Annotated in this window: 39 protein-coding genes and 2 pseudogenes; 29 read left to right on the plus strand and 12 right to left on the minus strand. The window is 41.2% G+C overall.

The window, feature by feature from the left end; genetic code table 11:
* Positions 1 to 120 precede the first annotated feature (120 nt).
* Both JMX91_RS11605 and JMX91_RS11610 read right to left on the minus strand, forming a co-directional pair.
* A complete protein-coding gene (locus JMX91_RS11605) occupies positions 121 to 1,107 on the minus strand; it encodes a hypothetical protein (protein WP_201549277.1) in 987 nt (328 codons plus the stop codon).
* Entirely contained in the window at positions 1,100 to 2,536 is a 1,437-nt protein-coding gene (locus JMX91_RS11610) for a tyrosine-type recombinase/integrase (protein WP_057758735.1), read from the minus strand. Before JMX91_RS11610 ends, JMX91_RS11605 begins: the two co-directional genes overlap by 8 nt.
* 267 nt (positions 2,537 to 2,803) lie before the next feature.
* On the opposite strand from JMX91_RS11610, the gene JMX91_RS11615 reads away from it, so the two are divergent.
* The gene (locus JMX91_RS11615; protein ID WP_057758737.1) at positions 2,804 to 3,748 is read left to right on the plus strand and encodes an Arc family DNA-binding protein; all 945 of its coding nucleotides are present in this window, start codon (positions 2,804 to 2,806) and stop codon (positions 3,746 to 3,748) included.
* 106 nt (positions 3,749 to 3,854) lie between these two features.
* Positions 3,855 to 4,603: pseudogene (locus tag JMX91_RS11620) on the plus strand (IS5 family transposase).
* Positions 4,604 to 4,903: 300 nt separating this feature from the next.
* On the opposite strand, the gene JMX91_RS11625 reads toward JMX91_RS11620, so the two are convergent.
* The gene (locus JMX91_RS11625; RefSeq protein ID WP_057758740.1) at positions 4,904 to 7,063 is read right to left on the minus strand and encodes a protein-disulfide reductase DsbD domain-containing protein; all 2,160 of its coding nucleotides are present in this window, start codon (positions 7,061 to 7,063) and stop codon (positions 4,904 to 4,906) included.
* Positions 7,064 to 7,176: 113 nt separating this feature from the next.
* Positions 7,177 to 8,058: an IS982 family transposase gene (locus JMX91_RS11630; RefSeq protein ID WP_201549278.1), complete on the minus strand. Its 882-nt coding sequence runs from the start codon at positions 8,056 to 8,058 to the stop codon at positions 7,177 to 7,179.
* Positions 8,059 to 8,276: 218 nt separating this feature from the next.
* Between JMX91_RS11630 and JMX91_RS11635 the strand changes: the two are divergent.
* Positions 8,277 to 9,501, plus strand: a pseudogene (locus JMX91_RS11635) (IS3 family transposase).
* Positions 9,502 to 9,641: 140 nt separating this feature from the next.
* On the opposite strand, the gene lnt reads toward JMX91_RS11635, so the two are convergent.
* Positions 9,642 to 11,210, minus strand: coding sequence for an apolipoprotein N-acyltransferase (gene lnt, locus JMX91_RS11640; protein ID WP_077449698.1), 1,569 nt, complete (start codon positions 11,208 to 11,210; stop codon positions 9,642 to 9,644).
* Between the two features lie 239 nt (positions 11,211 to 11,449).
* On the opposite strand from lnt, the gene JMX91_RS11645 reads away from it, so the two are divergent.
* Together JMX91_RS11645 and JMX91_RS11650 are read left to right on the plus strand one after the other, a co-directional pair.
* Complete coding sequence (locus tag JMX91_RS11645; protein ID WP_007394850.1) at positions 11,450 to 12,094, plus strand: DUF411 domain-containing protein; 645 nt, start codon at positions 11,450 to 11,452, stop codon at positions 12,092 to 12,094.
* 796 nt (positions 12,095 to 12,890) lie between these two features.
* Positions 12,891 to 13,613: a CHAP domain-containing protein gene (locus JMX91_RS11650; protein WP_068405068.1), complete on the plus strand. Its 723-nt coding sequence runs from the start codon at positions 12,891 to 12,893 to the stop codon at positions 13,611 to 13,613.
* A 116-nt stretch (positions 13,614 to 13,729) separates the two neighbouring features.
* Here the strand turns inward: JMX91_RS11650 and JMX91_RS11655 are convergent, their stop codons facing one another.
* The 3 genes from JMX91_RS11655 to cadR form a co-directional block, all read right to left on the minus strand.
* A complete protein-coding gene (locus JMX91_RS11655; RefSeq protein ID WP_077448184.1) occupies positions 13,730 to 14,911 on the minus strand; it encodes a cation diffusion facilitator family transporter in 1,182 nt (393 codons plus the stop codon).
* A gap of 265 nt (positions 14,912 to 15,176) precedes the next feature.
* A complete protein-coding gene (locus JMX91_RS11660; protein ID WP_191114789.1) occupies positions 15,177 to 15,929 on the minus strand; it encodes an IS5 family transposase in 753 nt (250 codons plus the stop codon).
* Between the two features lie 192 nt (positions 15,930 to 16,121).
* Positions 16,122 to 16,532, minus strand: coding sequence for a Cd(II)/Pb(II)-responsive transcriptional regulator (gene cadR / locus JMX91_RS11665; RefSeq protein ID WP_007394845.1), 411 nt, complete (start codon positions 16,530 to 16,532; stop codon positions 16,122 to 16,124).
* Positions 16,533 to 16,674: 142 nt separating this feature from the next.
* Here cadR and JMX91_RS11670 point away from each other — a divergent pair, with 142 nt between their 5' ends.
* From JMX91_RS11670 to JMX91_RS11705, 9 genes are all read left to right on the plus strand, one after another.
* Entirely contained in the window at positions 16,675 to 18,876 is a 2,202-nt protein-coding gene (locus JMX91_RS11670) for a heavy metal translocating P-type ATPase (RefSeq protein WP_201549280.1), read from the plus strand.
* Between the two features lie 120 nt (positions 18,877 to 18,996).
* Positions 18,997 to 21,051, plus strand: a complete 2,055-nt coding sequence (locus JMX91_RS11675; RefSeq protein WP_105244429.1) for a heme lyase CcmF/NrfE family subunit — start codon at positions 18,997 to 18,999, stop codon at positions 21,049 to 21,051.
* A complete protein-coding gene (locus JMX91_RS11680) occupies positions 21,044 to 21,694 on the plus strand; it encodes a DsbE family thiol:disulfide interchange protein (RefSeq protein ID WP_058025866.1) in 651 nt (216 codons plus the stop codon). Before JMX91_RS11675 ends, JMX91_RS11680 begins: the two co-directional genes overlap by 8 nt.
* On the plus strand, positions 21,691 to 22,242 hold the full coding sequence (locus JMX91_RS11685; protein WP_191114791.1) for a cytochrome c-type biogenesis protein: 552 nt from the start codon (positions 21,691 to 21,693) through the stop codon (positions 22,240 to 22,242). The genes JMX91_RS11680 and JMX91_RS11685 overlap by 4 nt, the downstream gene beginning before the upstream one ends.
* Positions 22,239 to 23,519, plus strand: a complete 1,281-nt coding sequence (gene ccmI / locus JMX91_RS11690; protein WP_201549283.1) for a c-type cytochrome biogenesis protein CcmI — start codon at positions 22,239 to 22,241, stop codon at positions 23,517 to 23,519. The genes JMX91_RS11685 and ccmI overlap by 4 nt, the downstream gene beginning before the upstream one ends.
* Positions 23,520 to 23,660: 141 nt before the next feature.
* The gene (gene lspA / locus JMX91_RS11695; RefSeq protein ID WP_201549285.1) at positions 23,661 to 24,368 is read left to right on the plus strand and encodes a signal peptidase II; all 708 of its coding nucleotides are present in this window, start codon (positions 23,661 to 23,663) and stop codon (positions 24,366 to 24,368) included.
* 229 nt (positions 24,369 to 24,597) lie between these two features.
* On the plus strand, positions 24,598 to 25,428 hold the full coding sequence (locus JMX91_RS11700) for a cation transporter (RefSeq protein ID WP_087814222.1): 831 nt from the start codon (positions 24,598 to 24,600) through the stop codon (positions 25,426 to 25,428).
* A 99-nt stretch (positions 25,429 to 25,527) separates the two neighbouring features.
* On the plus strand, positions 25,528 to 25,653 hold the full coding sequence (locus JMX91_RS13430; RefSeq protein WP_256713876.1) for a hypothetical protein: 126 nt from the start codon (positions 25,528 to 25,530) through the stop codon (positions 25,651 to 25,653).
* 208 nt (positions 25,654 to 25,861) lie between these two features.
* Complete coding sequence (locus JMX91_RS11705) at positions 25,862 to 26,020, plus strand: transposase (protein ID WP_224737862.1); 159 nt, start codon at positions 25,862 to 25,864, stop codon at positions 26,018 to 26,020.
* A gap of 37 nt (positions 26,021 to 26,057) precedes the next feature.
* Here JMX91_RS11705 and JMX91_RS11710 read toward each other — a convergent pair whose 3' ends face one another.
* On the minus strand, positions 26,058 to 26,267 hold the full coding sequence (locus JMX91_RS11710) for a helix-turn-helix domain-containing protein (protein ID WP_058025361.1): 210 nt from the start codon (positions 26,265 to 26,267) through the stop codon (positions 26,058 to 26,060).
* Between the two features lie 84 nt (positions 26,268 to 26,351).
* Between JMX91_RS11710 and JMX91_RS11715 the strand changes: the two genes are divergently transcribed.
* Together JMX91_RS11715 and JMX91_RS11720 are read left to right on the plus strand one after the other, a co-directional pair.
* Positions 26,352 to 27,644 (plus strand): hypothetical protein, encoded by a 1,293-nt coding sequence (locus JMX91_RS11715; protein ID WP_201549287.1) that lies wholly within the window; start codon positions 26,352 to 26,354, stop codon positions 27,642 to 27,644.
* A gap of 128 nt (positions 27,645 to 27,772) precedes the next feature.
* Entirely contained in the window at positions 27,773 to 28,021 is a 249-nt protein-coding gene (locus JMX91_RS11720) for an antitoxin VbhA family protein (RefSeq protein ID WP_057758803.1), read from the plus strand.
* Positions 28,022 to 28,772: 751 nt separating this feature from the next.
* Here JMX91_RS11720 and JMX91_RS13465 read toward each other — a convergent pair.
* Entirely contained in the window at positions 28,773 to 29,201 is a 429-nt protein-coding gene (locus tag JMX91_RS13465; RefSeq protein WP_413786796.1) for an elongation factor P hydroxylase, read from the minus strand.
* A gap of 181 nt (positions 29,202 to 29,382) precedes the next feature.
* Between JMX91_RS13465 and JMX91_RS11730 the strand changes: the two genes are divergently transcribed.
* From JMX91_RS11730 to lysM, 6 genes are all read left to right on the plus strand, one after another.
* Entirely contained in the window at positions 29,383 to 29,976 is a 594-nt protein-coding gene (locus tag JMX91_RS11730) for a YceD family protein (protein ID WP_201549289.1), read from the plus strand.
* Between the two features lie 318 nt (positions 29,977 to 30,294).
* Complete coding sequence (gene rpmF, locus JMX91_RS11735) at positions 30,295 to 30,477, plus strand: 50S ribosomal protein L32 (RefSeq protein ID WP_057758809.1); 183 nt, start codon at positions 30,295 to 30,297, stop codon at positions 30,475 to 30,477.
* A 425-nt stretch (positions 30,478 to 30,902) separates the two neighbouring features.
* A complete protein-coding gene (gene fabD / locus JMX91_RS11740) occupies positions 30,903 to 31,871 on the plus strand; it encodes an ACP S-malonyltransferase (protein ID WP_191114795.1) in 969 nt (322 codons plus the stop codon).
* Positions 31,868 to 32,596, plus strand: coding sequence for a 3-oxoacyl-ACP reductase FabG (gene fabG, locus JMX91_RS11745; protein ID WP_057758813.1), 729 nt, complete (start codon positions 31,868 to 31,870; stop codon positions 32,594 to 32,596). Before fabD ends, fabG begins: the two co-directional genes overlap by 4 nt.
* Positions 32,597 to 32,866: 270 nt before the next feature.
* Complete coding sequence (gene acpP, locus JMX91_RS11750) at positions 32,867 to 33,103, plus strand: acyl carrier protein (RefSeq protein WP_057758815.1); 237 nt, start codon at positions 32,867 to 32,869, stop codon at positions 33,101 to 33,103.
* A gap of 282 nt (positions 33,104 to 33,385) precedes the next feature.
* Entirely contained in the window at positions 33,386 to 33,895 is a 510-nt protein-coding gene (lysM, locus tag JMX91_RS11755) for a peptidoglycan-binding protein LysM (RefSeq protein ID WP_057758817.1), read from the plus strand.
* Positions 33,896 to 34,039: 144 nt separating this feature from the next.
* Here the strand turns inward: lysM and queG are convergent, their stop codons facing one another.
* Positions 34,040 to 35,197 carry a tRNA epoxyqueuosine(34) reductase QueG gene (queG, locus tag JMX91_RS11760; RefSeq protein ID WP_201549291.1) on the minus strand — a complete coding sequence of 386 codons (1,158 nt, stop codon included), beginning with the start codon at positions 35,195 to 35,197 and terminating at the stop codon, positions 34,040 to 34,042.
* Positions 35,198 to 35,442: 245 nt separating this feature from the next.
* On the opposite strand from queG, the gene JMX91_RS11765 reads away from it, so the two are divergent.
* On the plus strand, positions 35,443 to 37,266 hold the full coding sequence (locus JMX91_RS11765; RefSeq protein WP_201549293.1) for an NAD(P)H-hydrate dehydratase: 1,824 nt from the start codon (positions 35,443 to 35,445) through the stop codon (positions 37,264 to 37,266).
* Positions 37,267 to 37,288: 22 nt separating this feature from the next.
* Here JMX91_RS11765 and JMX91_RS11770 read toward each other — a convergent pair whose 3' ends face one another.
* Positions 37,289 to 37,786, minus strand: coding sequence for a DUF4124 domain-containing protein (locus JMX91_RS11770; protein ID WP_102092415.1), 498 nt, complete (start codon positions 37,784 to 37,786; stop codon positions 37,289 to 37,291).
* A 990-nt stretch (positions 37,787 to 38,776) separates the two neighbouring features.
* On the opposite strand from JMX91_RS11770, the gene JMX91_RS11775 reads away from it, so the two are divergent.
* The 6 genes from JMX91_RS11775 to JMX91_RS11800 all read left to right on the plus strand — a co-directional run bounded on the left by JMX91_RS11775 (position 38,777) and on the right by JMX91_RS11800 (position 44,228).
* Positions 38,777 to 40,489, plus strand: coding sequence for an acetolactate synthase 3 large subunit (locus JMX91_RS11775; RefSeq protein WP_201549298.1), 1,713 nt, complete (start codon positions 38,777 to 38,779; stop codon positions 40,487 to 40,489).
* Positions 40,489 to 40,986, plus strand: coding sequence for an acetolactate synthase small subunit (gene ilvN, locus JMX91_RS11780; protein WP_057758828.1), 498 nt, complete (start codon positions 40,489 to 40,491; stop codon positions 40,984 to 40,986). The genes JMX91_RS11775 and ilvN overlap by 1 nt, the downstream gene beginning before the upstream one ends.
* Before the next feature lie 134 nt (positions 40,987 to 41,120).
* Positions 41,121 to 42,137, plus strand: coding sequence for a ketol-acid reductoisomerase (ilvC, locus tag JMX91_RS11785; RefSeq protein WP_057758830.1), 1,017 nt, complete (start codon positions 41,121 to 41,123; stop codon positions 42,135 to 42,137).
* 297 nt (positions 42,138 to 42,434) lie between these two features.
* Entirely contained in the window at positions 42,435 to 42,866 is a 432-nt protein-coding gene (locus JMX91_RS11790) for a hypothetical protein (RefSeq protein WP_201549295.1), read from the plus strand.
* Positions 42,867 to 43,229: 363 nt separating this feature from the next.
* Positions 43,230 to 43,442, plus strand: a complete 213-nt coding sequence (locus JMX91_RS11795) for a cold-shock protein (protein WP_057758834.1) — start codon at positions 43,230 to 43,232, stop codon at positions 43,440 to 43,442.
* Positions 43,443 to 43,709: 267 nt separating this feature from the next.
* Positions 43,710 to 44,228: a DUF421 domain-containing protein gene (locus JMX91_RS11800; RefSeq protein ID WP_201549296.1), complete on the plus strand. Its 519-nt coding sequence runs from the start codon at positions 43,710 to 43,712 to the stop codon at positions 44,226 to 44,228.
* Positions 44,229 to 44,348: the final 120 nt, after the last annotated feature.

A 44,348-nucleotide genomic window follows, 5' to 3' on the forward strand; every position in this document is an offset into this window, starting at 1 on the left:
GGTCATACCCTCGTCTAAGCTTTTTAGTACTTGTTTACGAAAATCTAATGAGTAAGTCATGGTCTTTATGATAGCAATTAGGTTTGATAATTAGTTTATAACACTTTTAAGTGGGATTGGTTATATATTAGCAGCAGTGAAAGAAAGGTAAATGTAATAAAAGCAATATGTACATAGGTTATAAGCATAAATTTTTCTAGAGTCTAAATTCTCATTGATCCATGTATTTCTGTTGTTTATTAATGTGTTTTTATAGAAATCTTTCTTAGTATGCTCACAATTATAATAATTTGATAAAGCATTTTTTACCTCATTAAAGGGTAAGGGTTCACCACTATTGTAGAAGCAATTAGGTAGTTTCTTTATGCCATATTTTCTAGTTGAATCCCAATAATAATCATTACTTGATGATTTTGCTAAAGTAATAGGTATAGGGTAGATTTTATTTAATATGGCGTATGAGAATTCATTAAAGTATGTAATGCAGGTTTGTAAGAAGTTTTTGAAGTCTTCTAATGAGGAGTCTCTTTCTTTACTGTTATGCCCCATATGACGATGCTTGGGAATAATACTAAGTATATCGATATCAGATAAGTTATAAGCGATTTTTATGAAATCTCTTGCAGTATTTAGCTTGTCATAAAGAGTTGTAGTGCTTATAGATTTTGCACCACTTAAACGCGCCTTTTGATAGAGATTAATTTGATAATATTTATAATTAGATGCTAAATCATCTAAAGTAAGAGGCTTAGAGCCTTCAAAATCACAAAAATCAAAAAAATATCTTAAATTATGAAGGTAACCTCGCACCGTTTCATCTCTCAACCCTTTTTGAAGGATTTCCCTAAGGTACCTTCTCAACCATTCTACACGTTCTATAGACAATGTTGATTCATCAACTAGGCCCGTAATATAGCTCTTAGTTTTATCTCGGGAATGACCAGAATCGTTCTCTCTATTGGTATAGCAGACTCTACCAATATCGACTTTAAAGGACACACCATCAGCTCTTGAACCTACAATTACTGTGTATTGAGGATCAACGATATCTTCTATTTGCTTAGTGCTTATCTCAATAAGCTGCCTGTCATTGAAAGAATTAGACATTATATTCGCCCTTATCAAATGTTACGCCGAACGTATCTTGTATATCATTGAATTCTTTTACTTCCGAGTCGAATTTTAGATAGGCCTCAGTGGTTGTTAGGCTTCTATGGTTTAACCTTTGTCTGACATGATCAAATATCTTAGAATCAGGGTATTCCTTAGCTCTAAGGTTTCTTACGATATTCATCCCATAGGTAGCACGCAAATCATGGAATGAAAAATTTTGAAGACTTGGTTCAAATTTTTGAACCTTGGAAATGAATTTTTTTAATTCATTTCTTAAAGATTGGCCGTTTTTAGGTACCATAACGGGCGCTTCAGTGTTCCAAACTGGTTTAGGGTTGTTACGATTACGATCTATAATTTCTCTTTCAGCAGTTAAATAGGGGTTTCCAGTTCGAGTTAAAAACACATAGTTATCGTCAGTATTTGCATAAAAGCTGTTTATATTTTGTCTTCTATGTTCCGCTCTTTCGCAATCTATATATGTTGCTAAATGATCAATTAGGTTACGTGAAAACATTAAGCGGTTTAGTCGCCCACCCTTTGAATCTGTTCTGTATTTATATCCAGTATTTATCACGGCATAATTTGAATCAGCATTTTGTTCTAAGTAGTGGAGAGCAGTTTTGATACAAGCAATAGAGAGAGTGCATACGCTTTGTTGTCTAGCTCCTGTTCCGAGAGCTATTCTTATCATTAGCTCTAACTCTATTGACGCATAGTTTTTATCAAATGCCCTGAAAATAATTTCTTGTTCTTCAGAGCTTAAAGGACGCAGACTGCCTCCATCTCTCAACTTACCTAGTGATGGTAAGGGTTTTCTGCTGCTTCTTAGCTTGAGATCATTTGTAATAACACTAATATTCCTCATTATTCCTACATTATTATGAATAGGTATAGAAACCTTCCTTTCTCTAAAGGGCTTATTCTCTATATCAGACTGAGATACGAATGATTGATGCTGTATATAATTATAGAAATGAGCAACAGAGGACAGAATGTTATTAATGTATTGAGAGCTAAAGTCGTGCTGTTCTATTACAGCCTGTAAAAAAGCTTTGAATTTGCGAGGAACTCTTTGCTGATACTGGGTAGGTAAGTCTAAAAAGTGTTGGTTACTATGTTCTAGGTACTGTAGATAGTATTTTAGGTGGATAGCTCTTGCGGATAACGTTTTCATATTTGAAAGCGCAGGAGTGTCTAGTTGTCCCATGAGATATAGGTTACCTATTTTCCAAGGTAAACCATCTGATTGAATGATAACAGGCATTCTGAAGTGATAATCTGAGTTAGCTAAAGAGCTAAAAGTGTAATCGTAATCATTAGCCTGAGCAGTCTTTGACCAATTTGCATTCTGCAATCTAAACCGTCTTAGATAAATTACTTTTGCATTAGAGTCAAAAAGGTCTTTAAGAGAAGGTTTCATCTCTTTTCTAGTTCACTGAGTTCTTTGGCTTTAAACATAAGCTTTTCTATATATTGAGATAACGAATGGAACTGGTTCTTTGCATCATTTATGGCAAAATTCTTAAGTTCTTTAGGTACCCGGACGTTCATCTGAACCTTCTGATTTGACATGTATTTACCTCTTTAGGGTTTGTTACATAATATGATAGCATTATGCTATCATTGCCGCAAGTTCCTTATGGTAATATTATTTGTTTTAAATTCAATATTCTATTTGGGCTTTAAAATGTCAAAAAATGTGCAGTTTAATTTAAGAATTCCTACTGAATTGAAAGCCCTGATCTCCGATGCCTCAAAAGTTAGTGGACGTTCAATTAATGCCGAGGCACAGTATCGACTAGAAAAATCTTTTGAAGGTCAAGAAGGAAGTTATATCGAAGCTATCGACGATTTAAAGAGTTTTTTTGATGCTCATTTACGTAGCGATCGCTTAAATCTACTATCTGGCAAACTAAATTTCCTCTTGAGTGAAGCTAAGGCAACTGATAGTTTTCATACCCCAAGTATTTCTAGAGTTGCTGAGGCCCTGGGATACAATAGTGTGGGCGTTACTGAGGATTGGTTTGAAGGGCGAAAAGAGCCATCGTTTAACGAATTAGAAAAATTAGCCACATACTTTGGATGCCAAAAGAATTGGCTCGTTCATGATGAAGGAAGGCCTTTCGCAAAAGAAACATTTGAGTTTGGTTATGATATTGAAGAGAATGCTAGAAGCTTATTAAAAGGTAATAATGAAGATGAGGTTAAGTTGGTCTGGTTTGCTCGGAACAATACTGAAAACGGTGAACTAGTTATTATCAAGCATTACGATAGTTGGCATGGTTTGGTTCTAGACTCTCGTGTGCATGTCAGTGACAAAGTAGGTATAGGTGGCTCTGAAGACAGAGCGCTCCTATCCTTAACATTAAAGTATCTTTGTAAGTACCATATCTCAAAGATCAGAGGAGCAATAGTTTCAGAACCAGACTTTAACGAATTAATTTGGGCCAAACAAAATCCGATCAAAGTAATTGATAAGTATCGTCACAATTCTTGGATTGAAGATATTTGGGATAGGTCAATGTATTCAAAGAAAGCTAATAGTTACTGGAAAGGATGGAGTGAGATGTGCATGTCTAATGAACTTTATATTAGTGGACATGAGATTTTATCTAAAATATCTATAAAGTAATTTGAGATAAAATAAGTATGCCATACTAGGGCGTGTCATCAATTAGCATAGATATTTCAGAATAAGCTATACTTAGATCGTATTTAGGAATTTGAGCTCAATGACTATGACAAGACGACATGCCCTACGTGATGACCAATGGGAGAGAATTAAAGACATTCTACCTGGTAAACCAAGTGACGTTGGTGTTACTGCAAAGGATAACCGCTTGTTCGTAGAAGCGGTTCTGTACCGTTACAAGACCGGCATACCTTGGCGTGACCTACCTGAACGCTTTGGCGACTTCAGAGTGATTCATACTCGTTTTAGTCGCTGGTCAAAAAAAGGCGTATGGAAGCAGGTTTTTAATCAACTCTCTGAACAATCCGATGACGAATATGCCATGCTAGATGCCACGATTGTTAAAGCCCACCAGCACAGTGCTGGAAAAAAAGGGATCAAGCCATTGGACGCAGCAAAGGTGGACTGAAGACTAAAATACATACTCGAACAGATGCATTAGGCAATCCTACTGGCTTTTATCTAACAGGTGGGGCAGCTCATGACCTGTGTGGCTCAGATGAATTGCTTGATGTCAGTATTAGCCAAACGTGGCTTGCCGATAAAGCTTACGATGCTGATGCCCGCGTTATTGAACCGATTAAAGCAGTGCAAGGTAATGCAGTTATACCATCTAAGTGTCATCGGCTGCAGCCAAGAGACTTCGATAAAGAGCTTTATAAAGCGAGGCACCTAATAGAGAACTTCTTTGCCAAGATTAAGCAGTATCGTGCGATTGCCACTCGCTATGATAAGTTAGCCAGTCATTTCCTTAGTGCCATTCACTTAGTTTCTTGTGTCGTTTGGCTTAATTGATGACACGCCCTAAAGAAAATCAATAAATATGGACGTGCAAGGTAGCCATTACTCGTGGTAATGCGCCTTTAGCAATGTTGCTTTATTGTAATGAAAATAAGGGCACTATACTAGCGTTATTGCGAGCAAATACTGATGTAAATAATAAGGTAAGTAGTAATAAATAATGCTAAACCAAGGATTTAGCGTCTATGTTAAAAAGGCTATTTAGTAAGATTGAAAAAGACAACGTCCTATTATCAAAGGACGTTGTCTTTTTAATGGGTAGAAATGATGTGGAATTTATCTACATTTAAACGATTAATTTAGCGCGGTTAAGGTTTGCTCAAACGCTGCGCGCCCGATTTCACCCACTTGCTGATTGACCAATTGCCCGTCTTGATAATACAGCAATGCTGGCGGACCAAATAGTTTATAACGCGCTAAGATTGCTTTTGAATCAGCCGTAGTCTCCGTGATATCAAGTCTGACCAATTGCCAATCTTGCATTTGCGCAGGGCGATTATGAAATAAGTTTTTCTCCATAATCCGGCATGCAATACACCATTCGGCGGTGACATCGACCAGCACTTTAGGATTGGCGGCGACAATGGCATCTAACTCAGCAAGCGTAGTAACAGTTTTATCTGTTGCATTACTCATGGCTGGTTGATCAGCAGTCGTCTGCATCACCGGCGCGGCGCTTAATGACGCGAGCGGATGCAAGCTGTCGTCATTGCCCAATGCGGCGCCGACGATTAAACACGTCGCCCAAATACCAGCGATTAAGCCTAGCGCTTGGGTCAGCATCCGACCTTTGCCTAGCCAGCTCCACGCCCACATCGCCACGACCATAAACCACAGCGCCCAAACCATCAGCATCACAGGCGAGATAAAGACGCGTTCAATTAATAACAATGCCACGGCAAAAAGCAACAAAGCAAAGCCCTGCTTGACCCAATTCATCCACTCGCCTGCTTTTGGCATGATTTTACCTTGGGTCGCGCCAATTAAGATAAGCGGCGCCGATAAACCAAAACCGAGCATAAATAAAGCGGCAAAGCCAAGGAGCGGACTTCCAATCGTTGATACAGCAAGCAGCGCCCCAAATAAGGGTGCCGAAACGCATGGCGATACCACGAGCGCCGATAAGAATCCCGCAATTAAACTGCCACCCGTACTACCAAGTTTGCTATCCCCCGCTTGGCTTAGACCCTGCATTTTACTACTGATAAATCTCGGCAGACGAATGCTAAATACGCCCAACATATAAAGGGCTAATAAGACAAAAACGATGGCAAACCCAATTAAAATAATCGGATTTTGTAGCCAACCGATAATGCCTAACGATTCGCCAAATACCGCAATGACCGCGCCTAAAATACCATAAGCGATGGCAACACCAATAGCGTAGCTGGTCGTTAAAATAACACCGCGTTTTACCGTTGGATTGTCTTCACGCGCGACGATATTGGCAACAATCGGTAGCATCGGTAACACGCATGGCGTCAATGCCAAGACCAACCCTGCCAAGAACAATAACACCAATGCCAACCACGGATGCGAAGCTAAGCCAAAAGGGTCACTATTAATGGCGTTATCAACGACAACGGTATTGTTTGTTGCAGTTGTAGCGCTATCGTTTGCTGGCATATTACTTGTGACATTGTCGCCTACAACTTCTTCATCGGCACCAGAGATGGTATTGCTAGTACCAAGCTCTGCATCTAATGCTTCATCATCTAACAAAGCGTAATCAATCACCTCGTCATCTGGCGTAGTTTGCTCTGTAGCAAGACGATCAGTATCAGTCGCCTCTGTAGATGCTTGCGCAGTTTCTGCATTGCTGTTATTGCTCGCAGAAACTGTAGCAGTGCTACTTGAACTATTGGCTGCCGATTGTGACGCAGCAATTTTGACCGTGGTTTTTATTTTCTCCGGTGGATAACAAAGTCCTGCTTTGGCACAGCCTTGCCAACCTATCGTTACAGCGGCATTATTTATCGCCTTGCCATTACTACTGCTCAAAACGGTGCTAGCAACCATATTGGCTTGGTCAAAGACCAATACTTGACCAAAGGTCGGATCATCTATGGAGATAGGCTTTTGGCTAAAGCTAAAAGGTGCAGCGCTCACGCCAGCAGGCAACGTTAGCTTAATTTGGTCTTTATAAACATAGTGCTCAGGCGTAATGTCAAAGTTAATGGCTAAGCGCGTGCCATTATTGACAGGTTTACTACTGCTACTGACCTGAAACGCTTCATCAACAGGCAAAAATTTCGGTTGGGTCGCGCTTTTATCACTGCTAAATAAATCGCCCAATCCTGCCGCTTGCGATGCCACTGGCACGGCCGTCAGCCCAGTCGCTGCTAGCCCTGTCAATAATGAACCCGCGCTGAAAGCGAACGCCAACAGATAAGATTTTTTCGACGATTTATTTTGCGTTAATGACGGAGACTTTTCTGCGCTCTTAAGGGACATGAAGGGCTACCTATTATTTCCAATATTCGAATTGACCAATTCACTGTCTGTATGGACTTGTCTATTTACAACCCCAGTTCGGGATAAGCCACATTATAACTCATTGATACTATTTACAATGTTGCTACCTGTCCCTGCTGAGGCATATTTTTGATGGTGGGTTTATAGGGAAACCAGCAATAAGCAATTAAACCTGACAGCAAGTTTGTGATAAACCCCGTGACACTACGATGGCGTGAATGCTCAATCTGACACAAGTTTTTAAGCTCCCCAAACACCGTTTCAACCAAAGAGCGATGATTGAGTAGTGCCTCATCCATAGGCTCAAGTAATTGGGGTTTCATATTACGCCGAAGTTTCGTTATCAGCCTAGTATCACTGTGTTTTGTGAGCCACGCGTTTAGTGCTTTACTGATGTATCCTCTATCACCAAACAGCTTACCAAATAACGGCGTTGCCATATCCTTAACAGGCACTCTGTCATCCGTATTACCCGCAGTGACTTTAACAGATACAAGCTCGCCCTTATGATTGATAATGGCGTGCAGCTTAAAGCCATAGAACCAGCCCATGCTGCTTTTGCCTCGGGTTGCAAGTCCCTTAAAGACTTTATGACGGTAGATACGCTTGTTATGACAAACTGCTATCTTGGTTGAATCAATATAGCTGATACCCGTACAGTCGCCCATCATGCTTTGCAAGTAGCTGCACAGTGGTATGATACTGCGCGGTATAAGCTCTATAAATCGCGAGTAGCTCGGCAGATTTGGAAACTCCCGTTTCATCATGCCAAGCATGTGATGGTAGTAAAACGCCTTAAACTGTCGATAACGTAATTGATGAAACAGTATCAAGATGGTCATAATCTCTGCTACACTTATCTGGCATGCTCTTAACCTTTGGTGTCCCGTTGCGATTAAATGAGCGTCAAACTCAGGTTTGAATTGCTGATGAAAGTCGTCAATATGGCAGTATAGTTCGGTTAGGTTGTCCATGTAAGAAGTCCTTGTTGTGAAGTTTGTCTTGGTAAACTTACTTTAGCAACTTCGGACTTCTTTTTTTATTTTTTTTTTGAGCCCTTATCCCGAACTGGGGTTATATTATATACAACATACTACAATATACTATTAAGGGATACAAAATCATGGTGAGCTATGCTGAAGAAACCGTAGAGATAAACTTGGTAAACTAAGCGTATTGACAGGAGTTTACCATGACCAAGAAAGTAAGAACCTACAGTGACGAATTTAAAGCCGAGGCCGTCAAGAAGATATCAGACAATAATGGCAATATCTCAGCCACTGCAAAGCAGCTTGGCATTGCCATGCAAACGCTATCAAATTGGCATAACAAAGCCAATCAAGGCAAGCTTGTCGGCACAAAGCAATACGATCCTGATCTTATGAGTGCTCTTCAAGAAATAAAGCAGCTCAAGCGGCAGCTCAAAGTGGCTGAAGAGGAACGCGAAATACTAAATGAGGAGGGATAAAGCGAAGCACTGCTTCGCCCCGACGCAAGGGGAGAGCTATGCTCGAGTTGGCGACGGCGTACTTCGCGAGAAACAGCTAGTCAGGTACGCCTTTATCAAAGACAACCAGTTCCTCTTTCGCATCACCACTATGTGCCGTGTGTTAAGGGTTAAGCCATCAAGCTATTACGACTGGCTAAGTCGTGATCTCAGCGACCAACAGATACATCGCAACCAGTCTGAATTACTGGTTAAAGCGGCTCACAATGAAACGAAAGAACGTTATGGCGCAGATCGACTGCATGCTCATCTAAGCGAGCAAGGCCATAACATTAGCCTGTATATGGTAAGAAGCATCAAAGAGCAACACGGCATTAAATGTCGTCGTCATAAGCGCTTTAAAGTCACCACCGACTCCAATCACAACAAGCTGGTCTATCCAAACGTACTGGATCAGAAGTTTGATGCTAAGCGCCCTAACGAGTCGTGGGTCAGCGACATCACCTATATCTGGACGAATGAGGGTTGGCTGTACTTAGCAGGGGTCAAAGACTTATACACCAAAGAGCTTGTCGGTTACGCTATTAACAAGCGTATGACCGCAGATTTAGTTTGCAAAGCACTAAATATGGCCATCAAGAATAAACGTCCAAGCAAAGGGCTAATCGTTCATTCAGACAGAGGCAGTCAGTATTGCAGTCACGCCTACCACAAGACCATTAAGCAGCATCAATTTATAGGCTCAATGAGCGGCAAAGGCAACTGTTTCGATAACGCTCCGATAGAAAGCTTCTGGGGCACATTAAAGAATGAGCTGGTATATCATCAAGACTATAAAACAAGGTTCACAGCCATCAATGATATTATCAGTTATATCGAGCTGTACTACAATCAGACGAGGATTCAAAAGGGTTTGGGCTATCAATCGCCAAGACAGGTGTGGTTTGATTATTATCGTCAGGCTGCGTAATTAAAATCTCCCAAGTTTATGTATACGGATTTGACGGCAGGGGTCAATAGTTTAAAACTTTTATATTTACGTGCGTTAGGACGTTACCTAGAAAAAATAAAAAACTTACACTGATTAAATTATTATGATTAAGTTTACTATTACCCTCGTCTTCTAAGTGTGGTTAGACCTTTGCCAAAATAGCTTAGTAGTAATAACAAGGTTATTATTATCAAGATAGGATAATTTCCCATAAGCATAAAGGGCGTGTTACCAACCCGTGCCTGTATCTCACCACGTAGTACAGTACGCTCAAACTGCGGTGCGCGTTTTACAATACGACCTTTATGGTTAATGATAGCGGTAACACCAGTATTGGTCGCTCGAATAAACCAGCGCCCGTTCTCAAGCGCGCGCATTTGTACCATTTGCAAATGTTGCAATGGTCCTGCTGAAGTGCCAAACCAGGCATCGTTAGAGACGGTCAACAAAAATTCAGTATCGATGGCATTTTTACGCGTGGTATCTGGATAAGCTACCTCATAACAGATAGCCGTCCCTATATTGTGTCCACGCACCTTTAGAGGTGACTGCTGATCACTACCACGACTATAGTTCTTAATATCCTGACTACCGGCCAAACTTGGGAAAATATCGAGCACGCCTTCAAATGGAATATACTCTCCAAAAGGCACTAGACGCTGCTTCTTGTATAGGCCTTCCGCTTCTACACCTCGAGCAATCACGCTATTGTAAAATGGGGGATACTTATCCGTACTGGCATTGAATGCCGCTTTATCCTTATAAGGGATACCAGTTATCCATGTCGTATTGGTCGCATTAGCCATTTCTATCATTTCACTAATAAAGCCCGCAGCCTCATCCTGAAACATAGGAATAGATGATTCAGGCCACACCACAACATCACGTCCCCACTCAGTGCGTGTTAACTTCGCATAAATCTTTAGCGTTTCTACTTGATACTTAGTCAGCCACTTTATATCTTGTGAAATATTACCTTGAATCAATGACACTGACAGATCAGGTGTGCCCTTAGGTTTTGTCCATTGCGGATTGACCAGCCATAATGATGTGCTAATGGCTAATAACAGTACAGAAACGATGGCATAACTACTGCGCCGAAGCAGTAGCTCTACTAAACTTGCAGCCAATAGTATGGCAACAAAAGAGACGGAAAAAACACCAGCAACGGGTGCTAAGGACGATAACCAATACTCTTCAGTAAATGCATAACCAACAAACAGCCACGGAAAGCCTGTGAATAACCAAGTTTTTAACCATTCTTGTAGCACCCAAAGAGCAGCAAATGAAAAGGGTTGTTTGCCTACCATACGGTTAAAGACTAGTGCTAACAATCCATGAAATAGTCCCATACCGAGACCCATCAATGCAATCATAATCAATGCGAGCCACGTTGGTGTATCGCTATAATCATGGATAGCAGTATAGAGCCAAAAGCCGCCGACGCACCATAGCCCCATACCGTAAGCTTCACCGATAATAAAAGCGCGACGACCACTCATACTTGTCACCAACAGCGCATATAAAATCGCTGGTGATACTATTGCTAGCGGCCAAAACCCATAAGGCGCTAGCGAAAATAAAAAAATAGCTCCTGCAAGCCATGCTGCTACTAGCGTAAGCGATAGCGGTAATTGATTTAAGTGAGTACTCAAACGCTTTTGTAGATTAATAGTAGACAGGCGCATCGCAAATTATCCAAAATTATGAGCCTTGAATTTTTAATCAAAATCCAAAACTTAGATAGAGCCGTTAATACTACAGGCAGTATTTTAAAATAAAAACTGCTTATGATACCAGCCTGCACTGCTCAATGGATGAATTTATGTACTCCGTTTAATGGGTTATTATGCTACATTACCAAACGATATGAAGTGTTACTTGATCTTCTATAGCTCACAATACCTACAGTACATGAGAAAGCACTATGCCCCCCTTAAAAATAAAATCCAGTCTTATATGCAATCGTTATCTGTCTAAGGGGTTGCGTAGTACGTTATTATTACTGGCTGCCTCATCACTATTTGCTTGTAGCCAACCGAGTAGTGGCGTATCTGATGCAAGCACAACATCGGCATCAACTGAAGATGTTTTGGCTGTTCCAAAGACAGCTGAACCAAACGTTATAAATAATTCTATGATGACATCAGTAAGTAAACCAGACTTACTAAAAAACGTATCAGCCACTGTCTATAAAGATGCCAATTGCGGCTGCTGTAAAGAATGGATAAGTCATGCAGAAGATAATGGTCTAAGTGCAACCGCGCAAGATGTTGCGGACTTAGCCGTATTTAAAGAGCGCTACAGCGTTCCAAATGAAATGCGTTCTTGCCATACTGTAGTCACTACGGATGGTTACGTCTTTGAAGGTCATGTACCCGCTAAATATATGGCGCAGTTTTTAGAAAATCCGCCAGTACAAGCTATGGGTCTTGCCGTACCTGGCATGCCTATTGGTAGCCCAGGTATGGAGTATCAAAATAAATTCATGCCCTATCAGGTTATGCAGCTCAATAAAGACGGGACAACCCAAGTTTATGCTGATATTGAATCGGTAGAGCAGCAATTATAGTGTGTTAGCAGTTAAGAATACTTTGATTATAGTGTTAGCGTTAAAAGTAAATGAGGTAGGTATAAGACTGTTCTATTGCTTATAAAATGATTCTTCATCAAAAAATTCATTAGCTATTGCGACTTTAAAATTAAAAATAACTTTGAATTTGTAACTTTTGATGACAATGTAAGCGAATTTATCGGTTATTAACCCTTAAAATAGATAAATGACTAAGGGTTAATACAAGAATATACAGGATGTATCGAAACAATTACGTAATATTACATAAGCTAGTAGGGAATTAGCATCTATATTAATATTATAAATTATTATATTATCTTAATAATTAGTTAGACCCTATATAGGGTAATTACTTCATCCAATAGAAAAACGTCTGAGGGTTAAATCTAAATTATAGATTTAACCCTCAGACGTTTTTTTGCTTATAAAACAGTAGAAATTGTGGTCAATCTAGTCAGCTATATTCTGTACATGTTACACAAACTTACATTGTAAAATGTGGGATATTAGCAATTTTTTCGACATCAAAAAAGTATTTTTGGGGTTTTTAAGGGGAATGACAGGCTAAACAACCTATGCTAAAGTCGGCTTTGTGTTTTGGTCAGCAGCTTGATTTGTAACAGCTTCGTAAGACTTCAATGAGCTGTGATCGCCAATAATCATTTTTTATATGAATAATATGCAGCAGAAGTATCAGTCACTATGACATATATATACTTGAGTTATTGAGATTTAATTGACTGCGCTGTTGTTGATAACAGACGATTTTGAATTAACCGTAGGTATTAGATTTATGAAACAGGCTTTATTGATTTTGTCAGTACTGGGTATGGGCATAGCACAAACGAGTGGTGCTGCTATCACAATCTCTCAAACAAATAATACCATCACCAATACTTCTGTGGCATCAAACTACGGTTCATCAAAAAACATCTATAGCACCAAAAGTGGTGCTTATGTTTCTAATAATGATGAAATTAGTCAAGCAATTAGCAACCTAAGTGCGCAGGCCAAGCAAAAAGAGAATCAGCTTTCATCATTAAACAGCCGCTTATACGCTGAAAAACAACAGCAGCAAGTCAATAAGGTTCCTGACAGCAATTCAGCCCCCGCTATCGCTGCTGCTCGCGCCTCAAAAGTGGCTTTATCTGGCAGCTCTGGATATTGTGCCCGTTACGTACGTAAAGCACTACAATCAGCTGGTTATGAGTTCACTCCAAATCCTTCAGCCTATCAGTACGCTACTCGTGGCACACTTGAGAAAGCAGGTTTCAGCAAAATCAGCAATGATATGCCAACCCAAGTAGGTGATGTTATTGTCTATGATCGCTCATCAAAGCGTCCACATGGCCATATTCAAATTTTCGATGGTACAAATTGGATTTCTGACTTCCGTCAGAACAGCATCAGCCCATACAGTGGTGTCTATGCTTATACGACATGGCGCGATTCAAAATACGTGGATGACGCATCCGCATCAGATCGTAATATCTACCTTGCTATGAATGATAAATAAGACTTTCTAAGTCAGCACAACATAGTTGTTATTTCCTCCAACCCAGTAGGGCGTGTTGAACATTCACAAATAGTCTCTGTCAGTGCCATGGTTGAAGGTTCAACACGCCCTAGTGACTAGTGACTGTGCCCGATATGGTTATTCGCAGAGCTTTGCTGCTCTGATATGTCGCAGACCAATGCATCGCTATGGGCGCTGGTCTGCGGGTGTGACAAGCTTTCAACCTGAATGGTGGCGTGATGAATACCAAGCGCAAGCAACCCTTGCTCAAGATTGGCAATCAATACGCTGGCATCCGAGATTCTCATATCCCCATCGACCATCACATGGCAAGATAGCGCATTTAGCCCGCTGGTGATGCTCCAAATATGCAGGTCGTGGACTTGTTTTACTTGTGGATGGGCAAGCAGCTTGTCTTCCACATCTACCAGCGATATGCCTTCTGGCGTGCCCTCCATCAAGACATGTACCGAATCACGTACAACGCGGTAACCACTTACTAAGATAAGTACCGCGACGATCACCGACGCTGCGGCATCGGCCCAAACCCAGCCAAACCCCATCATCAGTAAAGCGGCGATGATCGCGGCGACAGAGCCCATCAAATCACTTAATACATGCAAGTAAGCGCTTTGCATATTGAGGTTGACAGGCTCTTTGGAATCATTGCTTTTATTTGCTTTTTCTTTATTTACTTTGTCTGCATTTGCTCCATGGCTGTGGGTGTGTCCATCGCTGCCGCTACTACCACGATGCATCAGCCAAGCGACCAAGATATTAACCAGCATACCGATGGTGGCGACGATTAGCATACCTTGGGTAGCAATCTCAGGCGGTGAGTTAAGGCGTTTGATCGCTTCATAAAAAATCATCAAGGCGATAATTACTAGCGTCGCACCATTGACGGTGGCCACGATAATCTCAAAGCGTTTATAGCCAAAGGTCTTTTGATGGGTGGCGGCTTTTTCGCCGATTTTAAATGCCATCAACGTCGCACCAAGGGCGATGGCGTCGCTGAGCATGTGTCCTGCATCAGAGAGTAACGCCAAGCTGCCTGTCAGTAAGCCACCAATCGCCTCGATAAACATATAGCCTGTGATGATCACAAAGCTAATCAGTAACGTACGCTGATAGCCTTTGGTATCTCTTGGTGCGGTGTTTTGCTCTAGGTGAGTGTCATGATCATGAGCGTCTTGATTGCCAGCAGTATAGTTACTATCGTTGTTTTTATAGACATCAATAGGCTCACTTGGAGGCAAATGCTTATTTTGCTTATGACTGGCATCTTCTTGACTCATAACGTTACTCAAATTTATTAAGACTTATGGTAAATAACTTCAAGGATTAATGATAAATCTAACATAGTCGAGTATTAGAAGCTGTAACGACGAGGTAAAAATGCAGCCAGTAAGCTATAGTCGATTCACTGCAAAAATGACATCGTGCTACTGGTATAAATTTTCCTTGCATGCTGTTATTACAGAGGCTGCGCAACATTCATTCCAGTAGCACTCTTCAATTTATCACCATGTTATTTTGAACTGACTAGGGCGTGTTGAACATTCATAATTTGAGCCAGATATAAGCACAAGCAAGAGCGACCGTATTTTCATAACTTTGCTTGAGCTTATCAAACCTGGTGGCAACCGCCCTATACTGTTTTAGTTTGGCGAAAGCATTTTCTACTAGATGCCTCGCTTTATATAAGTCCCAGTCCATATGGTCGTTAGAAGACTGAGTATTTCGTTTTCGAGGGATGTTATCCCGTGTCCCTGCTTGTTCAATATGCGCTCGTAGTGCATCAGAATCATAGCCTTTATCGGCACATAAAACCTCTGTGTTGCTCAAATTAACTTTGTCTACTAAGTCAGGTGCGACTTTAACATCGTGGGTCGTGCCATCTGACAAGATAAAGGTAATCGGATTGCCATGCGCATCTACTGCCAAGTGAATCTTGGTCGCGCGTCCTGCCACACTTTTACTAATGGATTGTAGGTTCTCATTGCCACCACTGCTGTGCTGATGCGCTTTAATATGAGTACCATCAATGAAGACCCACTCAAGGTCTGCGTCTTTGATTAATAAAGCAAACAGCGTAATCAGCTTATTACTACGAAACCAGCGCTGGTAAGCTTTATAGATGGTATTGGGCTTGCCAAAACACTCGGGTAAGTCGCACCAAGGACAGCCAACACGCATGCGATAAAGCACGCCTTCAACCGTTTGTCTAAGATTTCCTTTGTCATAGATATTAAGTTCTAGTAATATAGGTTTCAGTCTTGTCCAGTGTTCATCTTTGAGCATAGTGCGAGGCATAGCGAACGATATCTTTTTTGTGTGAGAACTTAAAGATTAACCGTTCGCTATTTTTTTTGCCATTAATTTATACCCAATGTTCAACACGCCCTAGTGATCTTAATATCATTGCTGGGTTTTTTTGTGCTTAACATCAGGGCGTATTTAACCTTTCATGATTTGATCCGTCAGAAATGAACACTACTGATATCATTACTCATGACAGGAGTTATCGACAAGCGCGTTTAAAATGCCACATGATGACGCTGGTGCACTACTTGCACATTTCTGGCGCAAAACGGTCAAGTGATGCTTTAAGTGCATCAGTTCTTCCATTCGTATTTCCACAGCATGAATGTGCTCATCTAGCAAGTTATTCACATCGCCGCAGTCCTTGTCAGGCGACTCCCAGTATTCAAGTAAGATTCGCACATCATCTAAAGCCATATCGAGCGTACGGCAATGTAGGATAAATTGTAGACGCTCAATGTGCTCTTCATTATATAAACGATAATTCCCTTCGCTACGAAAAGGCTCGGGTAATAAACGCTCTTTTTCATAATAGCGAATGGTTTCTACTGTGGCACCTGTGCGTTTAGCGAGCTCACCAATTTTGATTGTCATAACAACCTCTATGATTTAAATAATTAAAGTGGCTGTAAAGACTAGCGCTAGAGAAATTAAAATTACGAAACTGTAGATAAATAACCTTGACTCTAAAGCCACTATAGGGTTCATAATATCATTATTCAAAGGGTAAATTATTATGAAATATCATATTGAAGGTATGGACTGTGCCAGTTGCATCGGCAAGATTGAAACAGCTTTGAAACGTATGCCTGGGGTTTCTGATGTTCAGCTGAATTTCGCTACAGAAACGCTAGAGCTAAATTTAGCCCCTGGTGCGCCGACTCAGGCTAGTGATATCGAAAAAACAATCAAAAGCCTAGGGTTCGGCATCTCTGCCAATACTGGTCAACAAACTGTATCGGCTATTGATATTGACAGCGACAATCAGATGGCTCCGCAGGATAAGCAATGGTGGCAAACTCAAAAAGGCAAACAGGTTGTTGGCCTCGGTATTTTGATGGGCAGCGGTTATGCACTGTCACTACTGTTGCCCGCTTATGGGATATGGGTGTTTGCCATCGCTGTGATTGTAGGCGTTTTTCCATTTGCGCGCAAAGCCTTAGCACTGGCTAAAACAGGTTCATTCTTTTCAATTGAAACGCTGATGTCCGTCGCCGTGCTTGGCGCACTTATCATTGGTGAAGCTGAAGAGGCCGCAGCGGTTGTCTTTTTGTTCTCAATCGGTGAACTGTTTGAGAGTATCGCTGCTGATCGCGCTCGCGCTGGCATCAGAGCCTTATCATCGCTGGTTCCGAAAAGTGCAATTTTACTTGATGCTCAAGGTGGGCAGCGTAACGTTCCAGCGACTTCATTACAAGTGAATGACCTTGTGCTGGTGCGTCCTGGAGATAGGGTATCTGCTGATGGTTCCATTGTTCAAGGTGCGTCCAGCCTTGATGATTCGCCCGTGACGGGAGAGTCTGTTCCTGTTGCCAAGACGATGGGTGACAATGTATTTGCAGGGTCAATTAACATCGATGGTGTGCTCCAAGTGCGCGTAGAAAAGACAGCCGCCGATAACACCATTTCGCGCATTATTGAGCTGGTAGAGCAAGCCCAAGCCTCCAAAGCACCCACTGCCCGTTTTATTGAGAAATTCAGTCGCTATTACACACCCGCAGTGATGGCTATTGCCGCACTAATTATTATCATTCCACCGTTAGCCATGGGTGGAGATTGGTCGACTTGGTTGTATCGCGGTCTAGCACTGTTGCTGATTGCCTGTCCCTGTGCTCTTGTACTATCAACACCCGCTGCCATCGCCTCTGGTCTTGCTGTTGGTGCGCGCCGTGGCTTGCTGATCAAAGGCGGTAGTGCTTTAGAAACTATCGGCCAAGTGAAGACGGTCGCTTTTGACAAGACAGGCACTTTAACTGAAGGCAAACCACGCGTGACCGATGTTGTTGCCTTTACACAAGAGGACTCAAGTATTCAAGGTCAGAATTCTCAAGGTCAAGATGAGATATTGGCACTTTTTGCCAGTGTGGAGACTGGTTCTAGTCACCCGCTTGCTGAAGCCATTGTTAGTCATGCTGAAGCTGCTAAAGTGTTCATACCTGTGGCCTTCAATACTTCTGCAACTGCCGGTAAAGCGGTACACGCAACTGTCGCGGAGCGCGCGCTAGCTATCGGTTCGCCTGTTTACGCAGCCGATGAGGCATTGATTTCATCCACACAACAGGCGCAAATTGAGGCGCTGCAAAATGAGGGTAAGACCGTCTCTGTTCTTTTCGATGAGCAAAACCGTGAAGTGCTTGGATTAATCGCGCTAAGAGACGAATTACGAGACGACGCTCATGAAGGTGTGGCTCAGCTCAAAGCGATGGGTGTGCGCTCCGTCATGCTAACAGGCGACAACCGCTTAACCGCTCAAGCACTTGCCAGTAATTTAGACGTGGAATGGGAAGCTGAGCTGTTGCCTGAGGACAAACTGCGCCTGCTTAACGAGATGAAGAACAACCGCAAAATAGCGATGGTTGGTGATGGTATTAACGATGCGCCAGCGCTAGCAACTGCCGATGTTGGCATCGCGATGGGTGGTGGTACCGATGTGGCCATTGAGACGGCCGATATCGCATTATTAAAAAGTCGTGTTACGGACATGGCTCATCTCATCGCACTTTCACGTGCCACCATGCGCAACATTCATCAGAACGTCATTTTCGCTTTAGGTCTCAAAGGCGTCTTTCTGATCACGACCATATTCGGCATTACTGGACTATGGATTGCGGTTCTAGCTGATGCTGGAGCAACAGTGATCGTTACTCTTAATGCGTTACGTTTACTGCGCTTTAAAGGCGCGCCTCCACTGGTAAATCCGCCTAAAGTAGTTAAATAAAACCCTTCGAAATCAATTAAAAACTAGAGATAGCAGCAGATTTCGGGGTGGGTTCTAATAATAAAAATTCCACCGCCACAGTAAACTGCAACCGCATTAGAGTAAATAAGGTTAGACCGTATGTTGATTACAGAATTGGGCTATTTTGCCTTGCTTACCGCTTTTGTACTGGCGTTATTGCAGGTAATTCTGCCAACTATTGGTGTTATTCGTAACCAAGTTGCTTGGCAACGACTAGCCCCTAGCCTAGCTTGGGCACAGTTTGCCGCCATGATAACGTCATTTGGCGCTTTGATAGCAGGTTTTTATTATAATGATTTTAGCCTCAGTTACGTCGCGCAGCATTCTAATACGCTGTTGCCTTGGTACTATAAGTTATCGGCGACATGGGGCGGACACGAGGGCTCTTTGCTGCTATGGATGACCATCATGGCCACATGGTGTGCACTGGTATCATACTTTAGTCGCGGCTTGCCGTTATCAATGCGTGCGCGGGTATTAGTTATTTTGGCCGGTGTACAGTTAATGATGCTAACGATGCTGATATTTACCTCGTCACCGTTTGAGCGTACCTTACCCAATCTAGCGGTCGATGGCGCTGATTTAAATCCTGTCCTACAAGATTTCGGTCTGATTATTCATCCGCCCATGTTATATATGGGCTATGTGGGTATGGTAGTACCTTTTGCATTTTGTATGGCGGCATTGTGGGAAGGGCGTTTAGATGCTGCTTGGACACGCTGGTCACGTCCATGGGCGCTCGCGGCTTGGGGATTTTTGACCATTGGTATTGCACTGGGCTCGTGGTGGGCCTACTACGAGCTTGGCTGGGGCGGTTGGTGGTTTTGGGATCCGGTAGAGAATGCCTCGTTTATGCCTTGGCTTGTCGGCTTAGCATTGCTGCATTCATTAGCAGTCACTGAAAAGCGCGGGGTGTTTAAAGCATGGACCATCATGCTGGCTATTTTCGCCTTTGCCTTAAGCTTGCTTGGCACGTTCCTGGTACGCTCTGGAGTCCTTACCTCAGTGCATTCGTTTGCCGCTGATCCGACGCGTGGTTTGGTTATCTTAGCTATTCTTGGCATTATCATCGGTAGTGGTCTATTAATGTTTGCCGTTCGAGGTTGGCGTTTAACCGTTGAAAGTCAATATCAGCTGATTTCACGTGAGTCCTTTTTAGTGATCAACAACGCCATCATTTTGATTGCAACCTTAGTGGTGCTGCTCGGCACCCTTTACCCTATTATCGCTGATGCTTTTGGTTTAGGACAAGTGTCCGTTGGCCCTCCTTATTTTAATGCATTATTTGTACCTTTAACGTGGCTGTTATTAATAGCTATGGGTATGGGCTCAAATATTCGCTGGAAAAAAGACACCCGTCCACTACTGGGTATAGGCATGGTCATCGCCGTTAGTAGCTTAGTATTAGCCGCCATTATTACTTACTTTGTTAATCCATCGTCTATGCTTAATATTGGTGTGACTTTAGCCGTTAGCTTTTGGGCACTGCTATGGATGGCAGTTGATTTTAAAGATAAAACTAAGAATGCGCCTAATCTTTTTAACGGTTTGCGGCAGTTGCGTCTGAGCTATTGGGGTCAACAGACTGCTCATATTGGCGTATTGGTTGCTGTCATTGGCATAGCCTTTACTAGTAGCCTGAGTATTGAGCGTGACGTAGCAATGGGTATTGGCGATACAGTCAATGTTCAAGGTTACGATTTTGAAGTAACTGAATTTTTTGAAATAAAGGGTAGTAACTTTGATGCAACGCAAGCGCAAGTGGTGGTATCCAAAGACGGTCGTGAAGTGGCGAAACTGACTCCAGAAAAGCGTACTTATATTATCAGCACGATGCCAACAACTGAAGCTGCTATTGACCCCAGTCTTATGCGCGATGTTTATGTCGCACTGGGCGAACCTATTGCCGATGGTAGTAACCAATGGGCATTAAGGATTTATGTAAAACCATTAATTCGTTGGATATGGCTCGGCGCTATTATTATGGCATTGGGTGGTCTGCTGAGTATGCTTGATAGGCGCTATCGTCTCAAAACATCCAAGACCCCTGCACAAATTGCAGCGAGTAAGTCAGGCTTTACGACGGTTACTGATTTAGATGTTAAAAGCACTACTAATAACACGACACTAATAGGGGAGAAGCAAAATGACTAAGTCTAATCATTTTTCCGAGCAACCCCCTGAAACAAAAGGTAATCGAACAATGAAAAAAAGCCAAATTAGAATATGGTTTTTGATCCCGCTGATCATCTTTGCTGCTGTTATGGTTATGCTTTATTTTCGTTTGGGGCAGCCGACTGAAATCGTAACCAATACCGCGCTTGAACGCCCAGTACCAGCGTTTGAGCTGCCATTGTTGTCCGATACCAGTCGGATCATGACCAATGACAACTTACCTGATGAGCCCTTTTTGATGAATATTTGGGGCTCTTGGTGCCCAACTTGCGTTATTGAGCATCCTTTTTTGATGCAGCTAGAGGAGCGTGGTGTCAATCTGGTTGGCGTGAATTATAAAGACGATATCGGTGATGCGCTCAGCTATCTCAACCGAGGCGGTGATCCCTTTTCGATGTCTATTCAGGATTTGTCCGGCCAGTTTGCCTTGGACTTAGGGTTGACGGGTGCGCCTGAGACTTTCACTGTCGATGGTGAAGGCGTTATTCGCCAGCACATTGTTGGTGAGATTAACGAGAGTAACTGGCAAGATCGTATTGAGCCTTGCTTAACGGTACTCAATGATGCCAATGATAATAACGTCAGTCCAGATGCGATTCAGGTTGAAGAGGTGTGCAAATGATAGCCCGTTCAATAAAGGCCGTTACGATAAAAGTAGCGAGCTTAATACTTGCCTGTCTCCTAAGTGTGACCAGCTATGCGGCGATAGAGGTATATGATTTTGACTCTGCACAACAAGAAGCCCAATATCGAGGGCTAATCGAAGAGCTACGTTGCCCGAAATGCCAAAACCAAAACTTGGCAGGTTCTGATGCGCCGATTGCCCAAGACTTAAAGCAAAAAGTCTATGATTTGATTAAAGACAGACGTAGTGATGCGGAAATCCGGGATTATATGCAAGAGCGCTACGGCGATTTTATCAGCTACAAGCCGCCTGTACGTCCATCGACATGGATTTTATGGTTTTTTCCGCCATTGCTACTGATCGTATTATTGATAGGGTGGTTTTGGCAAAGTAAACGCCGCCAAGTTGTCGCCCGTGGCCAAAACGGCGTTACAGTGAACAGTACTGCTGCCTTGACCTCTGCGGAAAAGGCTGAGCTTGATCGTCTATTATCGCAAGCTGAGAATGTCGACCACGATATTACTAGCATAGAGGACAAAAAATGACTCTATTTTCTACTTTTGGCTTATTTGTAGCTCTAAGCTTGCTGATTGCTCTTATATTTGCGCTAATTGCTATTATGCCATGGCTACGAGCACCGCGTTTGCAGTCCAAACCAATAGACAATCAACTGCTAGATATTAATGTTGCAGTATTTCGCGAACGTTTAGCTGAGCTACAAACAGATAAAGACAGCGGTACTATTAATAATAGCCATTATCAAAATCAAAAGCTGGAACTGGAGCGTCAGCTATTGGATGCCCAGCGTGAAGTCACGCCGATGGTCACCCCTGATGTCAAAAGCCGTTTAATTGTCGCAGCTTGGATCCCAATATTGGCTGCAATGGCGTATTTACTAATAGGCAATCGTACGCCCGTGTTTGATTTGTGGACAGCTGAGGACAAAGTAGGACAAGTGGCTGACGACCTATTGACAGCTAAAATTGACAAGCCGCCATCATGGGCGTTTGAAGATGGTCGTCAACTGATTAGCGCCATGCAAACCAATGTTCATCGTAATGCTGATGATCCTAATCGCTGGATGCGCCTATCCGAGCTTTTCTTATCTATGGAGGCAACTGATTCTGCGCTGGAAGCCTTATCTCGTGCCTATCGTTTAGCTCCTGAAAATGAAGAAATCGCCACCACTTATGCTCAGACTAGCTTTTTCGTTAATGAAGGTCAGTTAGACGCCAATATTCGCCGTGTATTACAAGCTATATTAGCTAAGAATCCGCAGCATGAACGGGCTCAAATGCTCATGGCAATGGGTGAGACTCGTAGTAGTAACTTTGCCCAAGCGCAAGGTTGGATTAAACGCTTACAAGGCAGCATTGTGGCCAAACCAGGTGATCATACTAAAGCTTTAGCAAGCTTAGATGAGTTAAGCAACTACGTTAGCACGCAAGAAAAGCAAGCGCTAGAAGGTATTGACGTGACAGTGAAAATTAACGCTAATTTATTACCGTTAGTGAAAGCTGATGATGTGTTGTTTGTTGCGATACGTGACGTTAAAGGAGGTCCACCGTTTGCCGCCAAACGTTTACCCATTAGTATTATCAAGCAAGGTGAGGCTAGTATCCGCTTAAGCAATCTTGATGCGATGATGCCAGATCGCACGTTAAATTCAGCTCGTAGTGACAAAACTCAGTTAGCAGTCGTTGCTCGTATTAGTCATAGCGGTAATGCCATAGCAGAGTCAGGCGACTTATCGGGTAATCCTATAGTGATTAGCGCTGAACAGACTCAGGTTAATGTTGAAATCAATCAACAGATTCCCTAATAAAAAATTATTACCGTAAGTTTCATAACACCAGAGCGGTAAGTGGAGCCGTTTATAAAAGTGGCGCGATTAATAGTCGTATACCAAAAACATATACGTTTAACATTGTTCATTGTATAAACACAGATAAAGAAAACAACTATGACTGAATCTACCGACAGATTAGATAGTACTAAATTGAATAGCGTTGAATCGGCTAGTACTAATATTGCTGACAATAAAGTACCTATAGCTGTGAGTAGTACTCATCAATCGATTGACTCTAAAACCATGAATCATACGCCTAAAGCTATGTACGTGACTTCAGGCAACTCGATAACACCTAAAGGTAAGTTGGATAAAATGCCAAAAATGGTTGCCAATGGCAGTCGCGCTTTTATCTGGTATTTGTTGGCGATAATGGTGTTAATACTTGATCAATGGACTAAGTGGTTGGCCCAAACCAAATTAGCGTTCAATGACCCCGTACCGGTCATTGAACCATTTCTCAACTGGACACTCGCTTATAACTATGGGGCAGCATTTAGCTTTTTAGCCGACGCTGGCGGTTGGCAGAAATGGTTTTTCTCAGGCTTAGCTTTTGTAATGGCTATCTTTTTAACGATTTATTTAATCAAAGCGCCACGTGCAGCCAAGCTATTATCTATGGGGTTGGCCTTAATGCTTGGTGGTGCGATTGGCAACTTAATCGATCGTTTAAGAATTGGTAAAGTGGTTGACTTTATCCATGTGCATTATGCTGATGTCTGGAATTATCCTATTTTCAATGTTGCAGATATAGGTGTCTGTGTCGGTGTCGCATTGATTATAATTGACATGATATTTTTAGAAAGTAAGCGTAATAAATAAGCACATTGATGCCGATTATCACAAACAAAATGAACTAGCGTCGTATTCACTCTATACGGAAAAATACTTTTTATACTTGAGTATGTTTATAAAATGTGAACTGGAAGGTAATGTCACTTAGACAGGCTGGGCATTTGATGTATAGTGTCATTTGCATTTCACTATTTATCAATTTCTCAGCCTGTTTTTTTTCTACTTTTTGAACCACCACCCGGATATAAATGTAGCTATGAATAAAACAACTTTTAAAATATCGAAGATGGACTGCCCTTCGGAGGAAAACCTAATCCGAATGAAATTAGAGGGCCACTCGAATATTGAACATCTTGAGTTCGACATTCCTAACCGTCAATTAACTGTGTTTCATCATGACAATATAGAAGGGATAGAGACTGCTATTCATGACCTAAAATTAGGAGACACCCTACTCTCGACCGAAACCATTGACCCCTCTGATCCCAACAATAATTTTAAAATTGATGCTGATTCTAGTCACAAAAAAGATGCTGAGCAAAGAAAGCTACTATGGATAGTGCTGGTCATTAACTTTGCTTTCTTTATTATTGAAATGAGCACGGGACTGATTTCTCGTTCGATGGGGTTGGTCGCCGACAGCTTAGATATGTTAGCAGATAGCTTCGTGTACGGAATTAGCTTATTTGCGGTCGGTGGAACGGTCATTAAGAAAAAACGGATTGCTAGAATTGCCGGATATTTTCAAATTACGCTAGCGATTCTTGGTTTTTTAGAAGTACTAAGACGTTTCTTTGGCAATGAGCAGTTACCTGACTTTTCTACCATGATAGTCATATCGATTCTTGCGCTAATTGCAAACTCGATTTGCCTCTATTTACTACAAAAATCGAAAAGCAAAGAAGAAGCCCATATGCAAGCCAGTATGATTTTCACTTCAAACGATGTGATTATCAATTTAGGGGTAATTGTTGCAGGGATTTTGGTTAATTGGTTACACTCTAGTACGCCTGATTTGATTATTGGTAGCATCGTATTTGCTTTAGTTATTCAGGGCGCCTTTAGAATATTGAAGTTGAGTAAGTAGCCAAGCCTAATAACTGAAGCAAATAGCTCAAGTAAGTAGCTTAATTAAACCGCTAAGTGTAAAGTAACTGGGTTTGAAGCAAATAAACATCATAAGGATATGAGACCTCAAGCAATGATTGAACAAACTTTAAATCTAGTCACCACCAAAGACCATCAGCAAGTTGCCGTTTGGCGAATAATAGATGATGAAGTCTTTGATAAGAATCTGGTGGTGGTCAACTAATTTAGGACACTAATAAAATTCAAACCTACATCGCCATTACTTATAACCCTGAGTCGAGAACGGATAATAATTATAAGCGTTGGGGCAACTTTTATGACCGCCAAGATCTGTTAGTAGGTGACGAGTTGTGTCAGGTGGTTAATTTTCAGAGACCTTCCTAAATTTTGTGTAAGTATTTAATCTAAACGTCAGTTACACAGAATCTGGGATGGTCTCTCGTATTCTTTGGTTGCCACCCTACAGCCCTGATCTAAATCCCATTGAAAAGAAGTGGGCACAGGCAAAATTTCTACGTCAAGGCTGGATGGAGAATAATCTACCTAAGCTGTTTCATGATATGGGTTGTATCTCTTTTATTCTAGACTGACTATAGTTAACTATCATATTATTATGAATCGAACAATTTAGACTAGATCCTTAATATCTATATCCAATGCATCGCAAATATCATAGGCCTTTTTGAGAGTGACATTCTTCTCTCCACGCTCGATATTTCCCATATAACTTCGATCAATATCTGCCATCTCTGCCAGCACTTCTTGAGATATTCCTTTGCTTCTGCGCACATCACGGATACGCTTTCCAAAGGCTATCATGCGTTCATCTGTCTTCATCTCACCAACCACTGCTAAAAATAGCAATACTCACAGTGGTGGGCTATAATATCCACGGGATATAGTCGGTATTATGAGGTGAGTATGAAAACAAAACTAGAGTATCAGCCAGATATAACAGAAACTAATAAGCTGATCTGTGAGAGGTACTGGTTAAGAGAAGGCGATAAACGAAGTGGTTTTATATATACCTGTAAAGAAATAGGTCAAGAGTTTGATGTTAAGCATCAGGATATACCTAGTATCGTTAAAATAAATGCTCATCTTGTCGTACTAGACTGCCAATGCATAGACTGCGGTACAACTAAGATTTGCTATACTCGCTCACAGCTAACTCGATTGGATCTTATTAGATGGCGGTGTGATGATTGCAGGGCGGCGCTTGAAAAAAGAATGGATCAAGAGTACTTAGAGTATCGTCTTAAACAAGACCGTTTAGCAGAAGAAAAGAGACAGACCGCTCTAGAGTACATCAATCAATGCCGAAGCATTCAATTAAGCAGTATTCCTTCAGTCACTGAGCTTAACGATGTGGATAAACTTCTACTCGCAGCGACTGTAGAGAGCCTAGGGGCAGATAATATAAGGAATACAGTCTCTCTACGTGACAATTTATCATTACCTTTATCACCGTTCTCTAAATTAGATGAAGAGATACTACAGCATCTTTTTAACCGAAATCTGCTCATACTCGCTTCTGAAAATAGCTACGAATACGTAACTATCAACGAAGAAAAAGAGCTAGAGATAGATTTCTATCAAGCGATCTTTGAGTTTGCTTATAGTATTGAGAATCTTACTAAAATCTTGATAAACGCTAAATCTCAGAAAAATAACAGTGCTCTAGTAGCGAATGATCAATTTAAGAACTGGTGTGAAAAGTTACAGCTAGGAGAGTGTTTAAGCTACCTGATTACTAGGTCAAGATTGAACTATCTAGCACCGCCTATTGGCGAAAAGCTAATTAGTATTCTCAGATCATGTTTAGCTGAATGCTCTGTATCAACCATGCATTATATCATTTGGAAGTCTGTGGAAAATGCTGCTGCATACGTGCAAAAACCAGGTATTACTCGAAAACATGCTTCAAATTCTGTTTCTGGTAATATAGAGAGAGTATTCAATAAAATATACAGTGGTAGTTGGAGTCACAATAAATCTTTTCGCGATGCTAGCCACCCTCAGTCTGCAATGGCCAAAATATTTTTTGATTATGTATTTGCAGTAGATGATGGTGGTTTTCACCATACTCTTGATGAGCTATTCAGCCCATATAGGTCCCAAAAAACTTTAGAGCAAGTAAGTTACGCAACTCTAGGAGATGCTAGAAGTACGAATTATTCAGTCACAATAGCTCTTGATATTAAACAATCATGATTTACCGATGTCTAAATCACTAATACAATTAAATCAGCCGAATAAGACATAGCAATGAGAGAAAGATTGTCTAGATAGAAGACTATCTGACTTGCTGAACAATTTTATTACTACTGATAGGAGCTAGTATGGAAGATTCTAAATTTGAAGCATCGATTACCGATGATCGTCCTATCCTCGTTAGCAAACAAGAAATAGAAAAGCGCCGCCGCATTAACTTTGATACTTTGGGCAGCTTCGCAGTCGATAATATTCCTATTAACCCAGATACTCAGCACATCTTTCAAGACTTTGAGGAAGGTAAAATTGCAACTAGCAAGGAAGTAAAAGCTTTGCTACATGCTCACTATACTAAGATAGCGCTCGAAGATAATTAGCTCTTATAGTTTGAGCCCGACGTTGCTAAGCTATTATAGTATTGCTTTTCACAGCCAGTATCGAAAGATGAAACATAATTAATTGTGCTATTCAATCATATTTATCAAATCATTTCACCTATGTAAGATTACTAGTCCAGTATCACTAACTCTCGTCCAGCCATCTCCGAAATAAAGAATAACTATTCTGCCCACAAACATAATAATGCTATAGCTAGTCAGCTTATTCGCTTAGTGAATAGATAAGCATTAAGACCTAATATCACCGTGGTGAATTACATCCTTGGGTCTGCTTCTATCTACACTCGCGTGCTTTAATATTACCATCATTATATCCGTGTTCATATGATTCGATATCTTGCAACTGACAATACTATGTGCAAAGACGTTAATGATAAACATGAATAGCAGAAAACTACTTTTACTTCTACCTATCTGACATAGATAAAATCTACTGGATTAGAGGATGGTACGATTGATCAAAAGTAACCATTAATAGATAGACGTAGCGAAGCGCATCATGTCCGCGTTTATAGCTTAGATAGGATGATATTAGAAAGAATGCTTCTGAAGATGTGAAAGATACCTGAAAAACTTAATTGTTATGATACCTAATTGATAGAACGACCATTATCTTTTGGATAGGTAAAAGTGATTTGTTCTGATAGGTTGTAATAATCACCGAAGTGATAGTTTTAATTTAGATGCCTACAAATAATATAGCGATGTACACTATTAGAATAAGAGGTTTCTAGCATGTCAACCTATAAGGAGATGTGTGGATTTCATGTAAAGCACTGGCAAAAAAGTCATGAGCGAACTCAATTCTGGCAGGTTTATCATTTTTAGCTGGAAAATACTCGGGTTCTCCATCACTACGAATCAATATAACTTGCTGATCAGCGAATAAAGTATTAAATAACTGTATGAGCCAGTCGGTAGCTAGTCGTTCGCTATCGATTATCAATTCTGCTGTGTGAGTATTGTCAAATTGAGTAATAGACAACTCTTGCCACTGACTTCTTAATTCGTTTAAATACTCATCTTTATCGAAGCACAGTCTATTATTAGGAACATTTTCAGTATGACCCCTTAATTGAATAAGCTGTTGTAGCAACGAACTTGCTTCAGCAGGAGGAAGTAAGTCAGAAAAATTCATTTTATTATCGGATAGATTCATAGAGAAGACATTGACTTAATAAATACTAAAGACAAAAAACTTTAGGTAAAAGGTAAGTAGTAGAAGAGCTTAAACAAATTTACTATCAAAAAATCTTAACATACTAGCGCTAGCAGAATATGGCACTTTCCGTTAGTATGGCAGGCAATATTATACACCGTTTTTATGAATGAGGCCGCGCATGTCAAGCACTCCAGAAACTAAACCGTCAGCACCTCACGCTGACAATAAAAAAGCGCCTGTATCTACTGGCATGCCTGAGCACATCTCCTTAGATAAGTGGGCAGACACTGGATATGAATGGTCAGGAGAGGTCAAACCAAGCTCGTTTGATCGTCTTGCTACTACTCTGAGCACTGAACATGAGCAGTCAGAAATACAGCTCAACGCTAACTTATATCGTCGCAACAACGTCTTGCATTTAGCATTTACTTTAACAGGTGATGTTTGGCTAACTTGTCAGCGCTGTTTACAACCAATCGCGATAGACTTGTCTGATGATTATGACATCGCGCTACTAGAAAACGACAGTCAGGTTCGTTTAGTTAAAGATGAACAAGATTATTTATTACTGGATGAAATCGTCACCGAGCAATCTCCAGAGCGTCTGTTACCATTTAAAAAATTGGTAGAAGATGAAATCTTGCTCAAAACGCCTATGGCACCAAAGCATGACGATTGTGAAATGTCTGTTGAGCAGTTTGGTGAAATACCAGAAGAAGAAGAAGGTGAAAATCCTTTTGCTGCTTTAGCCTCGCTAAAAGGCAAACTATAAGCACCAAAACTATCTACTCGATGCATTTGAAAAACCTTTTATCAGCTTTGTACAGAAGAGTGCAAGGCAGGGCTTTATTAATTTAATAAACATGCGTATAATGTCCGGTTTATTGCATTCGAGCAACCTGTTGCTTGCTGATAGAAACTGACTGGGTAATTTTTTTATAAAATTCAGCCTTGGTCAGTGCTTTATGTGAGTGGCAATCTATTTAACTAATGATGCTTAAGACTTAGGTTGTTGTGATTATATAGCCTCTGTCAGTATCGACTTAAGCTGAATTTCAAGCTTATCCCTTTTAAGTATAGGAGCTATATCATGGCTGTTCAAAAAAGTCGTAAAAGCCGTTCTCGTCGTGACATGCGCCGTTCACATCACCGTATGGAAATTGCTGAACTAAGCGTAGATGCTACTACTGGTGAAAAACATCGTCGTCATCACATGACTAAAGATGGTTTCTACCGTGGTCGTCAACTGTTCAAAGTCAGCCAAGACGCCTAAGACATTGGCTCTGTGATAGCTTAGGCGAAGATGATAATAGTACTGGTGACTATTATTGTTTTTGCCTAGTTATTATTAGTCAATAAGCTTTGAGCTAAAAAAAGCCAAGTTATTTCGCTATCATATATTATGTGGCTGGATAACTTGGCTTTTTGTTATTTATAACTAGACTTATTGCTTAATTCGCTTGTTATTTTTAGTAGATTTAAAAATGTGCTGATATAATCTGCTCCTTTAATTTGGGCAGCGTTACTCTTGCTGTTTAGTTTGCATCCGCTATGATAATAGTGTCTGTCAGTGTATAGTTTACTGACAATCTGTTTTCTTGCATAAATACTTGAAGTAGCGGCTTTGTATAACATCTCATAATATAATACCCCCCATTGTTTTTAGGGATATTTCTAATCAGATAAGGAATATTGGTTATGGCTTCTGTACCCGATATGGTAAAAAAGCAACCCGCTCGTATCGCGGTCATTTTTCCTGGACAAGGATCTCAAGCAGTCGCGATGACGAGTGAGCTTGCCGAAATCTATCCAGAGATACGCGATACATTTACCGAAGCGAGTGATGCGCTTGGTGAGGATTTGTGGGCAATCTGTCAGGACGAAGAAAAACTCAATCAGACCCAATATACTCAGCCTGCGCTTTTGACCGCTAGTATTGCTATTTGGCGTGTTCTACAACAAAAAATAGAAGAGACGCCTTGTTATTTAGCTGGTCACTCTCTAGGCGAGTACAGTGCCCTGTGTGCTGCCAATGTGATATCGCTGGGTGATGCAGTCACTTTAGTACATAAGCGCGGTCAGTTGATGCAAGAGGCCGTTGTAGGGGTTGATACTGCTATGGCTGCAGTATTAGGACTAGAAGACAACCGAGTTGAAAACTTGTGTGAGCAAGCAACCGAACACGTCGAAGATGCCGTTGTTGGGGCAGCCAATTTCAATAGTCCAGGACAAGTGGTTATTTCGGGTAACGCTGCTGGTGTTAATGCTGTTATTGATAAAGTCAAAAACACGGGCAAAAAATCTGTTCCTCTAAAAGTGAGTGTGCCGTCTCATTGCGCACTTATGGAACCTGCCAGCAATGCATTGGCTGAGATACTAGCGGGTATCAAGTTTGATCAGGCAACCATTCCTGTTATACAAAATCGCTATGCACGCGTCGAAACCAGTGCGGTCGGTATCAAGCAAGCATTGACCGAACAGCTGAGCGAGCCAGTACTGTGGTCAAAAACCATGCAAGAGCTGGCTGACAAGCAAATCAATATCTTAATTGAATGCGGCAGTGGTAATGTACTGAGCAATTTGGCGAAGCGTCAGGCGCAGCCAATCGCAAGCTATCCTACTGACAAGCCTGCCCGTCTAGAAAAATTATTGGAGGTGTTATCATGAGCCGTACGATTACATTAGTGACTGGCGCTAGCCGAGGTATCGGCAAGGCAGTGGCCAAACGTTTTGCTAAAGAAGGACATTTTGTCATTGGAACTGCGACCACTGAAAAAGGCGCTGAGCTTATCGATGACTACCTTCATGATACTGGTGGTATTGGTCGTGTTCTAGACGTACGTGATACTGCTCAAATTGATAAACTATTTGAAGAGATTGAAAGCGTCTATGGTGCGGTACAAGTATTGGTTAACAATGCTGGTATTACCCAAGATGGTCTACTGATGCGCATGAAAGACGAAGATTGGGAAAATGTCATCGATACCAATTTGACATCGGTATATCGCATGAGTAAACGTGCCGTACGCGGTATGATGAAAGCACGCCGTGGTCGTATTATCAACATTACCTCTGTCGTCGCTCAAATGGGCAATGCGGGCCAATCTAACTATGCGGCGACCAAAGCTGGCGTAGAAGGGTTTAGTCGTACGCTTGCACGTGAGATTGGTTCACGCCAAGTGACCATCAATTGCGTTGCACCAGGTTTGATCGAAACGGATATGACAGATGAGCTTGATGAGCGCCTATTGAACTCTATGTTAGATGCTGTGCCTATCAGCCGTCTTGGTCAGCCAGAGGACATCGCTGCAGCGGTACATTTCTTGGCTAGCGACGAGGCCAGCTATATCACAGGCGCTGTTATTCCTGTCAATGGCGGCATGTATATGTAGTCAATATACGAGCGTTACATAGTTATAATAAAAAACTGTGTGAACGAGTGTAAACTATAATAAAGGGTGCTATAATGACGGATACTTTTGAGTCAAAGCCTTGTATGATAGCAGGGCTTTATTAGACATCAGACAAACTGTATAACATGTCATAGAGTACTCAGACAGCATTGCTGGTCTGGCAAACGCATTTTATATATCATGCTATAGCGTTAAATAAGGCGATATAGCAGTTTATTAAAAATAATAGATGATAACGGAGTGATCTACATGAGTAATGATATCGAGCTAAGAGTAAAAGCAGCAGTAGCTGAGCAACTAGGTATGAATGTTGAAGACATCAACAACGATGCTTCATTCATGGAAGACCTAGGTGCAGATTCTTTAGACCTAGTTGAATTGGTTATGTCATTTGAAAGTGATTTTGGTATCACTATTCCTGATGAAGATTCTGCAGAATTGACTACTGTTCAAAAAGCAATCGATTACGTACAAGCCCAACTATAATTTGCTACTTATTTAGCAGAGTTATAATGCCGCCTATCTGATTAGATAGGCGGTTTTTTTATGGGCGCGTGATTATTATTTCTAAATGCAGCAATCGAATTTAACATTGACTACGTCAATTCAACATTACTCAACATACTATTACTATCCACATCGACTCCTTTTATCTATACTTGTAATAGTAAGTCGTAGAAAAAGATGGCAGTCAGACATTTAGTATATTGTCTGACTATGTGTTTTATTAGAAGAATGACAAATAATAATATTTCAAGGAGTAGATATATGGGTATGTTTAGCTTTGCAAAAGATATCGGTGATAAGATTTTTAACCGTGATGACGAAAAGCATGATGCTAAGACAGAAACGAAAGCAGATGCTAATACACCAGTACAAAGCAGTGAACCGAGTGCACAATCAGTTGCTAATATTCTGTTGCGCCGTATTCAGCAGCAAAACCTCAATATCAGTAACCTGAAAATTAAATATAATGGTTCTACAGATACTGCAGAAATCAGTGGTAATGCTAAAACTCAAGCTGATCGCGAAAAAGCCATTATCGCTATCGGTAACGTGCAAAATGTTGCAAAGGTTATCGATAATATCGATATCGAAGAGGATGCACCTGAATCTACGATGTATACGGTGAAGTCTGGTGACAGCTTATCTAAAATTGCTAAAGAAGTTTATGGCTCATCTGGCGATTATATGAAGATATTCGAAGCGAACAAGCCAATGTTATCTGATCCAGATAAAATCTATCCAGGTCAAGTACTACGCATTCCTAAGCCATAATTCTAGAAGAAGCGTATAGAGAAATAATATTTTAAATATGACGTTCTAATAAAAAAGCCTCTTATTATTAAGAGGCTTTTTTATGTTGTACACTTCAAATAAACACTTTATTTCAGTGACATTTGATAGTCATAAAGTGATTGGTTAATTAGTCGAGTCTAGCTTATTGTGCTGCTCAGCTAGAGCCCATTCGATATGCTCATCTAGCATGTCATTATGTAAGGTCAATTTAGATTTTAATTGTTTGACCACTTCTAAGCTGGCATTAGCATTGCCAAGTCCGATAGCGATATTACGTAAAAAATTCATATAGCCGGTGCGTCTTAGCGGGCTACCTTGAGTGTTCTTCATAAAGTCGGCTTCTTGCCATTGCCATAGTTCAAGCAAGCTACTATTGTCTAATCCATGCCTTGGTGCGAAGTCATCAACAGTCGTAAGGTTGGCATAACGATTCCATGGACAGATTAACTGGCAATCATCACAGCCAAAGACCCGATTGCCTATCGCGCGTCGATATTTAGTATCGATGACACCATCATGTTCGATAGTCAAATAGGAGATACAAGCAGAGGCGTTGAGCTCATGGGGCGCCACAATCGCTTGAGTAGGGCATATGTCAATACAAGCGCTACAACTACCGCAATGCTCCTTGACTGGTTTGTCATCGGGTAGCTCAAGGCTCAAAAACAGCTCACCAAGTACAAAAAATGAGCCAGCTTGCTTATTTATAAGTAGTGTATGTTTACCTGTCCAACCGAGACCTGCTGCATCTGCAATCGGCCGCTCAAAGATAGGCGCTGAATCGCTAAAAGGTCTAAACACAAATTCTTTTTCTGAACCGATATCCAAATGTTGCCATTCAGGGAGCATTGTTTCTATCTTTAAAGCCAATTGCTTTAAACGACTACGCATCGTTTTATGGTAGTCACGCCCTCTTGCATAACGCGCAATGATGCCTTTATTAGGATGATCGTTATCAGTGACAGCACGCGGCGTCGGTGATTGAGTTAGATAATCCATACGTACGCTGATGATGGTCTTTGCGCCCTCGACTAGTTGATCAGGATGAGCGCGCAGATCATGATTATTATGCATAAACTGAAGTTGACCCTCATAACCTTTATCTAGCCACTTCTGTAGTTGTTCAATCTGCTGAGTAAACAAAGGATGATGCACAGATAAAAAACCACAATCAGCAAATCCTAGTGCCTGTGCTTGTGCTGTAATCCACTGCTTAACATCAGCTGTGGTTGTAAATACAGTTGGGTTCGTAATGGTGATTTTGTTTTTATCAGTAGGCATAGATAGTAGGTGCTTATTAGATGGTTTTCTCGTTTGTTTTAATCAGATTATTCATATCTGACAATCAGAGATAATGTAAATACGGCTATGATAAGCCAGTGAGCAATGAGTGCAAGTATAAAAGAAAATAAACTCACATTCATATTGATACATAAGTCGAGGTAAGCTTTTGCTAAGCTGATATGAGAACTGAGCAACCAACTTTAGATAAAATAAAAAATGAGTAGAAACATCAAGGATAAGTTATGAGAAATAATACCAATTTATCACCTATAAAAAATACAAAACCTATTGCGCTATATAATAGTGAGCAGGTTTATGCGATGGAGCACGCTTGGTTTGCACAAGGATACGACAGTTTTGGTTTGATGAAACAAGCCGCTTGGCAAATGACACAGCAAATAGAACAGGTTTATGAGCGAAAAACCGTCAGTACTAGCCATTCTGCTAATACTAACGTTTATCACCGTAGTGCTCATTCGCGTCGAGCAAGTATCTGGGTAGGGAAAGGTAATAATGGTGGTGATGGCTGGCTTATCGCTCATTATTTACAGCAAGCTGGCTGGCAAGTAGAAGTGATAACGGTTGGCTTTAGTAAAGATGATTTGATTATCCATAATCAATCAGTAACTTCAAAAACTCCTAGCGATAAACAAAGCGATAGTAGCAATATTACTGACGCGACAAAGGCATTACAGATAGCCCTAGCTAGCAGCTGCAACTATCAACGATTTGAGGGCATTATTAGTCACGATGATGCGGATAAAATAAACTTGCCAGCTGATGTTTATATCGATGCATTATTTGGTATTGGCTTAGATCGCGCACCAGAAGGTATTTATGAATTAGCTATCAATACCTTCAATAGTCTTACTCAGCAAAATAACGCCCTAGCAATAGCAGTTGATATTCCAAGTGGGTTAGTGGCTTCTACTGGTGAAGTGTTCGAGCGCATGGCAATACAAGCTGACGTGACTCTATGTTTGATTGCGCGTAAGTTTGGTCTACATACCAAAGATGGTACAGACTATAGCGGAGACATAGTCGATATACCGTTGATACCTTATCAAATGCCGCTTCATCAAACAGCTAGCCATCATATGATAGCTGAGAAAAATGCTAGCCAAGCATTTGAGCCAGTTGCCACGCTGCTGACAGCTGCGCATAGTATGAGTCTGCGTCGCCAAAACAGCTATAAAGGTAGCTATGGTCATGTGCTAGTCATTGGCGGAAATCGCGTCGATGGCTCTCAAGGTATGGGCGGTGCTGCCATACTGTCTGCGGCCAGTACGATGGCGACAGGTGCCGGTAAAATAACAGTTGCCTGCCATGAGGCTTTTCATGGGTCACTATTGACCTCATTGCCAGACGCGATGACTATTAATTTACATGACATAAGCGGTGTAAAAGATTTAATAAAGCAGGCTAGTGTCGTTGCCATTGGGATGGGCCTTGGCCGCGACGAAAAAGCCGAAGCATTATTTATTGATTATGTACAGGCTGCTATAGAGAATGAAAAATCAATCGTGATTGATGCAGATGGACTTTATCACTTGGCATCGCTGCACATGGATAATCATGAGCTAATAACAGAGCTACGAGAATATAGTACTAATCATCGGGTTTGCTTGACGCCGCATAGTGGAGAAGCAGCTAGACTACTTGAGCAAAAAGTAAGTAAGATTGAGTCAGATAGACTGCAAGCTATAAAACAGTGTGCCGCAATGTACGGTGGTAACTGGGTATTAAAAGGGGCAGGATCTTTAGTGTTAGAACAAGAAGAGGGAAAAGAAAGAGTATATGTCTGTAATGTGGGTAATGCTGGCATGGCAACCGCTGGCATGGGTGATGTGCTATCTGGGGTGACCGCTGGACTATTGGCACAGCAAGATTTATCAGCAGAGGCACGTAGCTTACATCAAGCAGTTCTTATACATGGGTTCGCAGGAGATGTATTAGTCAATCAAGCGAATAGTGGCACCAATACATTGCTAGTGGGGCAACGAGGGCTACAAGCTCAAGATATGCCAGCAGCCATTCGTCACGTCATGCAGCTTATGGTAGTTTGATATTTGCTTTCAAGAGGTCTGACTAGGTAGAAGGGTTGGAGCAATACTGAGTAATTGCTTGCTGTACACGTTCGCGCTTAAGCTCAATCTCACGCCCATCTAGATACTGACGTTTACCGTTAGCATCCATCTCATAGATACGGCCGCCGACATTTAGGTTGGTCAAGTTATTACGCAATGATTGGCAGCGCTGAGCATTAGCCTGAGCTTCTTGTTCTTTAATACGTGCTTCAAGTGCTGCTACTCGTTGTTCTTCTGCAGTTTGAGCATTGCTGCTCTGGTTGGGATCTGTTTTTCCTGCCATTTGTCCTGCGTTGTTCTGTCTACCGTCACTACGAAACTCAATCAGTTCAATATTTTTGCCGACTTGCGGCGCATGTTGGCTATATTTTACTTCACCATGTGCCCCAATAGATTTATAAACTTGAATAGCCTGACTGGCATTCATGGACAGCATTAGCATACACGCGGTACTCATCAACAGTTTGGCAGCGGTATTTATCTTAGACGCATATGCCATAGTAGCAATCCTCTTATTTAATAAAAATCAAATGTATATGGGTGTAAATATAACACTTGAACGTTTTATTGGTACTAATAATGTATCGACTACCGATTCTAGCAAATAATACTTATCAATGTATATTATTTAATAACTAATAGTTTGGGATAGGCTTTAGAAGTTTTTCTTGACAATAACTCGTAAACCATCGAATATAATAGCAGTTGATTGGTCAGTGAGCGGCTTTTACGATGTTGCCGTGGCACTTGAGAAAGAAAACTACGAGTTACTTATCGGTAGCTTACGCAGTTTTATTTCCTTTGTGATAATGATATAGCAAGCATAGTGGCACAACGACCACTATTGATAGCGATACATTGTCTCCGGACTTATCTGTCTACAATGACTAAGATAAACTTATTATTTGAAATGTGCTAAATGTGTTTTTAGCAGTTGTATCAAACGCGATATAGTACGCGGTTAAGAGATTTCCCCAAAGCCTATTGTAAGTTTTAAAAATCTTATAATTTAGTATTGGCCATGAAGTTTTTTTGCTTGTATATATTGATGCATCTGTACAAATAAAGTCACACAGATAAAGTCACAATAGATACTTGCTAGTATCGAATCTCAATAATAAGCGCCTTCTTTTATAGATGCACTCGCATCTTGTCACTGTATATCGATAAACATCCATCACAAAGCTGACCTAAAATACACTGCTGCGTTTGATTAGTATTGTCCTATGAGACAGTTTTAATTAAGCCTATTAGGCAGATATTCTTGATATGGACAAGAATTAGCGATCATTCAGTAAGTAAAAATAACGACGGTAAGTAATTATTTTTACTTATAGAATCCCGCAAATTCTCGCCGCAAAAAAAGGTGATGACAGTGACGCAAACCACGCAAAGTCCGAACATGACGGGACATACCCAAACGGGTAATGCCGCCAAAAATTTTGAACAAAAGCAACAACGTCTTGCAGAAGGTAGTGCACAGCCTGTGATGCTATCGGGCGCTGAAATGCTGGTGCAAGCACTGACTGACGAAGGTGTCGAATACATCTTTGGCTATCCAGGTGGCGCGGTCTTACACATTTATGATGCGCTGTTTCAGCAAGAAAATATTGAGCACATCTTAGTACGTCACGAGCAAGCAGCGGGCCACATGGCCGATGCTTATTCGCGAGTGACTGGTAATACTGGCGTCGTGTTGGCCACATCAGGCCCTGGTGCGACCAATACCGTGACAGCTATTGCTACTGCCTTTATGGATTCTGTACCAATGGTTGTAATCGCAGGTCAGGTGCCAAGCAGCCTAATCGGTGAAGATGCTTTTCAAGAAACAGATATGGTAGGTGTGTCACGTCCTATCGTTAAGCATAGCTTCCAAGTAAGTCATGCTAGCGAAATTCCAATGATTGTAAAAAAGGCATTTTATATTGCCCAGACTGGTCGGCCAGGCCCTGTCGTCATTGATGTGCCAAAAGACATGACTGCGCCTAGCGAAAAGTTTGCTTACGAATATCCAGAAGAAGTGTTTATACGATCGTATCAGCCGTCACTCAAAGGCCATAGCGGTCAAATCAAAAAAGCCATTGAAACGCTATTAGCAGCGCAGCGTCCTGTTGTATATGCAGGCGGCGGTGTGATTTGGAGCAATGCGCACGAAGAATTAACAGATCTTGCACATCGTCTGAATTTACCAGTGACCAACACCTTGATGGGTCTTGGTACGTTCCCTGGCTCTGATCGTCAGTTCTTAGGTATGCTTGGCATGCACGGTACTTACGAAGCCAATATGAGTATGCACCATGCTGATGTGATTTTGGCCGTCGGCGCGCGTTTCGATGATCGTGTGACCAACAACGTTAAAAAATTCTGCCCTAACGCAACCATCATTCATATCGATATCGATCCTGCTTCGATCTCAAAAACGATTCTTGCGCACATTCCTATCGTAGGCGATGTGAAGTCAGTCTTAACGGACATGCTAGAGATTGTTGGTCAAGACAAGCAGTTAGAGCAGCACGCATTGCTCGATTGGTGGTCACAAATTAATGAGTGGCGTAAGCGTCATGGCTTACGTTATGACACCAGCACAGATAATGGTATTAAGCCACAAAGTGTCGTACAAGCTCTAGATAAAGTGACTAACAGCAACGCTATTATCACAAGTGACGTTGGTCAGCATCAGATGTTTGCGGCACTTTACTATACTTACAATGAGCCACGTCAATGGCTGAATTCAGGTGGTCTTGGTACCATGGGGGTTGGTCTACCGTATGCAATGGCTGCCAAACTTGCCAATCCTGAGCGTGATGTGGTTTGTATTACTGGTGAAGGCTCTATTCAGATGAATATCCAAGAGCTATCGACCTGCTTACAGTATAACTTACCAGTTAAAATTCTGAACATTAACAATGCGCAGCTTGGTATGGTGAAGCAGTGGCAAGATATGCTGTATGAAGGTCGTCATGCCCAGTCTTATATGAACTCCTTACCAGATTTTGTCAAATTGGCTGAAAGCTATGGTCATGTCGGTATCAAAATTACTGACCCTGCAACCATGGAAGCACAATTGGCTGAAGCAATGGCTATGAAAGACAAACTGGTATTTATCGATGTTTACGTCGATCGTAATGAGCATGTATATCCAATGCAAATCGCTGGACAGGCCATGCGTGATATGTGGTTAACAAAAGGGGAGCGTACCTAATGCAACAACAACATCTGATTTCGGTATTGATGGAAAACGAAGCGGGTTCGTTGTCGCGGTTAGTCGGCTTGTTCTCACAACGTGGCTACAATATCGAAACTTTGAACGTCGCGCCTACTGATGATCCAAGTATTTCACGTCTAACAGTTACGACCATTACGTCACCTGAAAGAATTGAGCAGATCACCAAACAATTGCATAAATTGATTGAAGTGGTTAAAGTGCTTAATCTGACGGAGAACGTACACGTTGAGCGTGAATTGATGCTCATCAAAGTCCGCGCAACAGGCGGTGTGCGTGAAGAGATTAAACGTAGCGCAGACATTTTCCGCGCACAAATCGTCGATGTAAATTCTAACTTATATACGATTCAAATCGTGGGTGACAAAGCCAAACTTGATGGTTTTATCGATGTGATTGGCCGTGAGCGCATTATGGAAGTGGTTCGCTCAGGTGTTATCGGTATTGCCCGCGGTGAAAAAACACTAAGCATTTAATTATTTATCAAAACCAGTTTAAACCAATATTTATTTATCTAATCAACAAAGCGCTTATCTTAGTTATTATATTGACTACAGCATAAGCGTTTACTATCCATGGCAAGCCATGATTGAGAACAAGGACTCTATTTATGAACGTTTATTATGACAAAGATTGTGACCTATCTATTATCCAAGGTAAAAAAGTTGCCATTATCGGTTACGGTTCACAAGGCCATGCACACGCGCTTAACCTACAAGATTCAGACGTCGATGTAACTGTTGGTCTACGTGCAAACTCAAGCTCATGGAAAAAAGCTGAAAATGCTGGTCTAAAAGTCGCTGAAGTAGAAGAAGCGGTAAAAGCTGCTGACGTTATCATGATTTTGACGCCTGATGAGTTCCAAAAAGAGCTTTATAATGATGTGATCGAGCCAAACATCAAAGAAGGCGCTACACTAGCTTTCGCTCATGGTTTTGCAATCCATTACAACCAAGTTGTACCACGTAGCGATCTTGATGTCATCATGGTTGCGCCAAAAGCACCAGGTCATACTGTGCGTTCAGAGTTCGCTAAAGGCGGCGGTATCCCTGATCTTATCGCTATCTATCAAGACGCTTCTGGTCAAGCTAAACAGTTAGCATTATCGTATGCTGCTGGTGTAGGTGGTGGTCGTTCAGGCATCATCGAAACAACGTTCAAAGATGAGACTGAAACGGATCTATTCGGTGAGCAAGCCGTACTTTGTGGTGGTGCAGTAGAGCTGGTTAAAATGGGCTTTGAGACACTAACAGAAGCGGGCTATGCACCGGAAATGGCTTATTTCGAATGTCTACATGAGCTAAAGCTTATCGTTGATTTGATGTATGAAGGTGGAATCGCTGATATGAACTACTCAATCAGTAACAACGCTGAATATGGCGAATATGTTACTGGCCCTGAAGTTATCAACGAGCAGTCACGTGAAGCCATGCGTAATGCACTAAAACGTATCCAGTCTGGTGAATACGCGAAGATGTTCATCTCTGAAGGTGCAACCAACTACCCATCAATGACTGCGCGTCGTCGTAACAATGCTGATCATCAAATCGAAATTACTGGTGCTAAGCTACGTGGCATGATGCCATGGATCGGTGGTAACAAAATCATCGATAAAGACAAAAACTAAGTTTTATACAGATAAAAGTTTTGTTCAGATAATAATCTGATTTAGATGAAGTAGCCCATGTTATCACTTGATAGCGTGGGTTTTTTTATGCAAAGTATTTGATAGATGCTCTTCGCTTTGACTTGAATATGGGCTATTGGTTGAAAACCATTAATTGCTACCCAATATAAGCAAGCACCTTAACATTGGCCAAAGCGCCCTTGCGATCAACATTTATCATTGTTCTTACCCGTTTCTAAGTATTCGAAGCGGGCGGATGCTTCATTCTCACTTTCTATAGATAATAGGTTGTATGCTGTGCAAATATCTTATTCAGACTGGCTAACGCCGCAATTCGTATATATTACTCTTAGCGCTGTGGTAGCAGTTTTAATTTGGATAGAAGGGGAGATGCTCAAACAGACCGATGGTAAACTGCCTCAATCTAAATTCTTCAAAGTCAGTTCATTGTTAGATACTCTATGGTTCTTCATATCAGTGGTAATTTTATACGTTATTGATTTGACCCCATTATCTATCGCAGTGCCAGCAGCATATGGCATATACACGACCTTTGGCTGGATATATGGTACCAAGCTACTGAAGCGTAAAGGCATCCCTGACTCTCCTAAAGACTTGGTCATTCCATCAAAATATATTGCCTATAGTCAGTCATTTTCATTGGTGTTTTTTGCATTATGTTTGCTCGTGTTGAGTTCAGCATGGCTACCGACATCACCATTGCAGTAACTAATATTCCAACCTACTATCATTTATGTCGACTTATTTAATTAGTGGTTTATTGATGAAGTTGTAGTACATCTATAAATAAAAAATATTTTATATCAATAAGATATGAAACTGATTACTATCGATGTTAGCTTGCAACAATGGTTAGTATTTATTTACAAAAATCAGCAATTTAGACTGTTCCTACCATGGAAAACTGTTATAATCAGACGGTACTCAAAATATTTGAGGCAAAAAATGCAAATTTTCTTTAAGATTATTTAGTATTTTTGGCCGCCGCATTTAGCAGAAAATATTAGGGTATATATCAATTAATCGGTGATGACACAAGTCTCGCCAACAGTTAAAGAGTCAGGAAAATTTATGTCAGATAAAGTTGAAGGCACTGTAAAGTGGTTTAATGAAGCTAAAGGTTTTGGTTTTATCGCTCAAGACAACGGCGGACAAGACGTATTCGCTCACTACAGCGCTATCCAAGGTAACGGTTTCAAAACTCTAGCCGAAGGCCAAAAAGTGTCTTTCATCTTAGGTGATGGCAAAAAAGGCCCACAAGCTGAGCAAATCGAAGCTATCTAATCTCATTTATTGTTAAGTTAACTGCTTGTCAGTAAACTTAATGACAATAAGATTATCAATACGCATTGATTACTTTGTTTGTTAAAACAATAAAAATACTGTATCGACTTTAAAAAGAAGCAACCTCTTATCAGGTTGCTTTTTTTATAGGATTTTTTTGGTATGACAAAGTGTTGCTAATGTAAAGTGCTATTGATTTTGACGGTCAACATCATCAGGTAATAACGGACAATGATTTAATAAAGATGTAATAGATAAGGTTGTGTTATGAAGTGGGAAAACTGGCTTTCAATTGACTGGCAACAAGTGCTCGGGATTTCTTTATCCGCTATAGGCTTTTATGTAGGGCTGATGTTGTTTACTCGATTGATGGGTTTACGCAGTTTTTCCAAGTTATCAAGCCATGATTTTGCAATGACGGTTGGTATTGGTAGTATATTGGCGTCGACTGTGTTGTCAGATAAGCCCTCTCTATTTCAAGGATTGTTTGCTGTTGCGGTGCTATTCTTGATTCAGGGTGTTATTTCAGTTGTCAGACGTAAGATCAAGCCGCTAAAAGCTCTGATAGATAACCAAGCTATTATCCTAATGGCTCATGGTGAGTATTTAGAAGATAACTTGAAAGAAGCCAATCTTAGTACTAGCGATGTTCAGGAAGTGCTACGTAAAAATGGTATCAAAGCGAAAACAGAAGTGTTTGCAGTGATTATGGAGACGACAGGTGATATGAGTGTCATCAAGAATAATGACGTTGAACCTGATTGGTCTTTATTTGATGATATATAGTCAGTTCAAAATAAAATTGTTATGGTTAGGACAAATATCATAAAACAATTTGGATAAGTCGTTTTCCATCCAGCCTTGGCGTAGAAACTTAGCCTGTGCCCATTTCTTTTCGATGGGGTT

The organism is Psychrobacter sp. Pi2-1 (genome assembly GCF_904846645.1).
In the GTDB taxonomy this organism is placed as follows: Bacteria; Pseudomonadota; Gammaproteobacteria; order Pseudomonadales; family Moraxellaceae; genus Psychrobacter.

Bases quoted from the DNA above. Each gene is read 5' to 3' on its own strand.
- rpmF (WP_057758809.1), top strand. From the start codon at position 30,295: ATGGCTGTTCAAAAAAGTCGTAAAAGCCGTTCTCGTCGTGACATGCGC.
- JMX91_RS11800 (WP_201549296.1), top strand. From the start codon at position 43,710: ATGAAGTGGGAAAACTGGCTTTCAATTGACTGGCAACAAGTGCTCGGG.
- JMX91_RS11605 (WP_201549277.1), bottom strand. From the start codon at position 1,107: ATGTCTAATTCTTTCAATGACAGGCAGCTTATTGAGATAAGCACTAAG.
- queG (WP_201549291.1), bottom strand. From the start codon at position 35,197: ATGCCTACTGATAAAAACAAAATCACCATTACGAACCCAACTGTATTT.
- JMX91_RS11660 (WP_191114789.1), bottom strand. From the start codon at position 15,929: ATGCCTCGCACTATGCTCAAAGATGAACACTGGACAAGACTGAAACCT.
- JMX91_RS13430 (WP_256713876.1), top strand. From the start codon at position 25,528: ATGAGACCTCAAGCAATGATTGAACAAACTTTAAATCTAGTCACCACC.
- ilvN (WP_057758828.1), top strand. From the start codon at position 40,489: ATGCAACAACAACATCTGATTTCGGTATTGATGGAAAACGAAGCGGGT.
- JMX91_RS11765 (WP_201549293.1), top strand. From the start codon at position 35,443: ATGAGAAATAATACCAATTTATCACCTATAAAAAATACAAAACCTATT.
- JMX91_RS11770 (WP_102092415.1), bottom strand. From the start codon at position 37,786: ATGGCATATGCGTCTAAGATAAATACCGCTGCCAAACTGTTGATGAGT.
- JMX91_RS11630 (WP_201549278.1), bottom strand. From the start codon at position 8,058: ATGGACAACCTAACCGAACTATACTGCCATATTGACGACTTTCATCAG.
- fabD (WP_191114795.1), top strand. From the start codon at position 30,903: ATGGCTTCTGTACCCGATATGGTAAAAAAGCAACCCGCTCGTATCGCG.
- JMX91_RS11685 (WP_191114791.1), top strand. From the start codon at position 21,691: ATGATAGCCCGTTCAATAAAGGCCGTTACGATAAAAGTAGCGAGCTTA.
- JMX91_RS11775 (WP_201549298.1), top strand. From the start codon at position 38,777: ATGCTATCGGGCGCTGAAATGCTGGTGCAAGCACTGACTGACGAAGGT.
- JMX91_RS11720 (WP_057758803.1), top strand. From the start codon at position 27,773: ATGGAAGATTCTAAATTTGAAGCATCGATTACCGATGATCGTCCTATC.
- ilvC (WP_057758830.1), top strand. From the start codon at position 41,121: ATGAACGTTTATTATGACAAAGATTGTGACCTATCTATTATCCAAGGT.
- acpP (WP_057758815.1), top strand. From the start codon at position 32,867: ATGAGTAATGATATCGAGCTAAGAGTAAAAGCAGCAGTAGCTGAGCAA.
- JMX91_RS11675 (WP_105244429.1), top strand. From the start codon at position 18,997: ATGTTGATTACAGAATTGGGCTATTTTGCCTTGCTTACCGCTTTTGTA.
- JMX91_RS11655 (WP_077448184.1), bottom strand. From the start codon at position 14,911: ATGAGTCAAGAAGATGCCAGTCATAAGCAAAATAAGCATTTGCCTCCA.
- JMX91_RS11645 (WP_007394850.1), top strand. From the start codon at position 11,450: ATGCCCCCCTTAAAAATAAAATCCAGTCTTATATGCAATCGTTATCTG.
- JMX91_RS11730 (WP_201549289.1), top strand. From the start codon at position 29,383: ATGTCAAGCACTCCAGAAACTAAACCGTCAGCACCTCACGCTGACAAT.
- lspA (WP_201549285.1), top strand. From the start codon at position 23,661: ATGACTGAATCTACCGACAGATTAGATAGTACTAAATTGAATAGCGTT.
- JMX91_RS11710 (WP_058025361.1), bottom strand. From the start codon at position 26,267: ATGAAGACAGATGAACGCATGATAGCCTTTGGAAAGCGTATCCGTGAT.
- JMX91_RS11615 (WP_057758737.1), top strand. From the start codon at position 2,804: ATGTCAAAAAATGTGCAGTTTAATTTAAGAATTCCTACTGAATTGAAA.
- fabG (WP_057758813.1), top strand. From the start codon at position 31,868: ATGAGCCGTACGATTACATTAGTGACTGGCGCTAGCCGAGGTATCGGC.
- JMX91_RS11700 (WP_087814222.1), top strand. From the start codon at position 24,598: ATGAATAAAACAACTTTTAAAATATCGAAGATGGACTGCCCTTCGGAG.
- JMX91_RS11670 (WP_201549280.1), top strand. From the start codon at position 16,675: ATGAAATATCATATTGAAGGTATGGACTGTGCCAGTTGCATCGGCAAG.
- lysM (WP_057758817.1), top strand. From the start codon at position 33,386: ATGGGTATGTTTAGCTTTGCAAAAGATATCGGTGATAAGATTTTTAAC.
- lnt (WP_077449698.1), bottom strand. From the start codon at position 11,210: ATGCGCCTGTCTACTATTAATCTACAAAAGCGTTTGAGTACTCACTTA.
- JMX91_RS11680 (WP_058025866.1), top strand. From the start codon at position 21,044: ATGACTAAGTCTAATCATTTTTCCGAGCAACCCCCTGAAACAAAAGGT.
- ccmI (WP_201549283.1), top strand. From the start codon at position 22,239: ATGACTCTATTTTCTACTTTTGGCTTATTTGTAGCTCTAAGCTTGCTG.
- cadR (WP_007394845.1), bottom strand. From the start codon at position 16,532: ATGACAATCAAAATTGGTGAGCTCGCTAAACGCACAGGTGCCACAGTA.
- JMX91_RS11795 (WP_057758834.1), top strand. From the start codon at position 43,230: ATGTCAGATAAAGTTGAAGGCACTGTAAAGTGGTTTAATGAAGCTAAA.
- JMX91_RS11705 (WP_224737862.1), top strand. From the start codon at position 25,862: ATGGTCTCTCGTATTCTTTGGTTGCCACCCTACAGCCCTGATCTAAAT.
- JMX91_RS11610 (WP_057758735.1), bottom strand. From the start codon at position 2,536: ATGAAACCTTCTCTTAAAGACCTTTTTGACTCTAATGCAAAAGTAATT.
- JMX91_RS11650 (WP_068405068.1), top strand. From the start codon at position 12,891: ATGAAACAGGCTTTATTGATTTTGTCAGTACTGGGTATGGGCATAGCA.
- JMX91_RS11715 (WP_201549287.1), top strand. From the start codon at position 26,352: ATGAAAACAAAACTAGAGTATCAGCCAGATATAACAGAAACTAATAAG.
- JMX91_RS11625 (WP_057758740.1), bottom strand. From the start codon at position 7,063: ATGTCCCTTAAGAGCGCAGAAAAGTCTCCGTCATTAACGCAAAATAAA.
- JMX91_RS13465 (WP_413786796.1), bottom strand. From the start codon at position 29,201: ATGAATCTATCCGATAATAAAATGAATTTTTCTGACTTACTTCCTCCT.